The organism is Leifsonia sp. 2MCAF36 (assembly GCF_052115525.1).
GTDB lineage: Bacteria > Actinomycetota > Actinomycetes > Actinomycetales > Microbacteriaceae > Leifsonia.
Genome location: NZ_JBFRGV010000008.1, coordinates 57672 through 112874 on the forward strand (window position 1 = coordinate 57672; position 55203 = coordinate 112874).

General features: G+C 67.7%; 57 protein-coding genes and 3 tRNA genes (1 of these 60 cut by a window edge). 41 read left to right on the forward strand and 19 right to left on the reverse strand.

The annotated features are described in order from the left end of the window. The 4 genes from AB4079_RS13225 to AB4079_RS13240 all read left to right on the forward strand — a co-directional run. A protein-coding gene (locus AB4079_RS13225) for a DUF7927 domain-containing protein (RefSeq protein WP_441787769.1) crosses the window boundary here: on the forward strand, positions 1-535 show its final stretch. Its footprint begins 4493 nt before the window's first position; the window shows 535 of its 5028 coding nt (coding positions 4494-5028); its start codon lies beyond the left edge, outside the window; it ends in the stop codon at positions 533-535. Positions 536-675: 140 nt separating this feature from the next. Then, entirely contained in the window at positions 676-1200 is a 525-nt protein-coding gene (locus AB4079_RS13230) for a universal stress protein (protein WP_441787770.1), read from the forward strand. 53 nt (positions 1201-1253) lie between these two features. Further along, the gene (locus AB4079_RS13235) at positions 1254-1781 is read left to right on the forward strand and encodes a helix-turn-helix domain-containing protein (RefSeq protein WP_441787771.1); all 528 of its coding nucleotides are present in this window, start codon (positions 1254-1256) and stop codon (positions 1779-1781) included. Next, positions 1778-2329: a PIN domain-containing protein gene (locus AB4079_RS13240; protein WP_441787772.1), complete on the forward strand. Its 552-nt coding sequence runs from the start codon at positions 1778-1780 to the stop codon at positions 2327-2329. Before AB4079_RS13235 ends, AB4079_RS13240 begins: the two co-directional genes overlap by 4 nt. Here the strand turns inward: AB4079_RS13240 and AB4079_RS13245 are convergent. The 3 genes from AB4079_RS13245 to AB4079_RS13255 all read right to left on the reverse strand — a co-directional run bounded on the left by AB4079_RS13245 (position 2323) and on the right by AB4079_RS13255 (position 5590). Next, on the reverse strand, positions 2323-3648 hold the full coding sequence (locus AB4079_RS13245; protein WP_441787773.1) for an alpha/beta hydrolase-fold protein: 1326 nt from the start codon (positions 3646-3648) through the stop codon (positions 2323-2325). The genes AB4079_RS13240 and AB4079_RS13245 overlap by 7 nt on opposite strands. 178 nt (positions 3649-3826) lie before the next feature. Beyond that, entirely contained in the window at positions 3827-4675 is an 849-nt protein-coding gene (locus AB4079_RS13250; protein ID WP_441787774.1) for an MIP/aquaporin family protein, read from the reverse strand. Positions 4676-4756: 81 nt separating this feature from the next. Next, a complete protein-coding gene (locus tag AB4079_RS13255) occupies positions 4757-5590 on the reverse strand; it encodes a hypothetical protein (RefSeq protein ID WP_441787775.1) in 834 nt (277 codons plus the stop codon). 198 nt (positions 5591-5788) lie between these two features. Between AB4079_RS13255 and AB4079_RS13260 the strand changes: the two genes are divergently transcribed. From AB4079_RS13260 to AB4079_RS13330, 15 genes are all read left to right on the forward strand, one after another. Then, positions 5789-7486: an ABC transporter substrate-binding protein gene (locus AB4079_RS13260; protein WP_441787776.1), complete on the forward strand. Its 1698-nt coding sequence runs from the start codon at positions 5789-5791 to the stop codon at positions 7484-7486. Positions 7487-7488: 2 nt separating this feature from the next. Further along, the gene (locus tag AB4079_RS13265) at positions 7489-8463 is read left to right on the forward strand and encodes an ABC transporter permease (protein WP_441787777.1); all 975 of its coding nucleotides are present in this window, start codon (positions 7489-7491) and stop codon (positions 8461-8463) included. Continuing rightward, positions 8460-9458 carry an ABC transporter permease gene (locus AB4079_RS13270; RefSeq protein ID WP_441787778.1) on the forward strand — a complete coding sequence of 333 codons (999 nt, stop codon included), beginning with the start codon at positions 8460-8462 and terminating at the stop codon, positions 9456-9458. Before AB4079_RS13265 ends, AB4079_RS13270 begins: the two co-directional genes overlap by 4 nt. Positions 9459-9469: 11 nt before the next feature. Then, positions 9470-10336 carry an ABC transporter ATP-binding protein gene (locus AB4079_RS13275; protein WP_441787779.1) on the forward strand — a complete coding sequence of 289 codons (867 nt, stop codon included), beginning with the start codon at positions 9470-9472 and terminating at the stop codon, positions 10334-10336. Continuing rightward, positions 10333-11205, forward strand: coding sequence for an ATP-binding cassette domain-containing protein (locus AB4079_RS13280; RefSeq protein ID WP_441787780.1), 873 nt, complete (start codon positions 10333-10335; stop codon positions 11203-11205). Before AB4079_RS13275 ends, AB4079_RS13280 begins: the two co-directional genes overlap by 4 nt. Next, positions 11205-12503, forward strand: a complete 1299-nt coding sequence (locus AB4079_RS13285; RefSeq protein ID WP_441787943.1) for an alpha/beta fold hydrolase — start codon at positions 11205-11207, stop codon at positions 12501-12503. The genes AB4079_RS13280 and AB4079_RS13285 overlap by 1 nt, the downstream gene beginning before the upstream one ends. Then, the gene (locus AB4079_RS13290; RefSeq protein WP_441787781.1) at positions 12500-13954 is read left to right on the forward strand and encodes an aminopeptidase P family protein; all 1455 of its coding nucleotides are present in this window, start codon (positions 12500-12502) and stop codon (positions 13952-13954) included. Before AB4079_RS13285 ends, AB4079_RS13290 begins: the two co-directional genes overlap by 4 nt. After that, on the forward strand, positions 13951-16677 hold the full coding sequence (locus tag AB4079_RS13295) for a beta-L-arabinofuranosidase domain-containing protein (RefSeq protein ID WP_441787782.1): 2727 nt from the start codon (positions 13951-13953) through the stop codon (positions 16675-16677). Before AB4079_RS13290 ends, AB4079_RS13295 begins: the two co-directional genes overlap by 4 nt. 61 nt (positions 16678-16738) lie before the next feature. Then, entirely contained in the window at positions 16739-17647 is a 909-nt protein-coding gene (locus tag AB4079_RS13300) for a dihydrodipicolinate synthase family protein (RefSeq protein WP_441787783.1), read from the forward strand. A 14-nt stretch (positions 17648-17661) separates the two neighbouring features. Then, positions 17662-18663, forward strand: coding sequence for a proline racemase family protein (locus AB4079_RS13305; protein ID WP_441787784.1), 1002 nt, complete (start codon positions 17662-17664; stop codon positions 18661-18663). A 76-nt stretch (positions 18664-18739) separates the two neighbouring features. Then, complete coding sequence (locus AB4079_RS13310) at positions 18740-19441, forward strand: GntR family transcriptional regulator (protein WP_441787785.1); 702 nt, start codon at positions 18740-18742, stop codon at positions 19439-19441. Further along, positions 19438-20604, forward strand: coding sequence for an NAD(P)/FAD-dependent oxidoreductase (locus tag AB4079_RS13315; RefSeq protein ID WP_441787786.1), 1167 nt, complete (start codon positions 19438-19440; stop codon positions 20602-20604). Before AB4079_RS13310 ends, AB4079_RS13315 begins: the two co-directional genes overlap by 4 nt. Further along, complete coding sequence (locus tag AB4079_RS13320) at positions 20601-20930, forward strand: (2Fe-2S)-binding protein (protein ID WP_441787787.1); 330 nt, start codon at positions 20601-20603, stop codon at positions 20928-20930. Before AB4079_RS13315 ends, AB4079_RS13320 begins: the two co-directional genes overlap by 4 nt. Next, on the forward strand, positions 20923-22395 hold the full coding sequence (locus AB4079_RS13325) for an FAD-dependent oxidoreductase (protein WP_441787788.1): 1473 nt from the start codon (positions 20923-20925) through the stop codon (positions 22393-22395). The genes AB4079_RS13320 and AB4079_RS13325 overlap by 8 nt, the downstream gene beginning before the upstream one ends. Continuing rightward, entirely contained in the window at positions 22392-23870 is a 1479-nt protein-coding gene (locus tag AB4079_RS13330) for an aldehyde dehydrogenase (NADP(+)) (protein ID WP_441787789.1), read from the forward strand. The genes AB4079_RS13325 and AB4079_RS13330 overlap by 4 nt, the downstream gene beginning before the upstream one ends. 21 nt (positions 23871-23891) lie before the next feature. Here the strand turns inward: AB4079_RS13330 and AB4079_RS13335 are convergent, their stop codons facing one another. Then, a complete protein-coding gene (locus AB4079_RS13335) occupies positions 23892-25076 on the reverse strand; it encodes a molybdopterin molybdotransferase MoeA (RefSeq protein WP_441787790.1) in 1185 nt (394 codons plus the stop codon). 78 nt (positions 25077-25154) lie between these two features. Here AB4079_RS13335 and fdhD point away from each other — a divergent pair, with 78 nt between their 5' ends. Together fdhD and AB4079_RS13345 are read left to right on the forward strand one after the other, a co-directional pair. Beyond that, entirely contained in the window at positions 25155-26042 is an 888-nt protein-coding gene (fdhD, locus tag AB4079_RS13340) for a formate dehydrogenase accessory sulfurtransferase FdhD (protein ID WP_441787791.1), read from the forward strand. Beyond that, complete coding sequence (locus AB4079_RS13345) at positions 26042-28336, forward strand: FdhF/YdeP family oxidoreductase (RefSeq protein WP_441787792.1); 2295 nt, start codon at positions 26042-26044, stop codon at positions 28334-28336. The genes fdhD and AB4079_RS13345 overlap by 1 nt, the downstream gene beginning before the upstream one ends. Positions 28337-28624: 288 nt before the next feature. Here the strand turns inward: AB4079_RS13345 and AB4079_RS13350 are convergent, their stop codons facing one another. Together AB4079_RS13350 and AB4079_RS13355 are read right to left on the reverse strand one after the other, a co-directional pair. Continuing rightward, a complete protein-coding gene (locus tag AB4079_RS13350; RefSeq protein ID WP_441787793.1) occupies positions 28625-28897 on the reverse strand; it encodes a metal-sensitive transcriptional regulator in 273 nt (90 codons plus the stop codon). 150 nt (positions 28898-29047) lie between these two features. Further along, a complete protein-coding gene (locus tag AB4079_RS13355) occupies positions 29048-29230 on the reverse strand; it encodes a hypothetical protein (RefSeq protein WP_441787794.1) in 183 nt (60 codons plus the stop codon). A 114-nt stretch (positions 29231-29344) separates the two neighbouring features. Between AB4079_RS13355 and AB4079_RS13360 the strand changes: the two genes are divergently transcribed. The 6 genes from AB4079_RS13360 to AB4079_RS13385 all read left to right on the forward strand — a co-directional run bounded on the left by AB4079_RS13360 (position 29345) and on the right by AB4079_RS13385 (position 34878). Continuing rightward, positions 29345-31000 carry an FAD-dependent oxidoreductase gene (locus tag AB4079_RS13360; protein WP_441787795.1) on the forward strand — a complete coding sequence of 552 codons (1656 nt, stop codon included), beginning with the start codon at positions 29345-29347 and terminating at the stop codon, positions 30998-31000. Positions 31001-31453: 453 nt separating this feature from the next. Next, a complete protein-coding gene (locus AB4079_RS13365) occupies positions 31454-32458 on the forward strand; it encodes an FAD:protein FMN transferase (protein ID WP_441787796.1) in 1005 nt (334 codons plus the stop codon). Next, complete coding sequence (locus tag AB4079_RS13370; protein ID WP_441787797.1) at positions 32455-33030, forward strand: ferric reductase-like transmembrane domain-containing protein; 576 nt, start codon at positions 32455-32457, stop codon at positions 33028-33030. The genes AB4079_RS13365 and AB4079_RS13370 overlap by 4 nt, the downstream gene beginning before the upstream one ends. 2 nt (positions 33031-33032) lie before the next feature. After that, positions 33033-34271 carry an NADH-ubiquinone oxidoreductase-F iron-sulfur binding region domain-containing protein gene (locus AB4079_RS13375; RefSeq protein WP_441787798.1) on the forward strand — a complete coding sequence of 413 codons (1239 nt, stop codon included), beginning with the start codon at positions 33033-33035 and terminating at the stop codon, positions 34269-34271. Then, positions 34268-34522 carry a ferredoxin gene (locus AB4079_RS13380; RefSeq protein ID WP_441787799.1) on the forward strand — a complete coding sequence of 85 codons (255 nt, stop codon included), beginning with the start codon at positions 34268-34270 and terminating at the stop codon, positions 34520-34522. The genes AB4079_RS13375 and AB4079_RS13380 overlap by 4 nt, the downstream gene beginning before the upstream one ends. 92 nt (positions 34523-34614) lie before the next feature. Continuing rightward, complete coding sequence (locus tag AB4079_RS13385) at positions 34615-34878, forward strand: hypothetical protein (protein WP_441787800.1); 264 nt, start codon at positions 34615-34617, stop codon at positions 34876-34878. 27 nt (positions 34879-34905) lie between these two features. On the opposite strand, the gene AB4079_RS13390 is transcribed toward AB4079_RS13385, so the two are convergent. Next, positions 34906-35292, reverse strand: a complete 387-nt coding sequence (locus tag AB4079_RS13390) for a DUF805 domain-containing protein (RefSeq protein ID WP_441787801.1) — start codon at positions 35290-35292, stop codon at positions 34906-34908. Between the two features lie 128 nt (positions 35293-35420). On the opposite strand from AB4079_RS13390, the gene AB4079_RS13395 reads away from it, so the two are divergent. Beyond that, a complete protein-coding gene (locus tag AB4079_RS13395) occupies positions 35421-35621 on the forward strand; it encodes a hypothetical protein (protein WP_441787802.1) in 201 nt (66 codons plus the stop codon). Positions 35622-35683: 62 nt separating this feature from the next. On the opposite strand, the gene AB4079_RS13400 is transcribed toward AB4079_RS13395, so the two are convergent. Then, a complete protein-coding gene (locus AB4079_RS13400; RefSeq protein ID WP_441787803.1) occupies positions 35684-35995 on the reverse strand; it encodes a DUF5652 family protein in 312 nt (103 codons plus the stop codon). A 111-nt stretch (positions 35996-36106) separates the two neighbouring features. Here AB4079_RS13400 and AB4079_RS13405 point away from each other — a divergent pair, with 111 nt between their 5' ends. From AB4079_RS13405 to AB4079_RS13415, 3 genes are all read left to right on the forward strand, one after another. After that, the gene (locus AB4079_RS13405) at positions 36107-36601 is read left to right on the forward strand and encodes a pyridoxamine 5'-phosphate oxidase family protein (protein WP_441787804.1); all 495 of its coding nucleotides are present in this window, start codon (positions 36107-36109) and stop codon (positions 36599-36601) included. 98 nt (positions 36602-36699) lie between these two features. Further along, on the forward strand, positions 36700-37035 hold the full coding sequence (locus AB4079_RS13410; protein WP_441787805.1) for a universal stress protein: 336 nt from the start codon (positions 36700-36702) through the stop codon (positions 37033-37035). Positions 37036-37046: 11 nt separating this feature from the next. Continuing rightward, complete coding sequence (locus AB4079_RS13415; RefSeq protein WP_441787806.1) at positions 37047-37520, forward strand: universal stress protein; 474 nt, start codon at positions 37047-37049, stop codon at positions 37518-37520. A gap of 56 nt (positions 37521-37576) precedes the next feature. Here AB4079_RS13415 and AB4079_RS13420 read toward each other — a convergent pair whose 3' ends face one another. From AB4079_RS13420 to AB4079_RS13430, 3 genes are read right to left on the reverse strand one after another with little or no spacing between them, the layout of a single operon-like run. Further along, positions 37577-38221 carry a response regulator gene (locus tag AB4079_RS13420; RefSeq protein WP_441787807.1) on the reverse strand — a complete coding sequence of 215 codons (645 nt, stop codon included), beginning with the start codon at positions 38219-38221 and terminating at the stop codon, positions 37577-37579. After that, entirely contained in the window at positions 38218-39903 is a 1686-nt protein-coding gene (locus AB4079_RS13425; RefSeq protein ID WP_441787808.1) for a GAF domain-containing protein, read from the reverse strand. The genes AB4079_RS13420 and AB4079_RS13425 overlap by 4 nt, the downstream gene beginning before the upstream one ends. Positions 39904-39946: 43 nt before the next feature. After that, on the reverse strand, positions 39947-40861 hold the full coding sequence (locus AB4079_RS13430; protein ID WP_441787809.1) for a universal stress protein: 915 nt from the start codon (positions 40859-40861) through the stop codon (positions 39947-39949). A gap of 142 nt (positions 40862-41003) precedes the next feature. Here AB4079_RS13430 and AB4079_RS13435 point away from each other — a divergent pair, with 142 nt between their 5' ends. The 4 genes from AB4079_RS13435 (at position 41004) to AB4079_RS13450 (ending at position 42830) form a co-directional block, all read left to right on the forward strand. Then, positions 41004-41915 carry a universal stress protein gene (locus AB4079_RS13435; protein ID WP_441787810.1) on the forward strand — a complete coding sequence of 304 codons (912 nt, stop codon included), beginning with the start codon at positions 41004-41006 and terminating at the stop codon, positions 41913-41915. Next, positions 41902-42321, forward strand: coding sequence for a pyridoxamine 5'-phosphate oxidase family protein (locus AB4079_RS13440; protein ID WP_441787811.1), 420 nt, complete (start codon positions 41902-41904; stop codon positions 42319-42321). The genes AB4079_RS13435 and AB4079_RS13440 overlap by 14 nt, the downstream gene beginning before the upstream one ends. Positions 42322-42352: 31 nt before the next feature. After that, positions 42353-42562, forward strand: a complete 210-nt coding sequence (locus tag AB4079_RS13445; RefSeq protein WP_441787812.1) for a universal stress protein — start codon at positions 42353-42355, stop codon at positions 42560-42562. A gap of 133 nt (positions 42563-42695) precedes the next feature. Next, positions 42696-42830 carry a universal stress protein gene (locus AB4079_RS13450; RefSeq protein ID WP_441787813.1) on the forward strand — a complete coding sequence of 45 codons (135 nt, stop codon included), beginning with the start codon at positions 42696-42698 and terminating at the stop codon, positions 42828-42830. A 6-nt stretch (positions 42831-42836) separates the two neighbouring features. Here the strand turns inward: AB4079_RS13450 and AB4079_RS13455 are convergent, their stop codons facing one another. Next, entirely contained in the window at positions 42837-43391 is a 555-nt protein-coding gene (locus AB4079_RS13455) for a flavodoxin family protein (protein ID WP_441787814.1), read from the reverse strand. Positions 43392-43525: 134 nt separating this feature from the next. Here AB4079_RS13455 and AB4079_RS13460 point away from each other — a divergent pair, with 134 nt between their 5' ends. Then, complete coding sequence (locus tag AB4079_RS13460) at positions 43526-44458, forward strand: universal stress protein (protein ID WP_441787815.1); 933 nt, start codon at positions 43526-43528, stop codon at positions 44456-44458. 118 nt (positions 44459-44576) lie between these two features. Here the strand turns inward: AB4079_RS13460 and AB4079_RS13465 are convergent, their stop codons facing one another. Further along, the gene (locus AB4079_RS13465) at positions 44577-45002 is read right to left on the reverse strand and encodes a hypothetical protein (protein ID WP_441787816.1); all 426 of its coding nucleotides are present in this window, start codon (positions 45000-45002) and stop codon (positions 44577-44579) included. A 148-nt stretch (positions 45003-45150) separates the two neighbouring features. On the opposite strand from AB4079_RS13465, the gene AB4079_RS13470 reads away from it, so the two are divergent. Both AB4079_RS13470 and AB4079_RS13475 read left to right on the forward strand, forming a co-directional pair. Next, positions 45151-46221 carry a zinc-dependent alcohol dehydrogenase gene (locus AB4079_RS13470; RefSeq protein WP_441787817.1) on the forward strand — a complete coding sequence of 357 codons (1071 nt, stop codon included), beginning with the start codon at positions 45151-45153 and terminating at the stop codon, positions 46219-46221. Next, positions 46218-48080 (forward strand): heavy metal translocating P-type ATPase, encoded by a 1863-nt coding sequence (locus AB4079_RS13475; RefSeq protein ID WP_441787818.1) that lies wholly within the window; start codon positions 46218-46220, stop codon positions 48078-48080. The genes AB4079_RS13470 and AB4079_RS13475 overlap by 4 nt, the downstream gene beginning before the upstream one ends. A gap of 39 nt (positions 48081-48119) precedes the next feature. Here AB4079_RS13475 and AB4079_RS13480 read toward each other — a convergent pair whose 3' ends face one another. Then, on the reverse strand, positions 48120-49277 hold the full coding sequence (locus tag AB4079_RS13480; RefSeq protein ID WP_441787819.1) for a cation:proton antiporter: 1158 nt from the start codon (positions 49275-49277) through the stop codon (positions 48120-48122). 30 nt (positions 49278-49307) lie between these two features. Beyond that, the gene (locus tag AB4079_RS13485) at positions 49308-50162 is read right to left on the reverse strand and encodes a CPBP family intramembrane glutamic endopeptidase (RefSeq protein ID WP_441787820.1); all 855 of its coding nucleotides are present in this window, start codon (positions 50160-50162) and stop codon (positions 49308-49310) included. Between the two features lie 130 nt (positions 50163-50292). On the opposite strand from AB4079_RS13485, the gene AB4079_RS13490 reads away from it, so the two are divergent. From AB4079_RS13490 to AB4079_RS13500, 3 genes are read left to right on the forward strand one after another with little or no spacing between them, the layout of a single operon-like run. Further along, the gene (locus AB4079_RS13490) at positions 50293-50445 is read left to right on the forward strand and encodes a hypothetical protein (protein ID WP_441787821.1); all 153 of its coding nucleotides are present in this window, start codon (positions 50293-50295) and stop codon (positions 50443-50445) included. After that, positions 50442-51137, forward strand: coding sequence for a cytochrome b N-terminal domain-containing protein (locus AB4079_RS13495; RefSeq protein WP_441787822.1), 696 nt, complete (start codon positions 50442-50444; stop codon positions 51135-51137). Before AB4079_RS13490 ends, AB4079_RS13495 begins: the two co-directional genes overlap by 4 nt. Then, on the forward strand, positions 51134-52177 hold the full coding sequence (locus AB4079_RS13500; RefSeq protein ID WP_441787823.1) for a hypothetical protein: 1044 nt from the start codon (positions 51134-51136) through the stop codon (positions 52175-52177). Before AB4079_RS13495 ends, AB4079_RS13500 begins: the two co-directional genes overlap by 4 nt. A gap of 126 nt (positions 52178-52303) precedes the next feature. Here the strand turns inward: AB4079_RS13500 and AB4079_RS13505 are convergent, their stop codons facing one another. From AB4079_RS13505 to AB4079_RS13520, 4 genes are all read right to left on the reverse strand, one after another. Continuing rightward, positions 52304-54319 (reverse strand): acyltransferase family protein, encoded by a 2016-nt coding sequence (locus tag AB4079_RS13505; RefSeq protein WP_441787824.1) that lies wholly within the window; start codon positions 54317-54319, stop codon positions 52304-52306. Between the two features lie 232 nt (positions 54320-54551). Further along, positions 54552-54627, reverse strand: a tRNA-Phe gene (locus AB4079_RS13510). A gap of 63 nt (positions 54628-54690) precedes the next feature. Continuing rightward, positions 54691-54764 (reverse strand) — tRNA-Asp (locus AB4079_RS13515). Positions 54765-54825: 61 nt separating this feature from the next. Continuing rightward, positions 54826-54898, reverse strand: a tRNA-Glu gene (locus tag AB4079_RS13520). Positions 54899-55203 lie beyond the last annotated feature (305 nt).

The following is a 55203-nucleotide window of genomic DNA, read 5'->3' on the forward strand; positions in this document are numbered from 1 at the left end:
CACGGCCGGCAGCTGCCTGACCAATACGCCGGTGGCCTCCTACACGGTGAGCAAGACCGTCTCCACCACGAGCACGGTCAAGCCGGGCGCGAAGGTCAGCTACACCGTGACCGTCACCAACACCGGTGCGTTCGCCTACACCGCCGCGCAGCCGGCCTCATTCACCGACGAGATGAAGGATGTGCTGGATGACGCCACCTACAACGGCGACGCCACCCACGGGGCGAAGCTGGCTGGGACGATCCTGTCCTGGTCCGGTCCGCTCGGCGTCGGGGAGACGCTGAAAGTGACCTACTCGGTGACGGTGAACACCCCGGATGCCGGCAACCACCGCCTGGTCAACACGGTCGACCCGGCCGTGGACGGCGGCAGCTGCGACCCGGCCGGTAAGTGCGACACCACCACGCCGATCGACCCGGGCCCCGGCCTGGCCTCGACCGGTAGCGACCTCGTCGCCCCTGGCCTGATCGCCATCCTCCTGCTCGGTGCCGGAACCGCCTTCCTGGTGATCCGCCGACGCCGCTCAGCGGAGTAAGCGAGTAACGGGATGGGCCGGCGGGGAAACCCGCCGGCCCATCCCGTACCCGGATATCGCCGCCCTTACGACGGCGGGGGAGTTCGGGCAGACTATGACTCACTCCGTCTTCGCTGCGCCGAACGAGAGAGGAGCCGGTCTTGACCGATCACACGCCCTCACGTCCGGGCGGCTACGCCCGGGTGATCCTCGTCGGGGTCGAGGGCGGCCGCCCCGACGCCGTGCTTCTGAGCGCCGCCGAGCTGGCCCGCGACCTCGGATGCGAGCTGGTCTGCGCGCACGTCGACCTCGGCCGCTACACCGTCGAGGAGCGCCCGGACGGCTCCGTCCACTCCCTGCCCATCGACCCGGATCTTCCCGAACTCGACGAGGAGGGCTTCGACCCGGCGCTCGCCGCCGAGATCGAACGCGTACTGGGGCCGACCGGCGTGCGGTGGAGCGTCCGTTCCCTCGCCGGTGAGCCCGCGCGGGCGCTCGGTCACCTCGCGAACACGCTGAACGCGCGGATGATCATCGTCGGCACCCACGAGGCCGGCCTGCGCCGGGGGATGCGCGAATTCTTCCGCAGCTCCGTCGCCGTCCACCTCGCGCACCGCCAGCACCGGCCCGTGCTCGTCATCCCCCTCTCCCCGGTCACCGACGACAGCGCTCTCCCCTGGGAGTGAAGGCCCGAGCCCAGTGTTCGTTTTTTTCGATTCGACGAACTAGAGTGGACGATATGAGCGCCTCAACAGAAACGCCGCGCGGTGCACGCAAGGCACAGACGTACCTCCCCGAGGCTGACGCCCGCGCTGAGCTTCTCGACTTCGCCGAGTTGATGCACGAGCTTGAGGTCTATCTTCTACAGAACTCATCGAAGGCCGCGCTCGTCGACCCACAGGGTAAGGCTCGCCCGATACCGGATGAGATCTTCCGCATCCTTGACCAGGTGACCAATGCGCTCGCTGCCGGTGAGGGCATCACCATCGTTCCGCAGGGCATGAGCATGACGACTCAGCAAGCCGCGGACTTCCTCGGGATCAGTCGCCCGACGCTGGTTCGCCTGCTCGAGGCTGGCGAGATCGCCTTCGACAAGCCCGGCCGTCATCGTCGTGTGCAATTGGAGGACCTGGTCGCGTACCAGGCTAACTTCCGCGCCGAACGCCGCGCTGCGCTGCGCGAGCTGCAGCGTGCCAACCTCGGTGCGAAAGTACAGGTTGGCAACCCAGCCGAGGTCAAGCGTCTCGCGGAGCTCGACGCTGAGTGAGTTTTCCTGCCTTCTTCGACACGAACGTCCTCTACGGGGCGCTACTCAACGACTTCATCCTGGAGCTAGCTGACCGCAGTCTGTTCAGACCCCTGTGGTCGAAGGTCGTCCTGTTCGAGCTTGCAAAAAACCTTGTGAAGAACGGCGAGGACCCGACCCTCGTAGAGAAGCGCGTCGGCACGATGGAGCGCTACTTCGCTGACGCGATGGTGACCGGCTACGACGACCTCGTGCCGACGATGACGAACGACGAGAAGGATCGGCATGTCCTTGCGGCAGCAGTTCGCGGCGGCGCCGAGGTGTTGGTGACCTTCAACACGAAGCACTTCCCGTTGGGCTCCGTCGAGCCGTTCGACCTGGAAGTCGTGCACCCCGACGACTTTCTCCTGGATCAGCTCGACCTTTACCACGCGCCTACGCTTCGTGCTCTGGTCGAGCTCGTCGAGGGCTACAACTCCCCGGCGATGACTGTGGATCACTTCTTGCTCGCGCTGACACGTGCTGGTGTCCCGAGATTCGCGGACAGCGCCAGGGCGAAGCTCTACTGAGCCCCGAGGAGCACGCCCTGTTCAACTCGCGGACGCTCGAGCCCCAGGATCGGGTAGAGCAGCCGGACGCCGCCGTCGAGCCCGCCCATCAGGGCACCGCGGCCGTGCCCGCCGGACTCGAGGTCGACGAAGGCGGTGTCGATCCCCGCGCCCGTCGCAGCGGCCTTCGCCTTGAGTGCCACGTGGTGATAGCCGGGGTCATCGCGGCAGGCGGTGAAGATCGCCGTCGTCCCGGGATGCGCGAAGTGCCGCAGCTTGACGAGCGGCTTGCTGGCTTCGTAGGCGGCTGAGTCGCCGCCGAACGCGTCGTGGAGGGTCGCATCCGGATGCTCCGCTCCCGGGAACTCCTCGCCGGAGATGTCGAGGATGTGGCTGAACACGTCGGGGTGGTCGACCGTGAACGCCAGCGCGCACAGTCCACCGTTCGAGTAGCCGGCTGCGGTCCAGAACCGGTGGTCGTGGGTGACGGGCAGGTGCGCCGCCGCCCACGCGACGACATCGGCGGCGACGTAGGTCTCGGCGCGTCCGAGCCGTGGCGTGTCCATGCACAGCGTGTCGTTGTACGGGTTGCCGAGCTGATCCGGCACGACCACGACGGGGGCGAGGCCGTGGTGGGTGGCGGCGTAACGATCGAGCACTTCGGCGATCGGCTCGGGGTCCGGGTTGCCCGGTTGCCCCATCATCATCACGACCAGGGGTAGCGGTGGCGGATCCTTCACCCGGGCCGCAGGGGGAAGGTAGATGCCCGCGTCGCGCGCCCGGAAACCGCTGGTCGTGGAGGGAATCGTCGCGGTTCCGATCAGCCCCCGGCTGGGCATGTCCGCCGGTGGGGTCCAATGCTTCCAGAGCTGAGAGTCGTAGCCGCCGGAGGTCTGCGGGGGAGGCGCCAGCGTCAACGGTTTGGATGCTGCGATCGCCAGTACGCTGCCGACAGTGCGGTTCAGTCCGTAGTTCGCGTTGATGCCCACGGCGGCCGCCAGGAAGAAGACCGGCACGGCCCCAACCGCAACGACGGTGCGCCAGACGGGGCGCCGTCCGAGGCTGGCGAAGGCGATGGCAATGCCGACCAGTCCGGCCGCAACCCACGCGTAGTTTCCAAAGCCGAGTGACTCGCCGAAGAGGTTCAGCCAGCGCACGCACACCAGCCACGTGGCCACGGCCGCCGCCAGTCCAACCCCCGTTGCGATCCCGAGCCGAAGCAGCCATGGCCGCGTCGGCCGGCGCACCACCAGCACACCGATCGCCAGCGCAGCCATCGCGAACAGGATGACGGGCACGGGCCCATCGACGACATCGACGTCGAGCGCCGCCTGAAACACCCGGTCCCCCTTGCCGCCCCCGCGTTAGGTGTGCTCATGGTGGAGGACTCTGGAAATCGAACCAGACACGTCGCCCCGATAGGCGAGTCCCCCTCAAGCAGTTCGACTATACAAGGCGGCGCCGCCTCTCCAGCGCAGGCTCGGCTCGACGGCGTGGGAAACAGCAAGCCGTCGTAATTCACTCCTGTTCGGGACGCTGCGCTTCGACGAAGAGCGCACCCTGCGCGGCTCCCGATCCGGCCATGCCGCCGCCCTGGCCGCGTAGTACGAACGCCGCACCGACCGCGATCACCGCGCCTGCGATCGGACCGAGCACGTAGACCCAGTAGGAACGAAAATCACCGGCGAGGAGGTCGGGGCCGAATGTGCGAGCCGGGTTCATCGATGCTCCGGAGATCGGGCTGGCCCACAGCCCCGCGAGGGCGATGTAGGAGCCGACCCCGAACGCTCCAACGATGCCGACATTCTGTGCACCCGACGCCGTGCCCAGGATCACGCTGACCAGGCCGAACGTCAGCACCAGTTCCATGACGAACGCGATTGCGTCGGAGTAGCCGCTCGCCGGGTAATTCGAGCCATAGGACGGCGACACGTTGACGACGCCCTTGAGGAACAGCGCGGCAAGCGACGCGCCCAGTAGCTGGGCGATGACGTAGCCGGGCACCCGGATCCACGGGAAGTCACCACGGAGGGCGAACGCAATGCTGACCGCAGGGTTGAGGTGCGCGCCCGACACCTTGCCCATGAAGAGGATGACCGCGAGAACCATCAGAGCGGGCGCGACCACTGCGGCGGTCCGGCTGATAGTGTCCGGAAACGCGTGGCCGATCATGCCGCCACCGGCAGCGACGAGCACGAGGAAGAACGTTCCCAGGAACTCTGAGAAGAGTCGCCTCCACTCCTGCGACGGGTCGTGGAAGTCCGTGATCGACTGTTCGATGCTGACCGGCAGGTGCAGGATGCGACCGTGCACCAGGTCGAGCCACACCGCTTTCGCGGGCCTATCCGGATGCGGGTTGTCGCTCATGGGCGTCAACCTAGTGCGACGACCTCGTCGGCGATATACACCAGCGCAGCGCGCCGACTCGCTGGCACTGGTGGTGGATCGTCAGCGACGGGCCGGGTCGAGGTTGACGCCGACTCCGATCGTGAGCTCTGGGTCGGGAGAGTCCGTGAGAAGTTCGGGATTCAGCCAGACCAATTGGGCTTCGGTCAGGCCGAAGCGACGGGACACCATGTAGATCGTGTCGTACGGATTCGGAATGTAGTAGGCGAGCACGTCGCCATCGCGGATCACCCTCCCGTGGGCGTACGTCACCACGCCGTGGTCCACGGGCTTCAGTCCCGGGAATGCGGACGGGAGCGTCCAGGTGATCGCGGCCGCTGCGAACACACGCGCGTCCCCCGCGGGAGACTCCTCGATGGAGTGAAGGAACGTCGGGTCGCCGAAGGATGCCTGGTCGACCGACAGGGGAAGAACGAGCTCACCGTCCGGGTCGACGCTCTGCGCGCCCGAGGTCACGGGAAAGTAGGACGGGTCCTGGATGTTCTCCGGCAGCCCGTCGTGGCGCTTGCCGGTCATCATGAGGTCGATCCCGGTGAGGCTGGTGTCGGCGGCATCGTCGGGGCGGATGCGCACCTCGATGCCCCGGTCGGGACGGACCACGATGCGTACGGCGCCCGTCAGTGGATGCTCGGCGACGGGATTCCCGATCGGCTCATGATCGATGACGCGGAGCTCGCCCGTGCCGATCGTCTGGCCGGCGACAAGAAGGTTCGGGAGCTGCTGCGCGATCGGTTCGGTGTCCTGAGTCGCTGCCGTTGCCGCCGCCGGCGTCCGGGTCGGTGCCGGAGGAGCGAGCAGCGTGCATCCCGAGACCAGGCCGACGACCGCGACCACGAACACGGTCGCGGCGACGCGACCCACCCCCCACAGGACCATGGCTCGACCCTACCAAGCGGGGGAGGTCCGCCTCAGGTTTCCGCAATGTAACAGTCTTTCCGCTTCTATGACGTTCTGGTTTCCCGCGCAGCGATGCGGCTCCCGAACACGATAGAAAGAGTGCAGTTGTACATTGCACCATCATGTTGTTTGATAGTTGAGTCACTCGACGCAACGGAGCAAGAGGAAAGGGACGGCATGACCGCCAGGAGAAGATGGGCCGGCTTGATCGCCGCCGCCGTGACAGCAGGGCTGCTGCTGTCCGGCTGCGCTGGTGCAGAAAACGCCCCCAAGGGAGACAGCGCCGCAGGAGGAGAGCCCGTCAAGGGCGGCACCGTTCACATGCTCCAGAACGCCGACTTCTCGTACCTCGACCCGGCCCGCGGCTGGGACGGCGGAGTGAACGCGTTCTACCGGCTGCTCTACCGCGGCCTCACCATGCAGGCCGCCGGCGACGCGAAGGACCCGAACGCGATCGTCCCGGACCTCGCGGCGGCGCTCGGAAAGCCGTCCTCGGACGGCCTGACCTGGACATACAAGCTCAAGGACGGCCTCAAATTCGACAACGGCAAGCCGATCACTTCTGCCGAAGTCAAGTTCGGTATCTCCCGGGCCTGGGATCCACAGATCGGGATCGGATCGCCATACCTCAAGAACGTCATCGCCGCTCCGGCCGACTACCAGGGGCCGTATGTCTCCGGCGACCTCCCCACCATTGAGACCCCCGACGCCAAGACCGTCGTCTTCCACCTGAAGGCGCCATTCCCGGAGTTCGACAACGTGGTCGCGCAGGCGAATGCGGTGCCCTTCCCGGTCGGGACCGGCGGTGGTGACCAGTTCATCCACACCGTGATCGCATCCGGCCCGTACACGCTCGACAAGTACACGCCGGGCAGCACCATCCGACTGGTCCGCAACAAGAACTGGGACCCGAAGACGGATGACGTGCGCAAGGCGTACCCGGACGTGTGGCAGTTCGACATGGGGATTGACGCCGCGACCATCGAAGAGCGCCTGATCGCCGGTCAGGGCGGGGACGTGGACGCGATCGGGGGGAAGATCAGCGGTGCTGCCCTCCCGCGCATCCAGACCCCTGCGCTCAAAGACCGCACCATCAAAGCGCCCGCTTTCTGCACCACGTACATGTCGATGAACACGACCAAGGCGCCGTTCACCGACGTCCGCGTCCGTCAGGCCGTCAACTGGGCGCTCGACCGCACGACGGTTCAGAACGCGTCGGGCGGCAACCAGCTCGCGGACGCTGCGACGACGATCATCCCGCCCGCGGTCAACGGTCACAAGGATTACGACCTCTACCCCGCGAAGGACGGGAAGCCCGACACGGCGAAGGCCAAGCAGCTGCTCGCTGCAGCCGGCCTTCCGGACGGCTTCCAGTTCACGCTCGACATCCGATCGCAGCCCGCCATGCAGGCGCAGGCCGAAGCGGTGCAGGAGTCGCTGGCCAAGGTCGGTATCACGGTGAACCTCAACGTCATCGACACGTCCATCTACTACGAGACGATCGCGACGCCGTCGCAGCAGCACGACGCGGCCATCACCGGCTGGTGCCCGGACTGGGCCTCCAGCGCGAGCACGTTCATCCCGCCCCTGTTCGCCGGCGCGATGATCACGGACAAGGGCAACCAGAACCTCGCCCAGCTCAACGACCCGAAGGTCAACGCGCGGATCGCCGAGATCCAGGCGATGACCGACACCGACAAGGCCAACAAAGCCTGGGGTGAGCTCGATGAGCAGATCATGAAGCTCGCGCCGATCGCTCCGCTGGTGTTCGAGAACGGGATCTTCCTGCGCGGCAGCAACATCGCCGGCTACCACCCCAGCACCAATATGACGGACCTGACGATCATCGGGTTGAAGGACCCCTCGAAGGGCTGAGCATGACCGTCAACTCGACCATCCTCGAGGTCGAGGCCACGCCGGGAGGCGACCCAGCGCTCGCAAGCGCGCTGGAGTCGCCGCCCGGCTCGGGCCGCAGGCTTCTCCGGGGCTTCCTCTCCGACATCCCGGCGATGCTGTCCACCGCCTACATCGTCATCGTGATCCTGATGGCCGTGTTCGCTCCGCTGATCGTGCAGCTCAGTGGCTGGGGGCCGTATACGTTCGACCAGTCGGCGATCGACCCGAACATGGGCGCCATCCCGAAGGGGGAGTTCGGCGGCATCAGCGCCGAGCACTGGTTCGGGGTCGAGCCGGGCAGCGGCCGCGACATCTTCGCCCGCATCGTCTACGGGGCACGCGTGTCGATGACCGTCGCCCTCTCGGCCACGCTGCTGACCACGTTCCTCGGCGTGCTGTTCGGGCTGCTCGCCGGATACTTCGGCGGCTGGATCGACACCGTCATCTCGCGGGTCATGGAGTTCCTGATGGCCTTCCCGGCGCTCATCTTCATGATCGCGATCCTCTCCGCGCTGCCCTCGGACAACCGGGTGTTCCTGCTCGTCGTCGTCATCTCGCTGTTCGGCTGGCCCTATCTGGCGCGCATCGTGCGATCCCAGACGCTCTCGCTGAAGGAGCGCGAATTCGTGGAGTCCGCCAGGGCCTCGGGAGCGTCCGGCGGGCAGATCGTCTTCCGCGAGATCCTGCCGAACCTGACCTCGACGATCGTCGTCATGGCGACGCTGGCCGTCCCGGGCTACATCGGTACGGAGGCGGGCTTGTCGTTCCTCGGCGTGGGAGTCGTACCGCCCACACCGAGCTGGGGCCAGATGATCGCCTCCGCGGCGCAGTGGTACGCCGTCGACCCGATGTACTTCCTCATCCCCGGCGCGTTCCTCTTCCTGCTGGTCATCTCCTTCACCACCCTGGGTGACCGCATCCGCGCCATCGCAGAGAACACGGAGGTGCGCGCATGATCCGCTTCCTGACCTCGCGCATCGCGGGCATGCTGCTCGTGCTGCTCCTGGTGACGCTGTTCACGTACGTCATCTTCTTCGTGCTCTCACCCGACCCGGCCGTGCAGATCTGCGGCAAGAACTGCACCCCGGAGCGTATCGAGCAGATCCGGTCCAACCTCGGGCTCGACCAACCCTTCTGGACGCAGTTCTGGACGTATCTCTCCGGTCTGTTCAGGGGCCGCGACTACGAGGTGGCCGGCGCCGTCATCCACTGCCCGGCCCCGTGCCTGGGCTACTCGTTCCAGACCGGCCAGCTGGTCAGCGACATGATCGTGCAGCGCCTCCCGATCTCGGCGACGATCGCGATCGGCGCGGCGGTGCTGTGGCTGCTCGGCGGTCTCGTCGGCGGTGTGCTGAGCGCGGTCAAGCAGGGCGGACCGCTCGACCGCTTCTTCGCCGGCCTCACCCTGGGCGCGATGTCGATCCCCAACTACGTGCTGGCGCTGGTGCTCCAGTTCGTGCTGGTGGTCGCGCTCGGCTGGCTGCCCTTCCCGCAGGCGGTGCCGTTCACGGCCAACCCCGGGCAATGGTTCCTCAACTTCCTGATGCCGTGGATCGTGCTCGCTGTGGGCTACGCGGCCGTCTACACGCGGCTCACCAGGGCCAACGTGATCGACACCCTGCAGGAGGACTTCGTGCGCACGGCGCGGGCGAAGGGGCTCAACCCTGCTCTGGTCTGGCGGAGGCACGCGCTTCGCCCCGCGCTCACCCCGATCGTCACGATCTTCGGTATGGACATCGCCGGCCTGCTGGGGGGCGCCGTCATCACCGAGACCGTGTTCGGTCTGAACGGTGTCGGCAAGCTCACCGCCGACTCCATCTCGTCCAACGACCAGCCGGTCATCATGGCGGTGACCCTGCTGTCCGCGTTCTTCGTGATCGTCGGCAACCTCGTCGTCGACCTGCTGTACTCCGCGATCGACCCGCGGGTGCGGACGGCGGCCAGAGCATGAGCGGAGACAGCATGAGTACGAGCGCCACGGACGATCTGCTGCGCGTCGACCACCTGAGTGTCGAGTTCCGCACGGCGGCCGGAGTCGGCCGCGTCGTCGACTCGCTCAGCTTCAGCGTTCCGCGCGGCGGCGCCCTCGGCATCGTCGGCGAGTCGGGCTCCGGCAAGTCGATGACCAGCCTGGGAATCATGGGGCTGCTGCCCAAGGGCGGCACGGCCACCGGCTCCATCGTCTTCGACGGACAGGACCTCCTGACCATCGGCGAGCGCGCGATGAGGCGGGTGCGTGGCGACCGGATCGCGATGATCTTCCAGGACCCCCTGTCGTCGCTCAACCCCTACTACACGGTCGGGACGCAGATCGCCGAGGCCTATCGGTCGCACCGCTCCGGAGTCTCGGCCCGAGCCGCACGCAGGGTGGTGATCGAGGCGATGGAGCGAGTGCACATCCACGACGCGGGCCGCCGGGTCGATCACTACCCGCACCAGTTCTCCGGGGGGATGCGCCAGCGCATCATGATCGCGATGGCCCTGAGCATGGAGCCCGAGCTGATCATCGCCGACGAGCCGACCACCGCGCTCGACGTCACGGTGCAGGCTCAGATCCTCGACCTGCTCGCCGAGATCCGCCGTGACACCGGCGCCGGTCTCATCCTCATCACCCACGACCTCGCCGTGGTCGGCCAGGTCACCGACCGCATCGTGGTGATGCGCAGAGGGCGGATGGTCGAACAGGGCGCCGTGGCAGACGTCTTCAGCGATCCGCAGCACGAGTACACCCGGCGCCTGCTGGATGCCGTGCCACGGATCGACGACGAGATCGGCGAGTTGCGGACGACGGGGATGTCGTTCGCCGGCGTCGGGGAGGAGAACGCGTGAGCGACACCGCACCCTTGTGCCGGGCGACCGGACTGGTGAAGGAGTTCGGGGCCGGCGGGACGATGTTCTCACGCGGCACGCCCTTCCGGGCCGTCGACGACGTCTCCCTGGAGATGCACCGCGGCGAGACGCTGGCGCTCGTGGGCGAGTCCGGCTCGGGCAAGTCGACGACGGCTCGCCTGGTGGCACGCCTGATGGAGCCGACAGCCGGGACGGTCGAGTTCGAGGGCCGGGATGTGACCGCGCTCAGCGGACGGGCGCTCCACTCCTTCCGCAGCGATGTGCAGGTGATCTTCCAGGACCCGTACTCATCGTTGAACCCCCGTCACAGCGTCGAGACGCTGGTCACGGCGCCGCTCGTCTACCAGAAGCGCACGATTCCGGGCGGCGCCCGCGCGTTCACGCGTTCCCTGATGGAGCGGGTCGGCCTGGACCCGGCGCACTCCGACCGCTACCCGTCGCAGTTCTCGGGCGGTCAGGCGCAGCGCATCGGAATCGCACGGGCGCTCGCGGTCAAGCCGAAGCTGGTCATCTGCGACGAGGCGGTCTCGGCGCTCGACGTGTCCGTTCAGGCCCAGGTCATCAACCTGCTCCGGTCGCTGCAGACCGATGAGGGCTTCGGCTACCTCTTCATCGCCCACGATCTCGCGGTCGTCCGGCAGATCGCGACGCGCGTCGCGGTGATGAGCCAGGGCCGCATAGTGGAGACCGGGGACCGGGACCAGATCTTCTCGAACCCTCAGCACGACTACACCCGGACCCTGCTGGCGGCCGTGCCCCGCATCGATCCGGAGTGGGATGCGCGGCGCCGCGAAGCACAGCGCTCGCGCGAGGCTGTGGGCCGCGAGTCCGTGGGTGTCGACGCGTGATGACGACGGAGTACAACCTCCCGGGCATCCGGGTCAGCGAGGCGGATGTGAACGTCCCCCTCGACTGGGCGGACCCGGACGGCCGGACGATCACCGTGTTCGTGCGGGAGCTCGTCGACCCGGACCAGGCTGGCGACGACCTCCCGCTGCTCACGTACCTCCAGGGGGGTCCCGGGGGTGCGAATCCGCGCCCCCTCCGGCGCGACGGCTGGATCGACGAGGCGCTGCGCCACTACCGGGTCGTGCTCGTCGACCAGCGCGGGACGGGACGCAGCACACCGTTGGAGGCGGCGGACATCGCGCCGCTCGGGGCGCGGGCCGGCGCCGACCTGCTCGCCCTGTTCCGTGCGGACTCGATCGTGCGCGACCTGGAGCAGGTCCGCTCCATGCGCTACGGCGGCCGTCGGTGGGCGACGCTCGCTCAGAGCTACGGCGGCTTCCTCACCCTGACCTACCTCTCACTCGCTCCCGACGCACTCACGGCCTGCTACGTCTGCGGCGGCATCCCGGGAACTCCGCCGCGTGCGGCCGAGGTCTACGCCAGAACGTTCGACCGCGTCGCGACCAAGACCGCCGAACTGTACCGGCAGTACCCGGGCGACGCCGAGGCGATCGCGCGGATCGCCGACGTCCTCGCCTCGGGTGACACCTACCTCCCGGACGGCGACCTGCTGACCGTCCGCCGCTTCCAGTCGCTGGGCATCGACCTGGGGATGAAGCCGGGCCGCGAACGCCTGCACTGGCTCGCCGAGAAGGCTTTCGCGCGTCCCGGCCGGCTGTCGACGGGGTTCCTCCAGGATGCGATGACGTTGACGTCCAGCGCGGCGAATCCGCTGTTCTGGACGCTGCAGGAGTCGATCTACGGCGATCCCACCAGCGGCCCGGCAGCCTGGGCGGCTCAGCGTGAGCGCGAGCGCCGGCCCGAGTTCGAAGAGGACACGCGGCCGCTGGTTTTCACGGGCGAGATGGCCTTCCCGTGGATGTTCGACGAGGTGCGCCTGCTGCGCGGATTCCGGGATGCGGTGCATGTGCTGGCCGAGCGTACCGAGTGGAGCCCGCTCTACGACGCAGAGCGCCTCGCGGCGAACGAGGTCCCGCTCGCGGCGGCGGTCTACTTCGACGACATGTACGTCGACGCGCAGCTGCAGCTGGACTCGCTGTCCCGCATCGGCAACTCGCAGTACTGGGTCACCAACGAATTCGAGCACGACGGCATCGGATCCGGCCGGACGTTCACCGCGCTGCGGGAGTTGGTCCGCGATCGCGGTGGCGAACGACGAGAGGGAGAGAACGAATGACCGCACCGCACGACCACGCCACGGCCACGCGACCGCCGTACGCGGGCACGCGTTACCCGCGCCTGGCGCAGATCCCTGCGTTCACGGACTTCGTCTCGACGGGGTGGGAGGACGTCCCGGCGTACCCGGCCCTGCCGGAGGGCACTGCCGCGGCGGCGGCGGCGCATCGCAGCCGGCTGAGTGCGGCGTACCCGGGCCGGACCATCGTCGTCGCGGCGGGCATCGCGCCGATCCGGAACGACGACGCCGCGTACGGCTTCCGCGCCGACAGCAGCTTCGTCTGGCTGACCGGCTGTCAGGTGGAGGGTGCGGTCCTGGTGCTCTGGGCGGCTCCCGGCGGTCACGACGCCGTGCTGTACCTGCCGCGTCCGTTCCGGCCAGGCGACACGGGCTTCTTCGCGGATGCCGCCCACGGCGAGCTCTGGGTCGGCCCCTCCGCGGGCCTCCCCGAGTGGGCGGACGCCCTCGGCGTGGCGGTGGAACCTCTGGACGGTCTGGAGCAGCGCCACGGCGATCTGCGTGACGCGCACGCCGCGCGGTCGGCAGCGCACCTGGCGTCGGCGGTCGGCGCGGAGGTCTCGACGGAGCTGGAGCGCACCCTCTCCGCGCTGCGCATGGTCAAGGACGAGTGGGAGGTCGCACAACTCCGCAGCGCGATCGACGCCACGGTCGGCGGATTCGCCGCCGTCATGTCGGAGGTTCCGCGCGCGATCGGCGACGGGTTGGGCGAGCGCTGGCTGCAGGGCACCTTCGACCGGCACGCGCGCACCTTCGGAAACGGACCCGGTTACTCCACCATCGTCGGCTCCGGACCGCACGCGCCGATCCTGCACTGGGTTCGCTGCGACGGACCGGTGCTGCCGGATGCCGCGCTGCTGCTCGACATGGGAGTGGAGGCGCGCTCCCTGTACACCGCAGACGTGACGCGCACCGTCCCGGCGAGCGGCACCTTCAGCCCGGCCCAGCGTGACGTGCACGACCTGGTCGAGAAGGCGCACCGCGCGGGCCTCGACCGCATCCGCCCCGGGGTGCCCTATCTCGACTTCCACTTCGCGGCGATGGAGGTCGTCGCGCAGGGCCTGCACGACTGGGGGCTCCTCCCGGTATCGGTCGATGAGGCACTTTCTCCGGAGGGCCAGCAGCACCGCCGGTACCTCGCCTGCGGCATCGGCCACCACCTCGGCCTCGACGTCCACGACTGCAGCCAGGCGCAGTACGAGGACTACATGGGCGCTGACCTCGTACCGGGAGTGGTGATGACCGTCGAGCCCGGTCTGTACTTCCACGCGCACGATCTGACGGTGCCGCCGGAGCTGCGCGGCATCGGCGTGCGCCTGGAGGACGACGTGCTCGTGACGGACACCGGCTCGGAGGTGCTTTCGGGGGCCCTGCCGATCGACGCCGCTGGTGTCGAGGCCTGGGCGAGAACGCACCTGGGGTCCGGCTCGTGACGGCCCGCACCGCTGCGCGCGTACATCCGTTCGCGCTCGACGAGGTCCGCCTCGGCGACGGCAGCGTCTTCGCACGGGCGCGAGAGCAGATGCTCCACCTCGCCCGCGTCTACCCGGTCGACCGGCTGCTGGCGGTGTTCCGTGCGAACGCGGGCCTGGACACGCGCGGCGCTGCGGCGCCCGGCGCGTGGGAGGACTTCGGGCATCCCAACGAGGAGCCGTGGGGGGAGCGTGACTACCCCGGGCGCGAGGCCGCCCAGACAGCCAATCTGCTTCGCGGGCACTATGCCGGCCATTTCCTCTCGATGCTGGCGATGGCGGCGGCGGGCGAGAACGACCCGGCGCTGCGTGCGAAGGTCTCCGAGCTCGTCGCCGGACTGGCGGAGGTGCAACGGGCGCTCGCCGCGACCGGCCGCTACTCGCACCCCGGCTTCCTCGCCGCCTACGGCGAGTGGCAGTTCTCCCGGCTCGAGGACTTCGCGCCCTACGGCGAGATCTGGGCTCCCTATTACACCTGCCACAAGATCATGGCGGGTCTCCTCGACGCGTGGGAGCTGACCGGCGAACGGCAGGCGCTCGACGTGGCGACGGCAATGGGTCACTGGGTGTCGTCACGCCTCGGCCGGCTGGACGACGAGCGGCGGCAGCGGATGTGGTCGCTCTACATCGCCGGGGAGTTCGGGGGCATGAACGAGACGATGGCCCGGCTCAGCGTCGCGGCGGGGGAGCCGCTGTTCCTGGAGACGGCGCGGATGTTCGACCAGCGTGAGCTGCTCTCCGCCGGCGCTGAACGACGCGACATCCTGGATGGCATGCACGCGAACCAGCACCTGCCACAGCTCATCGGCTACGTGCAGGAGTACGAGCTCACGGGCGACCGCAGGTACCTCGACGCCGCGATCGGCATCTGGGATCAGGTCGTCCCCGGCCGGATGTACGCTCACGGCGGCACCGGCGAGAGTGAGCTGTGGGGGCCGGCCGACACTGTCGCCGGTGACATCGGCCACCGCAACGCCGAGACCTGCGCGACCTACAACCTGCTGAAGCTGGCACGCCTGCTGTTCCAGCACACGCTGGAGCCGCGCTACATGGAGTACTACGAACGGGGAGTGCTCAACCACATCCTCGGCTCACGGCGCGATATCGCGTCGGACACCAGCCCCGAGGTCACGTACATGTTCCCGGTCCACCCGGGCGCCCTGCCAGAGTTCGACAACACGGGCACCTGCTGTGGGGGGACCGGACTCGAGAACCACGTGAAGTACCAGGACACGGTCTTCTTCCGCGGCGACGGACCGGACGCGGACCTGTGGGTGAACCTCTACACCGACGCCGAGCTGGACTGGCGCGATCGCGGTCTGCGGGTGCGCCTGGAGAGCGGGCTGCCGTTCTCGGGTACGGTCCGCCTCGCCGTCGGGCGGACCGACGGCGGCACCGGCACGGTGAAGATGGCGCTGAATCTCCGCATCCCGGGCTGGGTCATCGGCTCGGCGACCGCATCCATTTCCGGGCGTCCGGTACCGCTGGATGCGGAATCGGGAGGCTACGCGACCGCCCGTCACGACTGGTGTCCCGGCGACGTTCTCACCCTGCAGCTGCCGCTCGGCCTGCGTGCCACCGGGACCATCGACGACCCGCGCCTCCAGTCGGTGAGCTTCGGGCCGAGCGTGCTGGTCGCGCGGTCGGAGAGCACGACGACCATCGAGGCCGCTGTGGCCCGACGGCGCATGCTCGACGGGACGATCCTCGCCGATACCCGCCGTGACGCTGACGGTATTGCCGCGGACCTCGAGTCGACGGGAGGCGTCGTGGTGGCCGGCCTGCGCTTCGAGCCGGTCTGGATCGGATCGGTCGAGCGTTATCACCTGTACGTCCGCGCGGCGGATGCCACCGTGGGCTTCGGGGGAGCGGACACAGGCGTTCCCGCTCGCCGGCGTGCGGACGGCAGCACAGTGCTCGACGACCTCTGGGCCGAGCCGGAACCCCGCACCCGGGCGGAATTCCTGACCCGCGCCCTCGCGTCGGTACGAGCGGCCCGCAGGGACGGCCTGCTGGGCGGCGCCGAGGCGTGCACGGTGCTTCGCGCGGCGCTCGGAGCGGACCTGACCCCGGACCGGCACGTGGCCTCCGGTACGGACGAGGAGAGGTGGGCCGCGGCCGACATCGCGGCCTGGATCGACGAACCCGACGACATTGCGGCTCCCCCGTCGGTCGAGATCGTCGTGAGCCCCGAGCCGTCCCCGTCCGGCTGGTACACCACCTCTCCGCAGGTCGAGGTGCGGGCCACTGCGTGGGATGACGACGCCGTCGCCGCCTTCGTGGAAGTCCGCATCGGCGACGGGGAATGGCGGCCGTACCGCGCGCCCGTCCCGGTCGAGTACGACGGGGAGGTGCGGGTATCCGCCCGCGCGACCACGGCCTCCGGACTGACCGGCTCGGCGTCGCGGACGCTGGAGATCGACACGGAGCCGCCGCTGACCGAGGCGAGGGTGAAGTCGCTCGGATCGGGCGTCGAGATCTCCTTCGCCGCGAGCGACGGGGTATCGGGGGTCGAGCGTATCCAGTGGCAGGGCGACGGCACCTTCTGGGCTACTTTCCAGGAGGCCTTTGTGCGCACGCTGACCGACCACGAGCAGGTCATCGAGTACGCAGCCACCGACCGGGCCGGAAACGAGGAACCGCGGCGCCGCCTGGTGCTCCCGCTCCGACCCGCCGAAAGGTAGACGAATGGCAGAAAGCCTTACTACAATTGCAATTGCACGATACGAAACAGCTGGAGAACCGATGACCGATCGCAAGCCGTGGCACGGCGTGAACCTCGCCACCACCCTCCCGTTCACCCCGGATTTCGCGGTCGATTACGACGCGTACGCCGAGCACGTTCGGTTCACGACATCCAACGGGGTGACGGGCATCATCCCCAACGGCTCCCTGGGCGAGTACCAGACCCTCACAGAGGACGAGCGCAAGCGCGTCTACCTCACAGCTGTCGAGGCCGCCCCCGAAGATGTCGCGGTGATCCCCGGCGTCGGCGGGTACGGAGCCCTCGAGTGCGTTCGCCTCGCCGAGCACGCGGCCGAGCAGGGAGCTCCCGCGGTCATGCTGCTCCCGCCGAACGCCTACCGCGCGAGCGACGACGAGGTCGTCGACCACTTCCGTCGCGTCGCCGCCGTCGGCCTGCCTGTCCTCGCCTACAACAACCCCATCGACACCAAGGTCGACCTGCGCCCAGAGCTGCTCGCTCGCCTCCACTCCGAGGGCCTGATCGTCTCGGTCAAAGAGTTCTCGGGCGACGTGCGGCACGCCTACGAGATCCGCGAGCTCGCCCCGGGGCTCGATATCTCGATCGGGTCCGACGACGTCGTCCTGGAGTTGGGCATCAACGGCGCGGTCGGCTGGGTGGCCGGCTACCCCAACGCGATCCCCGCCGCGACCGTCGAGCTCTATACCCTGTCGACGTCGGGTGACCCGGCCGACTGGGCGAAGGCCCGCGATATCTACCGCGACCTGCACCCACTACTGCGCTGGGACTCGAAAGTCTGGTTCGTCCAGGCCATCAAACTCTCCCAGGAGGTCGCCGGGGTCGCCCCCGGCGGCATCACGACCCGGCCGCCGCGCCTCCCGCTTCCCGAGGATGTGCGCTCGCGTATCATCGCCGACACCGAGGCCGTTCTGGCCAAGGGCTACCGCTGACCAGAAGGATCGACATGCGATCACAGCGCGTCTTCCACGCCGTCGACTCCCACACAGAGGGGATGCCGACGCGCGTCATCGTCGGCGGGGCCGGGACGTACCAGGGGTCGACCATGGAGGAGCGGCGGCAGTGGTTCATCGCGAACAACGACCACGTGCGCGAGCTGCTCGTCAACGAGCCGCGCGGTCACAGCGCGATGAGTGGTGCGATACTGCAGCCGCCCACCCGGCCGGATGCCGACTGGGGCGTGCTCTACATCGAGGTGTCCGGCTGCCTGCCCATGTGCGGACACGGCACGATCGGGGTCGCCACGGTGCTCGTCGAGACGGGCATGGTGCCGGTGGTCGAGCCGGTGACGACCATCCGCCTCGACACCCCGGCCGGCCTCGTCGTCGCCGACGTTGCCGTGAGCGACGGGCACGCCGACCGCGTGACGATCCGCAACGTGCCGTCGTTCGTCGTCGGTCTCGACCGCTCGGTCGACGTGCCCGGCTTCGGGAGCGTGTCCTACGATCTCGCATTCGGCGGCAACTTCTATGCGATCGTCTCGCTCGCCGAACTCGGGATGCCCTTCGATCGCGAGCGGAAGGACGACCTGCTTGCGGCCGGACTGGCTATCATGGCGGCCGTCGACGCGGCTGACGCACCCGTGCATCCACTCGACCCGACGATCCGCGGCTGCCACCACGTCTACCTGGAGGCTCCGGGATCGGATGCGCGCCACTCACGGCACGCGATGGCGATCTATCCGGGCTGGTTCGACCGGTCCCCGTGCGGCACCGGAACGAGCGCGCGGATGGCTCAGCTGCACGCCAGAGGTGAGCTGCCCCTCGACACCGATTTCATCAACGAGTCGTTCATCGGCACCTCGTTCGTCGGGCGGCTGGTCGAAGAGACGGAGGTGGCCGGCATCCCGGCCGTCGTCCCGACCGTGTCCGGGCGGGCCTGGGTGACCGGGACCGCGCAGTACATGCTCGACCCGTCCGATCCGTTCCCCCGGGGATTCCAGCTGTGACCGGGACGCCGCCAACTGGCAGGATCATGGACAGAACGCGACGCGACGTCCCGCCGGCGTTCGAGGAGGCGTTCTGATGACCGGTACCGAACTGCGCAGCGTTGTGCGCCTCCACAAGCAGCCGAGCATCCGCGACACGGTCAAGAGCGCTCTCCGCTCGGCCATTATCAGCGGCGAGATGCAGCCGGGCCGCGTGTACTCGGCACCGAGCCTCGGCGACGAATTCGGTGTCTCCGCCACGCCCATCCGTGAAGCGATGCTCGACCTGGTGCGGGAGGGGCTGGTGATCGCTCTGCCCAACCGCGGCTTCCAGGTGACGGAGGTCTCGGCGCGCGACCTCTACGAGGTCACCGAGCTGCGCCTCATGCTCGAGCCGCCGGCCATCGAGCGGGCGACGCCTTTCGTTCCGCCGGACGCATTCCCGGCCCTCCGGGCGCAGGCGGACGAGATCGTGGAGGGCGCCGAACGAGGGGACCTCATCCACTACCTCACTGCCGACAGCGACTTCCATCTGGCGCTGCTGCAGTACGCCGGAAACGTCCGTCTCACGGAGCTGGTCGCGTCCCTCCGTTCCCAGACCCGACTCTTCGGACTGGCCTCCCTCGCCGAGCAGGGCCTGCTCACGGCGTCGGCGCTCGAGCACAGCACCATGCTCGACGCCATCGAAGCGGGCGACGGCGCCCTGGCGCGCACCCTCGTCTACAGCCACATCGAGCACGTCCTCACGGACTGGTCGGGTGGCCCGGCCGCGCCGGCGGGTACGGACAGGCGCGCATGACCGCTGCGACCGCACGCGCCGACGTCGTGATCGTCGGGGCGGGGATCATCGGCGCCGCCGTTGCCTACTACGCGGTCTCGGCAGGGCTCTCGGTGCTGGTGGTCGAGCGCGGATCCATCGCCGCGGGGACGACCAGTCATTGCGAGGGCAACCTCCTCGTCTCCGATAAAGAGGTCGGGCCGGAGCTCGAACTCGCTCTGTACTCGCAGGGGCTCTGGCGAGGAGAACTCGCCGAGCATGCCGCCGACTGGGAGTTCGAGGCCAAGGGCGGTCTGGTCGTCTCGTCGTCCGCTCCGGGCAAGCAGGCGCTCGACGCGCTGGCGGCGCATCAGCGGAGCCTCGGCATCCAGGTCGACGACGTTCCCGACCGCGCCGCGCTCCTGGCGCTCGAGCCGCACCTGGCCTCCGGGCTGGTCGGTGGGGCCTTCTACCCGGAGGATGCGCAGGTGCAGCCGGTGCTCGCCGCCCACCACCTGCTCCGACTGGCTCGCGACCGGGGAGCGCGCCTTCGCACCCACACGACCGTCACCGGCATCCGTCTCTCCGGTGGCCGCGCGATCGGTATCGAGACGGCGAGCGGTCCGATCGACGCGGGGGCTGTCGTCGTCTGCGCCGGACCGTGGAGCGCCGAGGTGGCGGGGCTCGCCGGGCTCAGTCTCCCCGTCCTTCCACGTCGCGGGTTCGTGCTGGTGACGGAGCCCGTTCCGGTCACCGTGCACCACAAGGTCTACTCGGCGGAGTACGTCGAGAACGTCGCCAGTTCGGACGCCCGCCTGCAGGTGTCGGCCGTGGTCGAGGGCACGCCCAGCGGCACCATCCTGATGGGTGCGAGCAGGGAGCGGGTGGGCTTCGACAGCTCGTTCTCCCCGGAGGCTGTCGGCCGCGTCGCACGGGCAGGCCTCGCGCTCTTCCCGGTGCTCGCGGACGTGCAGATCCTCCGCACCTATTCCGGGTTCCGCCCCTACTGTCCCGACCACCTCCCGGTGATCGGCGAGGACGGCCGGCTGCCCGGGCTCTGGCACGCCGCCGGACACGAGGGCGCGGGCATCGGCCTTTCGGTCGGCACGGCCAAGCTCCTGGTGCAGTCGCTGCGCGGCGAGACGACCGACCTCCCTCTGGAGCCCTTCCTCCCGCACCGCTTCGAGGAGAGGGCCGCGGCATGACCGTCGACGACGTTTCGGCCGGGCGACCGACCTCCGGCTCGCTGCGGTTCGATGGGCGAGCCGTGCCTTTCGTGGACGGCCAGAGCGTCGGTGCGGCCCTCATGGCCGCCGGGATCTCGTCCTGGCGGACGACCCGGCGCGCCGCAGAGCCCCGTGGACTCTTCTGCGGCATCGGGGTCTGCTACGACTGCATCGTGACGGTCGATGGCCTGCGAGCCCGTCGCGCGTGCGTGACGCCGGCGCACGACGGTCAGGTGGTCTCGACCGAGGACGCCCTCGCGCCGACGCCGAACCGCCCGGACGGCGTACGGAGCGACGGTGTCTGAGCCGCGCGCCCTCGCCGTGATCGGCGCAGGCCCGGCCGGTCTGTCGGCCGCCATCGAGGCCGCCGATCGCGGGCTCCCGGTGGTGCTCATCGACTCCGGAGACCAGACCGGCGGCCAGTACTGGCGCCATCCGGACGAGCGCCACCTGGCGAACTTCTCCCGCCCGGAGTCGGCGGGACACCACCATTGGGGGCACTACGAGCACCTCCGTGCCCAGCTGCGCCGAGCGGTCTCCGAGGGACGTATCGAGTACCTTCCGGGAAGGCAGGTCTGGCGTGTCGACCGGGCGGCGGACGCCTTCCAGCTGCGCACCACTCCGGTCGTGGGGGTGGATGCTGTTCCGCCCATCCGGCGTGCGGTCCTGGCCTCCCGGATCGTCCTCGCCACCGGTGCCTACGACCGTCAACTCCCTGTTTCCGGGTGGACGCTCCCTGGGGTCATGGCGGCTGGGGGTGTCCAAGCGCTCCTGAAGGCGAACCAGGTGGCGGCCGGTCGTCGCGCCGTCGTCGCGGGAACGGGCCCTTTCCTCCTCTCCGTCGCCGCCGGCCTGGCCGAGGCGGGGGTGGAGGTCGTGGCGGTCTGCGACGCCAACGCCCTGACACGCTGGGCGAGGACACCACTTCGTGCACTGCAGGAGCCGGGCAAACTGATGGAGGGTCTGGGCTACGCCGCAACCTTCGCGCGTCACCGCATCCCCTTGCGCACGCGGACTGTCGTGACGGAGATCCGCGGCGATGGCCGGGTCGCCCAGGCCGTGACGTCCCGCGTCGACGGCTCGGGCCGCATCCGGCCGGGAACCGAGCGCATCCTCGACGTCGATCTGGTGGCGACCGGATGGGGCTTCACTCCCCAGCTCGAGCTGGCGGTGGGCCTCGGGCTGCAGACCCGGGTCGACGTCGACTCGTCGCTCGTCGCCGTGGCCGACCCCGATCAGCGCTCGTCCGTCGCCGGAGTCTATGTCGCCGGCGAGGTGACCGGAATCGGCGGGGCACTCCAATCATCCGCGGAAGGCCGTCTCGCCGCTCTCACCGCGGCGGCCGACGCCGGGTTGCCCGCAGACGCGCGCTCCCGATCCCGCCTCCGCAGGCGCATCGCCCGCGGCCGTCGCTTCGCCGTCGGGATGCACGCCGCGTCGCCGGTCCCGGCCCAGTGGAGCACATGGCTGACCCCGGAGACCGTCGTCTGCCGCTGCGAGGAAGTGAGCGCACAGGAGGTCCGCTCGACCGTCCGCTCGCTCGCCGCGGACGACGCGCGCGATGTCCGGGTGACGGCACGACCGGGGATGGGCATGTGCCAGGGCCGGGTGTGCGGGTTCGCCCTCTCGTGCCTGGTCTCGGCGGAGACGGGCCGGCCGAGCGAGGCGGCGGATCTGGCCTCGCTCGCCACGCGCTCCATCGGCACGCCGCTCCGCATCGCCGACCTGGCCGAACTCGCTGACATCCCCACCGGAAGGACACCACAATGACGACCACCGCCACCGCTCCCGAGACGACCTCGCCCGCCGAGGTCGACGCCGTCGTGGCGCGCGCCGCCGCAGCCTCCGCACCGTGGCGGGCGAGCACCGTGGCGGAGCGCGTGCGCGCCCTCGGCGCCGTCGCCGACCGCCTCGACGCGCACGTCGACGAGCTCGTCGCGCTGGCGGGCGCGGAGACGCACCTGGCGGAAGCGCGCCTGCGCGGCGAGTTGCGCCGGACCACGTTCCAGCTGCGGCTGTTCGGCGAGGTGCTCGAGGAGGGCAGCTGGCTGGACGCGCGCATCGACCACGCCGACGGCGACTGGCCGATGGGCGCCCCGCGCCCCGACTTGCGCCGTCAGCTGGAGCCGATCGGACCGGTGCTGGTCTTCGCGGCGAGCAACTTCCCGTTCGCGTTCTCGGTGGCCGGTGGCGACAGCGCGAGCGCCCTCGCGGCCGGAAACGCCGTCGTGGTGAAAGCGCACCCTGGGCACCCTGACCTCTCGGCCAGGACCGCCGCGCTCGTGCGGGAAGCGCTCTCTTCGGTCGGCGCGCCGGACGGCCTGTTCGACGCCGTGTACGGCACCGACGCGGGAGTGCAGGCTCTCCGTGCCCCGGAGATCCAGGCGGCCTCGTTCACAGGATCCATCGCAGGCGGCCGCGCATTGTTCGACATCGCCGCCTCACGCGAGCAGCCCATCCCGTTCTACGGGGAGCTGGGGAGTGTCAACCCGGCTTTCGTGACCCGGACCGCGGCTGATGAGCGCGCCGGCGAGATCGCGGAAGGCTTCCTCGCCTCGGTGATGGGCAGCGCCGGTCAGCTCTGCACCAAGCCGGGCGTGCTTCTGGTCCCTTCGGGCAGCAACCTGGAACGCCTCCTCGCTTCGGCCACGCTGCCCACCCCCACGCCCCTCCTGAATCCGGCCATCGCGGACGGCTTCCGTGCCTCGGTGGCCGCGAGGGCCGACCATTCCGGGGTCGACATCCTCGCCGGCTCGACCGCAGGCAGCCAGGACCCGCACCCGGTCCTGCTGACCACGACGGCCACCGCCCTGCGCGACGACCCGGAGGCACTCATCACGGAGATGTTCGGTCCGGCCGCGCTGATCGCGTCCTACCAGGACGAGGCCGAGCTGGTTTCCGTCGCCGCTCTGCTCGACGGACAGCTCACAGCGACCGTAATCGGCTCGGAGGGGGACGCCGTCGCCGGCGACCTGGTCGCCACTCTCGCGACCAAGGCCGGCCGGGTGCTCTGGAACCAGTGGCCCACGGGCGTATCGGTCACCTGGGCGCAGCAGCACGGCGGCCCGTACCCGGCCACGACCTCCGTCGGCACGACGTCGGTCGGCACGGCGGCGATCACCCGCTTCCTGCGACCGGTGACCTATCAGAACCTTCCGGACGCTCTGCTGCCCGACGCGCTCAAGGACGCGAACCCGCTCGGTGTGCCCCGCCGGGTCGACGGAAGGCTGGTGACGGTCTCCTGAACGGGGTCTCGATCTGACTCGTCATCCGGCGGCCCACGGGACGGCGAGCGCCTCCGCGGGACCACCGTCGACCAAACCTTCGGGAGGAACCACCAGAATGCCGGTCGCGCCGGCCAGCCCCCGCAGCATCGCCGCGCCGCGCCACGCCGAAACGACGGCCCGCCCATCCTCTTCCGAATAGGGCACCAGAACCGTCGATCCCGGGCGCCCCTCCATTGCCGCGGACGTCACGACCCGCGTCTCCGCCGGCGCACGGCTCGCCATCCCGGCGAGCAGCGGCTCCACGAGCGTGATCGCCGCCACCATCGCCGCGAGGGGGTTCCCGGGAAGGGCGACGACCAGGCGACCGTCCGGGAGTTCCGCGATGCGGGTCGGGCCGCCGGGGCGCATCGCCACGCCGTCGGCGACGAATCGAGCGCCGAGCGCGAGCAGTGCGTCCCGCACGTGGTCGGTCGATGATCCTCCCGTCCCGCCGGTCGTCACGACCACGTCGGCGCGGGCATCGCTGACGGCGGCGACCGTCTCGGCGAGGTGGTCGGGAACCCGGCGGGAGCCGACGACCCGGCCGCCGAGCATTCCGATCAGGGCGGGGAACTGCACGCCGAAGCTGTCCCGGACCCGCCCCGGACCGGGAACGCCGTGCGCGACGACCTCGTCGCCGGTGAACACCAGTGCGACCGACGGGACAGCGCTCACCATCAGCTCGTCGACGCCCGTCGCGGCAGCCAGAGCGACATGGGCGGGGTTCAGGATGCCACCCGCGGCGATCAGCAGCTCTCCCTGCTGGGCCTCGGTCGCGGGCCGGCGGATGTGGTGGCCGGGGCGGGGCTCGCCCGGGACCGTCGAGCGCAGTATCCCGTTCTCCTCGACCCCGCTCTCGCTGCGCAGCACCGACAATGCGACGTCGGGATCGTGAGCGTCGGGCACGAGCGCACCCGTGACGATGGGTCGCGCCTGACCACGGGACGGGGGTCGCGTGTCGCGGACGTCGCCGCTCACGAGCTCCCAGGGTCCGTCGCCGACCACCAGCCAGCCGTCCATCGCAGCGGACGCGAAATGAGGGAGGTCGATGGGCGTGACCAGGTCGGCGGCGAGCCGCCGACCGACGGCGTGGTCGAGCGGCACGCTCTCCGGTGCCAGCGCGGCATTGCGCCCCGCGGCGGTCGCGATCGCTCGCGCCTGAGCCCAGGTCGGACGGTCTGTCATCGTTTCATGTCCATCCGCGATGCGCTTCCACACATCGTTCGAGTATGGCATCGGAGCCGCGCATGATAAGCCTGGACCATGGGTCGAACGACATCGCGAAAGCAGATCACGCGCATCGTCGTCGGCGAATCACGCATCCGCCGGGAGGACGCGCTCGCCGTCGAGGAGCCGCTCGAGATCCGAGTCGGGGGTGCCCCGCTCTCGATCACGATGCGCACCCCGGGAAGCGACTTCGATCTGGCTGCCGGCTTTCTCGTCTCGGAGGGTGTGATCTCCCATGGAGACCAGCTCGGCGCCATCCGCTACTGCGCGGGCGGCCCCGTCGACGGGGAGAACACCTACAACGTCCTCGATGTCACCCTTGCGCCGGGCGTGCCACGGCCCGATGCGAGCCTCGATCGCAACTTCTACATGACCAGCTCCTGCGGCCTCTGCGGCAAGGCCAGCATCGACGCCGTCCGGACCCGCTCCGCGTACTCTGTCGCCGACGACGGCGTCCGGGTGACGGATGAGCTCCTCTCGACCTTTCCCGAGCGGCTGAGGGAGGGGCAGGCCACCTTCGACAAGACGGGCGGACTGCACGCCGCCGCGCTCTTCGACACGTCCACTGGCGAGCTCCTGGCACTCCGGGAGGACGTCGGCCGGCACAACGCGGTCGACAAGGTCGTCGGCTGGGCACTGAAGGAGGGCCGCCTGCCGCTGAGCGGCACCGTTCTGATGGTGTCGGGCCGGGCGTCGTTCGAACTCGTGCAGAAGGCGTCCATGGCCGGCATCCCCGTACTCGCAGCCGTCTCGGCGCCGTCATCCCTCGCCGTCGACCTCGCCAAGGAACTCGGGCTGACCGTGGTGGGTTTCCTGCGGGGGTCGTCCATGGTCGTCTACTCCGGGGCCGAACGCGTCGTCCCGGCGCAGGTGTCCCCGGAATCGCGGAAACAGGAATCGCAGAAACAGGAGTCACGGGTCTGATGCACGACACGGATGTGAACCCGGGCAACGAGTACCCGGACCTGGAGGTCGGCCACAACAAGGAATGGGCCGTCGGCGTGCCCGGAATCCTGCATTCGATGGGGCCGGCGATACGCGAGCTGGGTCCGGTGCGAACCGCGAAGCTGATGACCGCCATCAACCAGAAGGACGGCTTCGACTGCATGAGCTGCGCGTGGCCCGATCCGGGCGACCGCAACCTGCTCGAGTTCTGCGAGAACGGTGCCAAGGCGGTCACCTGGGAGGCGACTCCCGTCACCGTACCGACGAGTTTCTGGGCCGAGAATTCGCTGACGAGCCTGCTGGACAAGTCCGAGTATTGGCTCGGGATGCAGGGGCGGCTGGTGGAACCCGTATTCAAGCCGAGCGGCTCGGACCACTACGAACCGATCACCTGGGACCGCGCCTTCACGCTGATCGCCGACCGCCTCAACGCGCTCGACTCGCCCGACCGGGCCGCGTTCTACACCTCCGGACGCACCGCCAATGAGACCGCGTTCGCCTATCAGCTCTTCGTGCGTGCTTTCGGGACGAACAACCTCCCCGATTGCTCGAACATGTGCCACGAGTCGACCGGCACCGCGCTCAGCGAGACCATCGGCATCGGCAAGTCCACCATCGCCTACGACGACTTCGGCAAGGCCGAGCTCATCATCGTGATGGGGCAGAACCCCGGCACGAACCACCCTCGAATGCTCAGCGCTCTCGAGGAGGCGAAGCGGAACGGGGCCACGATCGTCGCCGTGAACCCGCTGCCGGAGGCCGGGCTGATCCGCTACAAGAACCCGCAGAAGCCGCGCGGCATCGTCGGCAAGGGTACCGAGATCGCCGATCACTTCCTCCAGATCCGCTCCGGCGGCGACATGGCGCTGCTGCAGGCCGTGTCCAAGCGGGTGCTGGAGGCGGAGGAGGCCGCGCCAGGAACCGTCCTCGATCACGCGTTCCTCGACGAGCACACGCTGGGCCTCGGCGCCTTCCGCGGACACATCGCGACCCTCGACGATGCCACGGTGCTGGAGGCCACCGGCCTCAGCCTCGCCGAGGTGGACCTCCTGGCCGACCTCTACGTGCACTCCGACCGCACCATCATCACCTGGGCGATGGGGCTCACACAGCAGAAGAACGCGGTCGCGACGCTGAAGGAGCTGATCACGCTCCTGCTGCTGCGCGGCAACATCGGCAAGCCCGGCGCGGGCGCCTCCCCGATCCGCGGCCACAGCAATGTGCAGGGCGACCGGACGATGGGGATCTGGGAGCGGATGTCCGACACGTTCCTCGACGCGGTGCAGCGCGAGTTCGGCTTCGATCCGCCCCGCACGCACGGCTTCGACGCTCTGCAGACCATCGCGGGCCTGCAGCGCCACGAGATCGATGTCTTCTTCGCCATGGGCGGCAACTTCGTCGGCGCCATCTCCGACACCGCAGCGGCGGAAGCCGCCATGCGCGGCGCCGGGCTGACCGTGCAGGTGTCGACCAAGCTCAACCGTTCGCACGTCGTGACCGGCGACGAAGCACTCATCCTGCCGACGCTCGGCCGCACCGAGGTAGACCTCCAGAAGGGCGGCCCGCAGTTCCTTTCGGTGGAGGACAGCGTCTGCGCCGTTCACGCCACCCACGGCAAGGTTCCGCCGGTCGCTCCCGGCCTGCTGTCAGAGGTGGCCATCGTGTGCCGGCTGGCACAGGCGACCCTCGACCCGGCGCTCGGGATCGACTGGGCAGGCTTCGAGGGGGAGTACGACGTCATCCGGGAGCACATCAGCCGTGTCGTTCCCGGCTTCGAGCGCTTCAACGAGGACGTCCGCCTGAAGGGCGGATTCGTCCTCCCCAACGGCCCGCGCGACGAGCGCCGCTTCGACACCGCGACGGGCAAGGCGATGATCACGGTCAACGAGCTCGAGCACCTCGAGCGTCCGGAGGGCCGGCTGATCCTGCAGACGTTGCGGTCGCACGACCAGTTCAACACGACGATCTACAGCCTCAACGACCGCTACCGCGGCATCAAGAAGGGCCGCGACGTGGTCTTCGTGAACCCGCTCGACATCGACGAGCTGGGTCTGCGCGACGGACAGCGGGTCGACATCCACAGCGAGTGGCGTGACGAACCGGACCGCGTCCTCGCCGACTATCGAGTGGTCGCATACCCGACTGCCCGCGGTTGCGCCGCCGCCTACTACCCGGAGGCGAACGTGCTCGTCCCGCTGCAGAGCGCGGCCACCGGCAGCAACACGCCCGTGTCCAAGGCGGTCATCGTGCGGTTGGTGCCCCGCGGGGAATAGGGATCAGCCCACCGCTGTCAACCGGTCGCCGCGCCGAGCTCCGTTCGGAGCGAGTCGAGGATCGCCTCGGTGGGTTCGGCAGGGGCGGAGTCCTGATCGGAGGCAGGTCGGTGCTCGTCGACAGCAGTTGGCCCAGCGTGATGAGAGTGGGTCGAGATCTTCCAGCGTTAGCGGTACTCGCTCTGGCGTTGTCGCTCGGTCGGGGCCGACATGGCCGCAGCGTGCCCTAGCATGCTGAACGCGTCGAAGGGTCGCCGCCGTTCCGGCGCGTTCATGGCCGCGCCCCGGTCATGCGAGCGTCATGAAGAGTTTCTGCAGCTCGTCGACGGTCATGGGGTCGGAGGTGTCGTCTGGGTCGGTGAGGCACTTCTGCATCGCGGTTGAGATGATCTGGAAGCCTGCCTTGTCCAGGGCGCTGGAGACAGCGGCGAGCTGGATCACGACGTCGCGGCATTTGCCGCCGTTTTCGACGGCGGCGATCACCGCGTTCAGTTGTCCTTGGGCGCGGCGGAGTCGGTTGAGCACGGGCTTGATGTCGGCCGGAGCGGTGTTCTGTGGCACGGTGGCCTTCTTTCTCGATGGTGCCGGGGTGGGGCAGGCCCGTGACGGTACCCGCCAGGGTATCTTGCCGCGCTCGTCAGCGACCCCTCGCGGCGTCGCGGAAGGCCATCAGGGTGGGGATGGGGGTGGTACTGGCGAAGGTGCTCGTGTTCAGCCCTTCCCGAACAGGCGCCCCAGGAATCCACCACGCGAGGCGGACGCCTTCTCGGAGTCGGTGTGGTCGCCGTTGCACCACTGATCGGCTGGAACACGGCGGCGCACATCGGCGACGTGCTGGCCGCAGCCGCTCCAGGTGGTCTTGCCGCAGACCTTGCAGTTGACGGGGTAGCACATGGGTCGTCCTCTCCGGGGGAGCCGGTGTCATATCGGGGATCGTGATGGATACCCTCCCCCGTATAGTACGATACCGGGGAGGGTATCTCGAATCGTCCTCAGGAGGAGCTCAGAATGAAAACGGTGATCGTCGGTGGCGTCGCCGGAGGCATGTCCGCTGCGACCCGGCTGCGCCGGCTGGACGAAGCAGCGGAGATCATCGTCTTCGAACGCGGTCCCTATGTGTCGTACGCGAACTGCGGCCTGCCCTACTACGTCGGCGGCGTGATCCGGGACCGCTCCTCCCTGCTGCTGCAGACGCCGCAGTCCCTGGCATCCCGCTTCCGGCTCGACGTGCGCACCAGCCACGAGGTGCGTGCGATCGACGCAGCAGCGCGGACGGTGACGGTACTCGACCTCGCCTCTGGCGACACCTTCGTCGAGGGTTACGACGAGTTGATCCTGGCCGTTGGCGCGACCGCGCGAGAGGCAGCCGCAGGCTCGGATATTCCCACCCACACACTCCGCACGGTGGAGGACGTCGACGCGATCGGCTCGCTTGTCGACGCCGCCGCCGACAACCCCTGCGCCCTGGTGGTCGGCGGCGGATTCATCGGCCTCGAAGCGGTCGACAACCTCGTACGCCGGGGAATCCACATCACACTCATACAGCGCGGCCCCCACATCCTGAGCCCGCTGGATCCCGAAATGGTGGTGCCGATCGAGGCGCACCTGCGCAGCCACGGCGTCGACGTGCGCACATCAGTCACCGTCGACACGGTGCAGGCGAGAACCGTGCTTCTCGACGATGGCATCACGCTGCGGCCCGATTTCATCGTCGACGCGTCAGGCGTCACTCCGAGCGTCGATCTGACCCGCTCGGCCGGGCTCACCCTCGGCACGACGGGCGGAATCGCGGTCGATGCCCGCAACCGCACTAGCGACGAGCACATCTACGCCGTCGGCGACGGTGTCGAGAAGGTGGACGCCCTTTCCGGCGGACGAGCACTGGTGACGATGGCTGGTCTCGCCAACAGGCATGGCCGCTCCGTCGCCGACGTAATCGCCGGCCGCGACGAGCGCAACACCCCAGCGCTCGGCACCGCGATCGTGAAGGTCTTCGACAGAGTCGCGGCGATAGTCGGCTGGAGCGAGCGCCAACTGGTATCCGCCGGACGTGCGCATCGTATGATCCACACCCACCCGTCCTCGCACGCCACCTACTATCCGGGCGCGCAGTCAATGTCCATGAAGTTGCTTGTGGACCCGGACACGGATGCGATCCTCGGCGCGCAGATCGTCGGCGGTGAAGGAGTTGACAAGCGGATCGACGTGATCGCCGTCGCGATGGCGGGAGGCATCAGTGCGTCCGGGCTGGCCCGTCTCGAGCTCGCATACGCGCCCCAGTTCGGTTCGGCGAAGGACCCGATCAACCAGCTCGGGTATGTGGCGGACAACCTCCGCACCGGGACTACACGTGCGATTCAATGGCACGAACTTGAGGCGGCTCTAGATGACGGCGCGACCCTCATCGACGTGCGGACAGCCGCCGAATACGCTGCCGGGTCGATCCCCGGCGCCATCAACATCCCGGTCGACGCGCTGCGCGACCGGGTCGGTGAGTTGCCCGACGGACCGCTCGTGGTGCACTGCCAGGTTGGCCAGCGCGGACACACCGCTGCTCGCATCCTGGCCCAGCACGGCCGCGATGTCGCCAACCTCGACGGGGGTTACCGCACCTGGGCCGCGGGCTGCGTCACCCAACGACCGGTTGCGCTCGCATACTCCTGATCCCAGAAGCCGTGCCGCCAACAATCGACTGCGACTAGAGCGAAAAGGATAGGGAATCCTCAGGTCGCGCCCATGCCACGTAAGAATGCGCCAAGAAACCGTTGGGAGGGTGGAGGTATCTACTAAACGGAGGTGAACGAGTGGCAACGTGGAGACGTGGCAAGCGGATCGTCGGATGGCTGACAGGGATTGTGGGGCTCGGGAGCCTCGCCGCGACGGCAGTCGCCTCAGGCGTACTGCTGGATCACACGAACGTGTCGTCTGCGACAGTCCGCGGAACCACTAGCACCAGCGCGCCGAGCACCTCGGCGCCGACGCCGAGTGCCCCCGCAGCTCAGACATCAACTCCAGCGGCTCCGGCGCCGGCGGTTCCTGCTCCCGCACCGGCGGCTCCGGCCCCCGCGCCGGCGGCTCCTGCTCCGCCTGTCCAGCAGAGCCAGGGAGGGTCGAGCAGTGGCCAGTCGTCCGGGTCCTGACGCCGCCTTCTCCCGCTCCGAGTGGATGGTGTGGGGAACCGTCGCCTCCATCGTGGTCGACTGCGAGGAGCGGCTCGCGGACGCCCGCTTGCTCGCTGAGTCTGTTCTCGGCGATATCACGGCGGCCTGCAGTCGTTTCGAACCTACGTCAGAGTTGAGCCGCATTTCCGCCGATCCTCGCGCGTCGGACGGTGTGGAGGTGTCCGCGCTGCTCGCCGACCTCATCGCGGCGGCGCTGAACGTGGCGCGGGAGACCGGCGGGAGCGTCGATCCGTCGCTCGGGGCAGACCTCGAGCAGTGGGGGTACGACCGCGACTTCGACCAGCTCCGCGCGGACGCCTCGCCATTGCCGTCGGAGGCCGCCGATGGGTCTTCCTTTGCTCTGACCGTCGCACAACGTCGTGACCCGGGCTGGCGGCGGATCCACCTGGACGGACGTCTACTTACCGTGCCCGCCGACGTCCGCATCGACCTTGGTGCGACGGCCAAGGCCTTCGCCGCCGACCTGATCGCACGCAGAGTCGCAGAAGAACTCACCACCGGCGTCCTCGTCTCCCTCGGTGGCGACATCGCCACCGCCGGGTCCAACAACGCACGCGGGTGGGAGATCCTGGTGCAGGACCTGGACACCGACCCCGCTCAGCAGGTCTTTCTCCCCTCCGGGAGCGCCATGGCGACCTCCAGCACACAGAAGCGACGCTGGATGCACGACGGCCGAACGCACCAGCACATCCTGGACCCGGCTTTCGGCACGCCCGTGATTCCGGAGTGGCGCTCAGTGACGGTCGCGGCAGCGACCTGTCTCCGCGCGAACGCGCTCAGCACCGCGTCGATCGTGCGAGGCCGGGGTGCTGTCGCGTGGCTCGCCGAGCAGGGCGCGGACGCGCGGCTCGTCGACCTGCGCGGACGTGTCGTCACGGTCGGTGCGTGGCCGGCTCCCGACGAAGCCGCGCCGGCACCAGAGAACGAGCGTGTGCGATGAATGAGCTGCTGTGGGCCTTCGGCCGTGCCAGCGGCGTCGTCTCGCTGATCCTCTTCACCGTGACAGTGCTGCTCGGAATCGTGACCCGATCGGGGCGACCGCTCCCCGGGATGCCGAGATTCTCGGTGTCCCTGGTCCACCGCAACGTCTCGCTGCTCGCCCTGGTCTTCCTCGTGCTGCACGTCGGGACACTTCTGTTCGACTCGTACGCCAAGCTCACGGTGACCGACATCGTCGTGCCCTTCGTCGGCTCCTTCAAGCCTTTCTGGCAGGGACTGGGAACCGTAGCCTTCGACCTGGTCGTGGCGATCGTGGTGACCGCGCTGCTGCGGCGGCGGATCGGTAACACCGTGTTCCGCTTCATACATTGGTTCACCTACGCGATGTGGCCGATCGCCGTGCTGCACGGGATCGGGAACGGGACGAATGGCACCAGCGGCTGGTTCCTTCTCCTCGCCGCCGCGTCGACGCTGCTGATCGTCGTCGCCATCGTCTGGCGGTCCTCCGCCCGCTTCCTCGAGAACTCGCACACGCGGCAGACCGCCGCCCGATTCAAGGACGGGACGCTATGACGATGACGGCTGATCCCGGCTTCCCGGCCGCTGCCGAGCGCCCTGCCGGCGCGAACCGCCTCCTCTCCGCGGGAACGGAGGCGACGCTCGAGGCACACCTGAGAGCGTTCGGTCCGCTGCCGGCGTGCGAGCCGCACGCGTCGTTGGCCCAGCTGGAGGCCTCCGGACTCACCGGGCGCGGGGGAGCCGGTTTCCCAGCGTGGCGCAAGCTAGCTGCCGTGGGTGTTGGAGCGCGCCGTAGTCGGGGGCGGGCGCCGATCCTGATCGCCAACGGCTCGGAAGGGGAGCCGCTGAGCTGGAAGGACGCCGTTCTGCTGCAGAACGCGCCGCATCTGGTGATCGACGGGATGCTCGCCGCCGGGCGGATGGTCGGCGCCCGCAACGTGCTGCTGTATGTCGGGTCCGCATCGCTGCCGAGCGTCGAGCGCGCGATCGCCGAACGCCCGGATGCGCGTGGCATCGAGGTGGTGGAAGCGGCCGACAGTTTCATCGCAGGTGAGGCCAGCGCAGTCGTGAATGCCATCGGGAATGACGATCCGCGTCCGACGGATCGCATCGTGCGTCTGACCGAGTCCGGTCTGCGCGGGCGACCGACTCTGGTGCAGAACGTCGAGACGCTCGCGCATCTCGCCCTGATCGCCCGGTTCGGCGGCGCGTGGTTCCGCTCTATCGGGACCCCTGAACAACCGGGGACGCGTCTGGTCACAGTGACGGGGGACGTTCCGCGAACGGGCGTGTTCGAGGTCCCCACGGACGCAACCCTGAGCGACGTTCTCGGCAGTGTCCGACTGGACGCTGACACCGCGTCCGCCGTGCTCGTCGGCGGCTACCACGGCGCGTGGGTTCCCGCAGCCGCCTTCGACACACCGTTGACGCCCGCAGGACTGGCGCCCTTCGGTGCGCAGCCGGGTGCCGGCATCGTCCACGTCCTCGGCGACCAGCGCTGCGGCCTACAGGCAACTGCCGAGATCGTCGGCTATCTCGCCGGTCAGACCGCAGGTCAGTGCGGGCCCTGCATGTTCGGCCTTCCGACCATGGCGGCACGCTTCGCGGCCCTGGCCGCGGGCAGCGACGCGAAGGCCAACGCCGCCGACCTCGTCAGGGTGTCGAACCTCGTCGTCGGTCGGGGAGCCTGCCATCACCCGGACGGAACTGTACGGCTCATCCGCAGTGCGCTGCATGTCTTTGCGAGGGATGTGCGGGCGCACGCCGACGGCCGATGCACGCGGCGGCCGCGATGAGTGCAGACACGCCACGGCACGTCCTGCACATCGACTGGACACGGTGCGACGGCCGCGGGCTCTGCGCGGAAATTCTCGAGCACGCGCTTGCCCGAGATGACTGGGGCTATCCCGTATCACTGCGCGGTGACCCGGCGCGCAGGTCGGATGTGCCCATCCACTCGCACGAAATCGAGGAGGCAGAGGAGGCCGTCCGCCTCTGCCCCGTCTTGGCGCTACGCCTCACGCACGGGCTGTCAGGAGATCGATAGCACTTCGGCAGGAGCCCTGCAGGCAAACCAAGAATTCCTCAAGAATCGGGGAGGATGCTGGGGCCATCGTCAGCGAACCGGAGGTGGTTCAGGTGGGCACTCGTGAACAGGGGAAACGGGTCGTCGGGCGGCTGACCGCTCTCGTGGGAGCCGGAAGCCTGGCGGTCACAGGGATCGCCTCTGTCGCGCTGCTGCTCGGGACCCACACGTCTGTGACGTCGGGCTCGTCGTCCGGCACCTCCGAGACGGGCGACTCGTCATCCGGAAGCGTGGCTCAGCAAGGTTCTGACGACGAAGGTTCCGGCATCCAGCAGAGCCAGGGTGGCCAGATCGGTGGGCGGTCGTCCGGGTCGTGACCGGTTCGGTTTCCGAACCGCGGCTATTCAGCTGGCGAGGCCAGCGCTCTGCGGGGGCAGTGCCTGACCGGCGTCCCGAGTCGATGTTCCGCGCTGGGCGAGGAACACGATGAGCACGATCAGTCCGGCGATCGGAAGCAGGAGCCAGAACAGGTTCGTCCAGGACCGTCCGCAGTCGCGGAGACGGCGGACTGTAACGGCGAGGTAGGGGAGCAGAACTGCCGCACCGAAACAGGCGGCCAGGCTACTGCCGATGTAGACGGTGCCCTGCGGTGTTACGAGGTTCAGCGCGTTCAGGGCTGCGCCGACGACGTACACGAACAGCGCGAACCACCAGAACTCTGCCCGGTCGGCCACGCCGCTGAACGTCGCGTACTTCTTGAAGTCGATGGCAATCGCTTGAAAGAACGACATGGTTTCTGCCCCTTTGGTTCTGTGATGGCAGCGTAGGGCGATGCACCTCTGATCGGTGGGGCGAAAGTCCCGCCGTGGCGTCCGGCGGTTCGGGAGACTCATACGAGGCGACCGCTGAGGAGGAAGACATGGCTGGAAACACAAGTGCTCGCGTCATCGACCGCGCCGGAGGGTGGGGGTTCGCGTACGTGTTGGCCTATGTCGGAGCGGCCATCTACTTCGTCTCGGTGTCGGACGGGTCGTTCTGGGGAGTCGTGCTGGGCCTGTTGCAAGCGATCGTCTGGCCGGTTTACGTGGTGTACCACGTGCTCGTCCTGCTGAAGGCGTGATCATCAGCGGTGGCGCGTCGGGAGTCGGTCAGCAGCGGGCTCGGGGACGCTGGCCGACGCGCTCACGTCTCTTGATGGTGGCCGAGCTGTTCGGGTTCGTGCGTTGCTGCGAGCAGGTCCTCTTCTGCGCGGTTCGCGATGCGATGTCGGCGGTCGACTCCGAACAGGTAGATGGCGTCCAGGGCACCAAGCGTGTTCGAGAGTAAGAGAGCGGCGAACCAGGGCTTACTGTCGTTCTTCGCGGCACGCCAGAGTGAGGCGGCTTTCCAAGCCAGGCTCCAGGTCACGGCGGCGACGATCATTGCCCGGCCGCCGGAGGAGACGTCGGGCATCCGGAAGGGCATGGCGGAGGTGGCCCTGTTGCGAGTTGTCATGCCATTAAGGACACCGCGTCCGCTGCCGGTTGCGAAGGGCCGAAGGTCCTAACCGTCCGCGGGCGCGTCGCGAGAGGCTTCAGCCAGTGACCGAGCGCGAGGAGCTTTCGAATGCCTGCTGAGATGACGCACGACGAGAGGGAGACCCTGTTGGCGAGCCAAAGGGTCGGCCGGTTGGGGTTGATCGACGGGCGGTTGCCCTACGTCGTCCCGATCTCGTACGCCTACCGTGACGGCGCTGTCTACTGCCACAGCGCGCAGGGGCAGAAGGTTCGTGCGCTGCGCTCGCAGTCCGAGGTCTGTTTCGAAGTGGACGAGTTGCTCAGCCTGGAGAAGTGGCGGAGCGTCATCGCTTACGGACGGTTCGAACAGCTGGTCGGTGCCGACGCGCAGGAGGGTGTGCGGATCCTTTTGGATCGGTTCCGTCCGCTGGTCTCAGTGACAGCCACTGACGTGCCGCCCGAGGCGGGACTAGGGGTATCGCGGGCCCTTGATGTCCCGCGGTTGCAGTCGGGGAAGGCCGAGATGGGCCACCCGACCGGCGCGGTCGTCGTCTTCCGGGTGAAGTTGCACACCGTGAGCGGTCGTTCCGAGGGGGACTGGTGAGCAACGGTCGCGTCATGGTGGGATTCGACGGGAGCCCATCGGCGTGGCGCGCCCTGGATTGGACGCGGAACGGGTCGCCCAACGCGGCGGAGTGTTGGATGTGGTCCTTGCTGGATGCCGGCACTGATGTGGACCCGTCCTTCGTGGCGCTGGAAGAACGGGTGATCCCGGACGCGATCGCGGATGTTCCGATCGCACGCGAGGCGGCGATCACGGCGACAGTGCCGCGTTCGAACCCGGCGACCGCCCTCATCGAACAGGCGCTGGGGGCAGCCGCGCTCGTGGTCGGGACCCGCGGTCGCGGCCGTCTGATGACATCCATGCTCGGCTCGGTCAGCCACGATGTGCTGCTCAATGTCCCGTGCCCGGTGCTGGTGACACCGAAGGAATGCTCGTTCGCGAGCGACGCCAGTAGGGGTGACGAGGCGTGGTGAGGGAGGGAACCATGACCGGATCTAGGGCGGCGCCGCCGATCGTGTGTGCGATCGATGGTTCGGTGGGGTCGCGGAGGGCGTTTCGGGAGGCGGTGAAGCTGGCGCGTGCCCTGGACACCCGACTGGTGGCCGTCATGGCATGGCAGCACTCGACGTCCAGGTATGACGCGTACTTCCCCGAGCCGGAAGGCTCCCCTCGAGTTGTCGCCTATGCGACCTTGGACGAGGTGATTCGCGGGGAGTTCGGCCAGGATTCCCCGGATTGGGTGGCAGTCCGGGTCGAGATGGGCCACCCGGGCAAGGTGCTGGTGGACGCGGCAGACGGAGCCGCGATGCTGGTCGTCGGCAGCCGCGGACACAGCGGGCTTGCCTCCCCGTTTCTGGGGTCCGTGAGTTTGTACTGTGCGACCCAGGCGCGGTGTCCGGTGCTGGTGGTTCCGCCGGTCCACCAGCACGGACCGCTGGAAGAGCCGAATACGCAATGAGGCGCGCACCCCGCGCGCTTGAGTTCGTGTGAGCGGACCGCTTCGGGGCCGGCCGCTCACGAGCGGTTACGGTGTTCCAGTTGGAGCACGGCGGCTTGTGTTCGTCGTTCGAGCCCCAGTTTGGCCAGTAGTGAGCTGACATAGTTCTTGACCGTCTTCTCGGCGAGCCCGAGCTTTTCGCCGATCTGCCGGTTGGTGAGTCCGTCGGCGATGAGGGCGAGCACTTGGCGTTCCCGCAGGCCCAGCGATGTGTATCGGGGGTCGTCGGCCGGTTCCCGCAGTTGCGCTGACATGCGGGAGGCGATTCGCGGGTCGATCAGCTTTTTTCCGTGCGCCGCTGCCCGGATGTCATCGAGCAGGGAGCTGCCGCGGATGTCCTTGATCACATAGCCGTCAGCGCCGGCGATCACGGCCGCACGCAGCGCATCGTCGTCGTCGTATGCGGTCAGCATGAGACACCGCACTTTCGGGGTCTCCTGTTTTATCGTTCGGCAGACGTCGATGCCGCTGCCGTCGGGGAGTCGCACGTCGAGCACGGCGACATCCGGGTCGACCGCACGGACCCGGGCGCGGGCTTGTGCCGCTGTCGCAGCTTCCCCGACCACGTCCATGTCGTCTTGGGCGTCGATCAGGGCGGCGATGCCGCGCCGCACTATTTCGTGGTCGTCCGCCAGGAAGACGCGGATCGGGTTGTTCGTCATTCTGGTGCTCCGGCCGGTACGGGAAGGCGTATCCAGAGCCGCGTGCCCCGCTCACTGGAGTCGATCTCCAGCACCCCATCGCGGAGGTGTGCCCTTTGCCTGATGTTTTCTAAGCCGCTGCGCCGGGTGGTATCGCCGATGCCGCAGCCATCATCGACGATGGAGACGGTGATGTCTTCACCGGATGCCACGACGGCTACCGAGGCCTTTCGCGCGTGCGCGTGACGGACCACGTTGGTCAGGCCCTCACGCACGAACGCGGTGATGTCGTCCGCTAGCGCCGGATCGGCGACAACGTCGATGGGGCCTGAGAATGCCAGAGTGGCCGGCTCGGACAGGGTGCCGCCGACGTCGTGGACGACATCGAGCAGCCGGTGTCGCAGGCTGGTCTCTTCTCGCGGGTGCGAGAGCGCGAAAATGATGGTGCGGATCTGCGAAATCGCGTCGTCCAACGATTTGACCGTGCCGTCGAGGCGGTCCGCGACTGCCCCAGCGCCGACGGCCGATTCGATGCTCTGCAATTCCATCCCAGCACCGAAGAGTTGCTGGATGACGTGGTCGTGCAGGTCGCGGGCGATTCGCGCCCGATCTTCGAGCAGTTGAAGCTGTTCCCTGTCGGCTCGTGCTCCGGCCAGTTCGACGGCGATGCCGGCCTGGTTGACGAACGCCACCGTTCGCTCGAGGTCGAAGGTGGTGAACGCGGTGCTGCCGTGCTCCCGGCGGGCCAGGAGCACGTTCGGATGCCGCGCTTGCCCGGCAAAGGGGATGATCAGTGCCGGGCCGCCTCCCCATCCCGGGAAAAGCGTGACCGGGCCGATATCCTCCGCGCGCGTGGGCTGGGAGCTTTCCACGGCTGAGCGGAGCTGATCGTTATCGAGGACTGCGTCCGGGCCCGGAGAAGCGTCGTCGCTGCGCGCGAGGACACGGGCCAGGCGTTGTTCCAGATCCGTCTGCACGATCGCGACGAAGTCGGCTTTGACCAGCTTGTGGACGTGGCGGGTGATCTCGCGGAATGCGTCGGCCGTGTCGGCGCCGAGTATCGTCGCGGTGATCTCGGCAGTGGATGCGCTCCACGCTTGACGCGCGGAGGTTTCGGCGAAGAGCCGCGCGTTGTCGATGGCGCTGCCGGCCGCAGCGGCGAGGGCGCGCACGAGCTGCTCGTCGTCCTGGCTGAATGCGCCAGAGGTCGGGTCGGTGAGGTAGAGGTTCCCGTAGACGGATTCCCTGACAACGATGGGGACGCCGAGGAAGGCAGTCATGGGCGGGTGTCCAGCGGGGAAGCCGACAGACCGGGGGTCTGCACCGATGGATTCCAGCCGGATCGGCCGTGGGTCATCGATGAGCGCCCCGAGGAGGCCATGACCTTCGGGCAGGTGGCCGATCCGAGCGACTTGTTCGCTGGGCATTCCGACGTGGATGAACTGTTCCAGTCCACCGCTTTCGGCGATGACCCCGAGAGCGCCGTAGTGCGCTCCCACCAGGTCAACGGCGGCTTCGACGATGGTTCGCAGCACCGTCGGAAGCTCCAGATGCGAGACCACGGCACCGTTGGCACGCACCAGCGCTCTCAGCCGGCCCTGGGTTTCCAAAACCTTCTGGGCTTGCTCGACCAGTTGGGCGATGGCACGATCTAGTTCCGCGCGAGGCGCATCCGGGAAAGTGATGGGCTCGTCGCCCTGCATCGCGCACCCCCTCGGGCGGCGCCGCGCGGCGTCCGCCGACTGCCTATGTTGGGAGTGTAGCGCTGCGGCTGAGCTGCCGGTCAGCCCCTGTTGCGGCGCGGGTGCCGGGTCCGACGATGACCGTGGGCGCGGCCAGATCGAGCACCAGTGCGTGCGAAACCGATCCGAGCCAGGCGCGTTTCCATCCGGTCAGTTGACGGCTGCCGACGACGAGCATGAAGGCATGCTGGGACTGCGCCCGAAGGACGGACGAGGGGTGGTCACGGGCGAGAACGGCGCGCACCTCGAGGTGTGGATGCTGCTCCCGCGCATGCCGCACGTGATCGTCGAGTAGTTCTTGATGCGCAGTCTGCTGCGAGTCGACGAACTCATCGTCCGGGACGATGAGGGGTTCCTGCACCAACGGCTCCTGCCAGCAGTGCACGACGATCAATGGCTGGTGCATCGCGTCGGCTTCCCCCGCCGCGTAGTCCATGGCCAGCCGACCGGTCGGCGAGCCGTCCACCCCGACGACGACGCCGCTGCGCGCCGCAGCGTCCTCGTGTGCTTCGTCGGGAACGATGGCCACCGGTCCGTCGGCGGAGGTCGCGAGGCGCGCGCCCAACGACCAGCCGTACCGCATCCTCGGTCCTGTGCGTTGCCGTGTCCCCACGACGACCAGGGTGCTCGGTCCCGTCTGTTCGGCGAGCAGATCGTACGGGTCACCGACAAGCAGCGCACTGCCGGCGACCGCCCCGGGGTGCACTCTCTCGATCGCGTGGACACGGTCTGTGAGCCGCTGCTCTTCTTCGAGGGTGACGCGCTTCATCGCACCGGGGTCTCCGGCGAAGAGCGCCCGGTCCAGGACATCGAAGATCTCGACTGTGGTGCCGCCGTTGCGGGAGCGTCGCAGTGCCCACGCTGCCGCTGCTTCGGAGGCCGGCGAGCCGTCCCAGCAGATGACCGTTCTGTTCGTCATGTCTACCTCACGATGCGATTGGTTCCGTCTGCATAGTCAAGCCGTAGCCGCGCGTGCGGCTGGGGCCGAAGGTCCCGCGGGACCTTTGGCCCCAGCGCAGCGAGCCGTGCCGGCGTTGACTTCGTTCGAGGGAGGTGTCCGCATGGGTTTCCAGGAGTACATCGTCGGTGTCGACAGTTCGGTACCGTCTCGCGCTGCTGTCCGGTGGGCGGTTGAACGGGCCCACGAGGACCAGGTCGGAGCGCGCCTGATCCATGTCGCCGATGACGAGTGGGGGGCCGTCGGGTCCCGCTTGATCGGCGAGGTCGATGGGGACGCGCAGCAGCGGCTCGAAGAGGACCTCACCTACGCTCGCTCACTGGGAAGAGATGTTGAGCTGCGTGGTGAGGTACGCCTAGGCAGTCCAATGGTCGAGTTGGCGGCGTTCAGCCAGCCGACCACGATGCTTGTGGTGGGCACGCACAAGACCGGTTTCCATTACGGCCGCGCATTCGGATCGCGCAGTCTGCAACTGGCCAACCTGGCGATCGGACCGGTTGCGATCATCCCGGAGGTAGCGTCCCGGATGCGCCGGGGCGTTGTGGTGGGGGTGGATGACACCCCGGCCGGCTATGCAGCGATCGATGTGGCGGCCGACGCAGCCTGTCAGCACGACTGCGAGCTCCTGGCTGTCCGGTCATCCAGCGTGCCAGAGCCCTTCGACCTGGAGCACGATGACCAGGCTGCTGATTGGCAACTTCGTCGAGACGATCAGGCGCGTGGACTCCTGGCGATGGCAGCGAACCGCGCGCGACTCCGGCAGCCGGGCATCGTCATCCGGAGCCGGGTGGTCCGCCGGCCGCCGGGGGCTGTGCTGAACGAACTCGGTCGGAGCGCGGAACTGCTCGTCATCGGCGACTCGCGGCGGGCACATGCGCAGCTCGGGAGCCTCGGCGCCGTCGCCTACGACGTGCTCCTCAACCTGTCCTCGCCGACGATCGTCGTCCACGCACCGGTCGGCGCCGCCCGGCGTGAACCGCTGCAAATGAAAGGAGAACACCATGCGATCGGATGAGCCGATTCGCGAACTCGACCGTGACGAATGCCGCGAACTTCTCACACACGACACGATCGGACGTCTGGCCACGGCCGCCGGCGGTGAGGCAGACATCTACCCGGTCAACTACTTCAGCGATGGGCGGTCCATCCTGATCCGGACGGCCCCGGGAACCAAACTGCTCGAGCTGACGGTGCATGACTCCGTCGCCTTCGAAATCGACGGCCACACCGACGAGGAAGCCTGGAGCGTGATCATCCACGGCCGGGCCCGGCAGCTGGAGAGCCAGACGGAGATCGACGAGGCCGATCGGGCCCCGCTGCAGCCGTGGATCCCCACCCTGAAGTACCGGTACGTCCATATCGACATCGACCAGCTCACGGGTCGGCGATTCTCCCGTTCGCCTGAGCCGGAGCGATGGTGACGATCCCTGCCCTGGAAGGAGCACCTGCATCATGACCGACACAGCCAACTCCACCGGCGAGGATCGCAGCCGTCCCGGCGCAAGAATCGTCGTCGGAGTCGACGGCTCCGCCTCGTCGCTCTCCGCCCTGCGGCGAGGCGCACGCATGGCCGAACGCCTCGCCTGCGACCTCGTCGGAGTCACTGTGTGGGAGTACCCGCAGTCCTGGCCGGGCTATGTGATCGAGGGGCTGGTCGCCTGAGCGCGACGCCCAGACGATCGCCGAAGAGGCGGCTCGTGAAGTGTTCGGCTCCGAGGCCCCGCCCTGGTACTCGTCCGCGATCCGGACCGGTTCTGCGGCCCGTCAACTGATCGCCGAATCGGAGGGTGCCGAGATGTTGATCGTTGGTAGCAGGGGATTGGGCGGGTTCACCGGGCTGCTACTCGGGTCGGTCTCCCGCTCCTGTGCAGAGCATGCCGACTGCCCGGTGCTGGTCCTGCACGGGACGGAAGCGGCTGACCGAGAGTAGGCAGGCTCACGTGTGGGCTGCCGGTGGAAGCTCTGCCGCGAGGGTCTGACCCCACGCACGCGCGCGATCCAGCTCGCCCGGTTGCAGCTGGCTTTGCTTGTCGACCAGGAAGCTGTCCTTGCCCGTCAGGCGGCGCGAGCCGAGCCGCTTGAGTCGCTTTTCAATGGCGGTGGCGGCTGATCCGCTGAACAGCTCGGTCATGTCGGCACGGGTGTCGAAGGCTGCGAATCGCGCAGGCAACCGCCCGCAGGTGTCCAGCCACTCGCGTACCCCGATTCCCTCCGCGTCGGGTTCCAGCTGCAGGTGCCGTTCGGGATCGTTGCCCCATTGGCCGGCCTCGGCGCGGGTGGATGGCCGACTCATTCCGTGGACGTGGGTGGGCGCTCCAACGAGCAGCAGGTCGACGCCGGGGAACGTCTCCGGAGCGTCTTTCACCGGGATGACGGTGACCGTGGCGCCGGTGCGGAGACCTTCCGCGATGGCTTCGGCGACACGACGGGTGCAACCGAACATGGACTCGAAGACGATGGTCGCCTGAGCGACGGGAACAGTGTCATTCATGCGCCCACTCTGCGTGGGCGTGGCTGCGAGCGTCAGGGCCGAAGGTCACATCGACACACGGGACCTTCGGCACTACGGACGCGGGCATCGGGCTGTGAGCCTCGATGTATCTCTTCACGTTTCAGGAGGACCGGATGGGTTACACGATCGTGGTTGGCGTCGAGGGCGATCCGGACCGTCGGGCCGCTCTGTTCTGGGCGGCCGATCGGGCGGCCCGTGACGGCGCGGAACTGGTTCTGGTCTACGTCATCGAGCAGGCATGGAGTGACGGCTTGGACGAGCCGGACCGTTTGCTGGTTCTGGAGGCGGAAGCGCTGCTGGCGGCCGAGCGTGAGATCGCGCAGCGACACGCTGAGGAGCGAGCGCGTGCGAGGCAGACACAGCCGTCTTCCGGCAGCGTGACGGCGGTGCACCCTCGACCGATCAAGGTCGCGACACGCTACGCGTACGGTCACCCGGGAACGGAGTTGGCAGCCGAATCGCAGGACGCGGACCTGCTGGTAGTCGGCACGCGTTCTGCTCTCGAGCAAGGCCATGACTTCACCGGTTCGCTCGCCATTCGCGTGGCCGCCACGGCACAGTGTCCGGTCGCGGTGATTCCGCACGGCTGGGCGGATGACGGTTCGGGCGTCGTGGTCGGAGTAGATGGGGAACTGCCGTCCGAGGAGGGGGTGGCGTTCGCCGTCGACGAGGCCGCCGCGTGGAATGAGCCGCTGACCGTGGTCTGCGCCGGATACACGGCCAACCCGCTTCTTGCCGGTCTGGTCCCGGAGAGCACTCTCGGGGACCGTCGGCAACGGATCGTCGGGGAGGCGGCCGCCGAGGCGCGGGAACTGCACCCGGAGGTAGAAGTGCGAAGCAGGGTCGTCGAGGCGCCGACCTCCCAGGGGCTCGTGGACGCAGCGGAGGGGTCCCGGTTGCTTGTCGTGGGAACACACAACCGCCATGGGGTGAAGCGGCTGATGCTCGGCTCGACCAGCCACGACGTTCTCCTGAACGTCCGGACACCGGTGGTTGTCGTCAGAAACTACCCGTCCGGAACGTCGTTCAGGGAGCGCACCACATGACCTCCATGACTGATTTCGGTTCGTGACCGGCGTTCCTGGATGCGCGTGCCGGAATCCTCCACCAGGTAGCGGGAACCGGTGACCGTGTCGGTGGCTCCAAGAAACCGCAGCGTCCCGGTCACGAGGCGGCCAACGCGCGCCGGCCCACCAGTCCCATGCTGAGCAGGAGCAGGCCGAGTTCGGCGAGTGCGGCTGCGAAGTAGATCGCTTGTAGGGGGCTGAACGGGATGACCATCATCTGCACGAAGATCCAGATCAGTAGACCGAATCCGGCGACGGCGACGGCGAACGATCCAGCCTGCGATCCGCGTCCGACGAGCACCGAGGCGAGAAGATGCGTTCCGCCCACGATCACCGCAAGCAGCAGCCCCGGCGCAACGTACGAACTGAAGGGGCCGTTTTCGAGGAAGGCGCGATCGGGCACGATACCCCCGCTGGTCGAGGCGGTGACCGCGCCGATAACGAGGGCGAGGCCTCCGGCCACCGCCGTCAGGCCGATCGTGGCCGTGAGGATGGTGAGGACGATACGAATCCAACGCTTCATGGCTACTCCAATGCTCACTCCGATGCTGTCGGGACCGCCGAGCTCACGGCAGGGTCGAAAGACCCCTGAGCGCCGTGCTCGGGACTTTCGGCCCAGACGAGGAGTGGTGCGGCGGTCAAGACTGGCGACATCCCCGAAAGGAACCGCCATGCGCGCAGCCGTCGTTCGCCAGTTTCGTCAGCCCCTCGCTGTTGAGGAGCGTCCTATCCCCACACCCGGGCCGGGCCAAGTGCTCGTTCGTCTGGAGGCGTGCGGGCTGTGTCACACCGATATCCATGCCATCAATGGGGACTGGCCGGTCAAGCCGGGCCTCCCGTTCGTCCCTGGGCACGAAGGGGTCGGGATCGTGGAGCGGCTCGGCGATGGCGTTCACACGCGAACCGTCGGCCAGCGCGTCGCGCTTCCCTGGCTGGGGCATGCGTGCGGCGAATGCCGCTACTGCATCGACGGACGCGAGAACCTCTGCGAGCAGCAGTACAACACCGGGTACGCGGTAGATGGCGGGTATGCCGAGTACGCCTTGGCGGACGCCCGGTTCGCGGCGCCGGTGCCCGACGGCGTGTCCGCGATGGATGCGGCACCACTGACCTGCGCCGGCGTGACGACGTACGCCGCCGTCAAAGCCGCGCACGTGCTGCCGGGAGAGCGGGTCGCTGTGTTCGGGATCGGCGGCCTCGGTCACCTCGCGGTGCAGTACGCCCGGTTGGTCGGCGCTCAGGTCGTAGCGGTCGACGTCACCGAAGAGAAGCTGGAGCTGGCCGTTGAGCTGGGAGCCGATCACGCGGTCAACGCGGCCGAAACCGACCCAGCGGTCGCCATCCAGCACCTGGGCGGAGCCGACGTGGCGATCGTGCTCGCGGTAGCACCGAGCGTGTTCGAGCAGGCATTCCGCTCCTTGAACCGCGGCGGGCGGATGATCCTGGTCTCCCTTCCCGCGGAGGGGACTCTCACCATCCCCGTGTTCGAGACCGTGCTCAAGGGCATCTCGATCATCGGGTCGATCGTGGGCACCCGCCAGGATCTCGCTGAGGTGTTCACCCTGCACGCGGCGGGACGGACTCGGGTGATCGCCGCGCCCCGGGACATCCGCGACGTCAACCAGTCGGTGGCAGAGGTGCTCGCCGGTGAAGTGCCCGCTCGGCTGGTGTTCGTATACGACTCGGCCCAGCCGGTCGAGCAGCCATCACGCGAGGTGAACGAATCCTCGACCTTCGGATGACCAACGGCCGACCTGCTGCCAGGATGCCGCGCGTGATGCGCCTGGTCACCCGCTACTGGGTGGTCTCCCTCACGGTTCTTGTGGGCGTGGCATGCGGCGTGCTGGTGGCTGTGAGGCTCGTCGAGGTCGCCACGTGGGCAGCGGGCGGGTACGCGCTCGTGGTTGCCGCCGGGTACACGGTTCGGATGATCCGTAGCCTCCTGGCCGGTCGAGTCGGTGTGGATGTGCTGGCGATCACGGCGATCGTCGCCACGGTCCTCGTCGGGGAGGTGGTCGCATCCCTGATCGTGGTCCTGATGCTCAGCGGTGGCGAAGCCCTGGAGGATTACGCCAACCGCCGGGCGCGGCGTGAGTTGGACGCCCTGCTGCGACGAGACCCCCGGTCGGCCCACCGCTACACCGCGGAAGCGGTGGAAGACGTGCCGATCGATCAGGTGCGGGTCGGGGACACTCTTGTGGTTCGTCCCGCCGAGGTGGTCCCCGTGGATGCTGTTCTCCTCGCCGACGAGGCATCGTTCGATCTCTCCTCCATCACGGGGGAGAGCATGCCTGTCCTCAAGGGTCCCGGCGAGACCGTTCTCAGCGGTTCGATCAACGGAGCCCACGCGGTGCACGTGCGTGCCGCCGCGGTGGCCGCAGACAGTCAGTATCAGCAGATCGTCGCGCTGGTGGCGGGAGCATCGCGCAGCAAGGCCACGGTGGTGCGGCTGGCCGATCGGTTCGCTGTGCCGTTCACCGTGTTCTCCCTTCTGCTCGCCGCACTGGCCTGGTTTGTGAGCGGAGATCCGGTCCGCTTCGCGGAGGTGCTTGTGCTGGCCACCCCGTGCCCGCTGCTCATCGCCGCCCCCGTCGCCTTCATCGGCGGGATGAGCCTCGCCGCACACCACGCCATCATCGTTCGCAGCGGGACCGTGTTCGAGGGACTCGCAGCCGCGCGCACCGTCGTCTTCGACAAGACGGGAACCCTCACGGAAGGACGGCCACAGCTCCTGGCGATTCGGTCGGCGGCCGGCTTCAACGCCGACCAGCTCCTCGCCATGACCGCCAGCGCGGAGCAGTACTCGTCGCACGTTCTCGCCGCATCGGTCGTTCAGGCGGCATCGGAACGGTCACTGCCGCTGCAGCAGGCGAGCGGCGCCGAAGAACACGCGACGGACGGTGTCCTCGCCCAGGTGGACGGCCGGGAAGTCGCCGTCGGCACGCTTCGATTCGTCGCCTCCCACGCCAATGACAGCAAAGAAGCAGCGATCGCACCCGGCGAGCTCGCCATCTATGTCGCGATCGACGGTGAGTACGCCGGGGTGCTGATCGAACGCGACGCCCCGCGTGCCAACGCCGGCGATACTCTGCGCCGGCTCGGCGAACTGGGCGTGCGCGACATCGCGATGCTGACCGGTGACGCCGAGCAGACGGCTGCTGGAATCGCCGCCGAGCTGGGCATCGAGAACGTGCAAGCGGAGTGTCTCCCGGCCGACAAGGTCGCGTTTGTCGCATCCTGCACTGAGCGCCCCGTAGTGATGGTCGGCGACGGCGTCAACGATGCGCCGGTGCTCGCCAGCGCCGATGTGGGCATTGCAATGGGCGCGAAGGGCGCCACCGCCGCCAGCGAGTCTGCGGATGTGGTGCTGCTCGCCGATGACATCGGTGGGGTCGTCGACGCGGTCCTCATCGGACGCCGTACGGTGCGTATCGCTCTGCAGAGCATCTGGCTGGGGATCGCCGCCTCGGTCGCCCTGATGCTGGTCGCAGCGTTCGGCTTCATTCCGGCCACCATCGGGGCTCTGCTGCAGGAGGTCGTCGATGTGGCGACGATTGTCGCTGCGTTGCGGGCCGCTCGACCGGCCCGCACGCGCACATAGTGGCGGCCATTACTGCTGTCGCTCTATACGTGCCACGCCTCACGATCGCTCAACTGACGACCGGTCTCTTGGACTGGGGCGTCGGGCCAGTATTCCGACAGCGACGGCGGATAGCGCGATGCTTACCAAAGCGCCGAACAGGATTGCAGCGTCCTCGCCGGGGGCAAGGGCCTTTGCTTGGATACCAAGCGTGACGGCCGCGACAGGGACGCCGAGCTGGCCCGTGGAGGTAAGTGCTTGAAGCAACGGCAAACCGACAGCGCGGGAAACGAGGTGAGCAACAGCCGCGGCGAGACCCAGCAGGGCGCCAAGAAGAACCATTGCGGGGTGCGCAGCCAAATCACGCAGATCCAGAGAGGCACCCAACCACACGAAGAAGAGCGGGCCGAAGAAACCCTCGGTCATACCGAAGAGTTGCCGGGCCAGTCTGTGCGGTTCACCAACGGCAGACAAGACCAGCCCGAGCGCGAATCCGGCGAACAAGATAGACAGCCCGGCAAGCTGCGCGACCGCAGCGAAAGCGAAAAGAACCACAAGGCTCAGCCTGAGCTCAAGCGCGAGCCGGTGCCGCTCCGAGTATTCATGGAACCGCCGGCGGACACCGAGCCGCTCAAGGCGCCGAAGCACCAGGCCCAAGGCGATGGAGCCCCCGGCAATCGCTAGAGCGGCGATCGCGGACCCCATCGCCTGGTTCGGTGCAAGCACGAAGGGCAGAGCAATGATGCACACGACATCGGCGACCGCGATTTGCGCCAAAAGGCGAGAGAACGACGCCCCAGCAAGCCCAGCAGATTGCAGCATCGGCAGAATCACAGCAGCCGATGAAGAGGCCAGAATCACCCCATAGAGGACTGCGTGATGCGTGCCGAACAACTGCGAAAGCCCCGACCCAAGCACCGCAGCCGCCACTCCGACCACGACGACGGCCGCCGCCCCGCGAGAAAGAACCGCCCTTATCTTTGGGTCACGCAAGGGAATGTGCGAGCCGACCACAACCATCGTCAGGCCGAACCCGATGCTCGCCAGCAGCCGGAAACCCGGAGCACCCGGATCGACCAAGCGAAACCCGGAGGCTCCGATAATCAGCCCGCCGGCCAATTCCCCGACCACAACGGGGATCCGCCATGCTCGCCGCGCGGCGAGCATGGGACCAAGCAGGCCGACCGCGACGACGAGAGCCAGGGATGCAACGCTCACCCGCTCACCCTAGCGAGCAGGACACCCGCGTCATCGTGTCGTGCTCGCAACAGGCCGGCGGGTGCGGACCGCGATGATCACGAGAACGATGATCCCCTGGACGATAACGATGGTGCTGACCGTCGCCGGAAAGGCCTGAGGCCCGAGATCGCTCGAGGTCAGTAGGTCGAACCCGCCATGCCAGAGGACGACGGGAATGATGCTCCAACGTCCGAGACGGGCCAGGAACCCTAGCCAGAAGGAGCCGGCGATCAGCGCAACAGCCCATCCGATTGCTGCCCATCCCATTTCCCGAAACCCAGGATTGAAAACGAACTGGGGCGCGTGCCAGGCCATCCACACGACAGCAACGATCAGTGCCGCCGCCACGAAGCCAAACCGATCGGTGAGAGTAGGCATCAACCATCCCCGCCACCCGGTTTCTTCTCCGATGCCGCTGCTGAGGACCCAGACCAGCAGGACCACGATGGCGGGCACGCCCGGAAGTTTCGTGGTCAAGCCAACGGCGGGTAGCCGATCGAGCGAACCGGTGGCCAACCGTTCTACGAGGAGTCCGGCGCCGAAGTACAGCACGAGGGAAGCGACTGCGACGCTGATTGCGCGGCCGATGCCCACGAACGAGAAGGTGCGCTTCGCCCATCCGCGGAGTCCGCCGGTTGGGCGAAGCACAAGCGTCGCGGCGATCGCTCCGAGCGCCGGGCCGGCCTCTCCCGCATAGAAGTACCACGGCAGCACAGCGGGGGGCGTGGAGAGGACGAGCGGCAGTGCAGCGAGCCAGGTGAAACCGAAGGTGACTGCGATGAATACAGCTAGTGACCGGCCAAACCGTGGGACTGAAGAATGAGCATCGGGTACCGTCCGGCGGCGCCCTTCGCCGCTTGTCACGGGGCATCCCACATCTTCATCCGAGACACTTCCATGGTTCCTCCATTCGGGTCTTCCTCTCACGGGACTTTCGACTCTCCGCTCCTGCCGGCGACTGACTCACGCTGGCCTTAGAGTCAAGGAGGCCTTCGTGAACATCCTCACGAGTGTGGAACCGGGAATCTATCTCGGGTGGGGCAGTTTCGTCATCCAGCTGGGAAACGCGATCGTCATCGCCGTCATGCTCCTGCTGTTCGTGTTGGCGCTGGTCCTCCCTTTCCCGAAGGCACGGCGACGGCCATGACCTCGCAGAAGACCGCGCCTGGAACTCGAGCCGATGCGGTGGATGAGGTATACACCTGGACGGGCCGGGCGCGACAGTGGTTGCTGAAGCGGCTGCCGCCGGACAAGCTGCTGCCGCAGGATCAACCCAGCTACGTCGCATCCTGGATCTACGTCTTCGGCATGGCCGCGCTTGCTGCACTCGCCGTCGTCATCGGGTCGGGACTGGTGCTCAGCCTGAACGGGCCCGCCTGGTATCACGTCTCCGCTCTTGGCCACTTCACCAACGGCGTCCATCTGTGGAGTGTCGAGCTGTTCTTCCTGTTCATGGTCGTGCACCTATGGGGCAAGTATTGGATGGCAGCCTGGCGGGGTGGTCGCGTTCTGACGTGGATCACCGGGGTGATTGCTTTCGCCGTCTCCATCGTCGCGGGGTTCACCGGGTACCTGTTGCAGTCGAATTTCGATTCCCAATGGATCGCGTTCGAAGGCAAGGACGCACTGAACGCGGTGGGCGTGGGCGCCTGGTTCAACGTCGCCGACTTCGGTCAGATGTTCACCTGGCACATTGCGCTCCTCCCGCTCGGGGTGGCGGCGATCGTCGCCCTGCACGTGCTGTTGGTGCGGATGCACGGAGTCGTGCCGCCCATCGACGCCACCGAGACGGATGACCAGGTCGTTAGAGCCGGGAACGAATCGGAGACACGACCATGAAGACCACGCCGAGCATGTCCTGGCGAGCGGGAGACGATCTGGCGAGCCGCCCGTGGCGCGGCCGGGTCCGCGACTACGACCTGTTCAAAGAGGTCACGGTCGGTTTCGTGGTCGTGTCTCTTCTCACTGTCGGTATCGTCGCGCTGCTCGGCTCGCCCGACGAGCGCAGCGTCACCTTCTCGTCGTGGGCGACGAGCCAGCCCCTCGACTTCGCCACCACCGCGACCGCAGAACTGGCGGGAACCAGCGACAGTGCGGGATACGGGCCGCCCTACAACAACACTCCGGACGCCACCCAGACGCTCGGCCCGCTCGACCTGCAGAGCATGTCCGGCGTACGCCTCCCGATCGACACGGCGAACGACTTCGTCATCGCACCGCTGAAGACGTTGCCCGTCGTGCCGCGCGCCGTCGCCACCTGGTCCGCCGCAAGCCCGACCGCGCAGTCGCGATGGACGGATGCCTACGCGAAAGCATTGGCGGCTGACAAAGGCTCCGCGCTGCCACCGGCTCGTGCGGCCTATGGTCCCGTCCCAGCGCTCATCACGTCGCTGACGGCCATGGCGCGCAGCGGCGGCCTTGATGGTGCTCTCGCCGGCCACGGCTTCTACAACCTGGACTTCACCCGGGCGATCCTCTTCCTGGGAGACGGAACCTACTTCCAGAATCTCGCCGCCGGTCAGCACCTGACCGGCGACCAGTGGGGAGTGATGAACGAGACGGGCAACTATCCCGGCCAGTCCTGGCTGTGGTTGTTCTCCTTCTTCTACCAGGTCGAGCCCTTCGCCTCCGCCCCCAACGCGGACCTCCTGGTCGTGCTCATCATGGGGGTGCTCACCCTGCTTCTGGCCCTCATCCCGTTCATCCCCGGGCTCCGCACCATCCCGCGGTGGATCCCACTTCACCGGCTGATCTGGCGCGACCATTACCGGTCGCAGACCCCGCCAGTCGACGCGCACACCTCTTCCGGTGCCGCACCGTCTCCGGAACACGTTGCGCCCACACGGGAACACGCGCCCGTTGAGGTCGGCCGACCATAAATGCCTGTCTTCTGTGGCTCGTTCGATAGAGGGAGTCGGTGGGATTGGGGGCACCGGAAGCGCAAGCGCCTCAGCAGGTGCTGCCCAATCAGGAACCGTTTGCCCGTGAACGAGCTGGGCGCTGTGTCAGTGAGTGGAAGCTAGCGAGCTTTTTACAGCTGCTTCGAGACGCGGCCGAAGGAGCAATCCGAATGTTTGAGTAATATGCGAGGTCGGAGAGTCCTGGTAAATAATTGTGTTTCCATCCACAGCTCTACAGGTTTTTTTCGAGCAGAACGCGTCCGTCAAGTCTAGATTTTTGATTCCAAGGGCCCGCGAAATTGGACCGACTCGGTCGGGGACCGAGTTGAGGGCGATTTGGCGTGGAGTGGAACACGACTTCGCGAGCTGAGGGTCCCCTTTGGACCTGTCAATGCACGCGTAGGCTTCGGGCGAGTTAAGTGGCACGTCCGCGATGGTCAACATCGGCACTTTCTTGGCTTGCAAGGCGGCAAGAAACGCTTCGACGCCGCTCCTTGGGGAAGTGGATCCGCGGTAGGCGCTGTAAAGGACCAAATTGTAATGGCCGTCGACCAAGCCATTGAAGCCGGCGGGCGAACCGCCGCAGTCTCCGCTCAGCCCCGCGTCGCATGACACACCCACGAAAGTAGTCAGACGCCATCCGTTTGATTTCGCGATTGCCATGAGCGGAGGAATGAAGTGCGCTGCGTGTGAATCGCCAGTGATCGCAATTGAAACCTTCGCGTCGGACGGGCCATAAGTGCACGAGTGCGACGCGCTGTGGTTGAGATCGAAGCAGTCAAACATGGCCCCTCGGTCGTATAAGCGATCGGATGGGGATGGAGTCAAGGGCATCTTGGGGTTTGTCGCAGCTCCAAGTACGGCCGGCGGTAGGGAGGCAGCGACCGCCGCGGCTTGTGCTGCCTGTTGATTGATGAACGTAAGTGACGCGGCACAAATGATGCATACCGCGACAGTGCCTGCTACCGCGGGATAGAAGCTTCTGCGGATTTTTAAGTGCCAGAAGGGACCGTAACGGAACGGGTCTTCAATCAATACTTTGCTCGCCGCAGCGAGCACGACTGCGCCGCCAGCGATCCCTATTTTTTCAAGGGTATTAAGGGAGTGACCTGACGCAAACGGGAACATCACTATCAGTGGCCAATGCCAAAGGTAGATTCCGTAGGATATTCCGCCGATATAAGCGATGGGCCTGAGGCGGCCGACATCAGACGGCACGAAGCCTTCGCGAACCTCTCCGGCCCAAATCCAAAGTGCTGCGCCGGCCACCGGCACCAGCGCTGCGACACCGGGGAACAACGTCGTGCTCGTGAAAAAGACGGAGGCGATACCGATCAAGAGCGCTCCCAACCAGCTGGCAGATATCTTCAGCGGTCGCGAGATTTTTTCCAGGGAAGCACCTGCGGGGGCGAACGCGAGTAGACCTCCGGCGGCGAATTCCCAAGCGCGAGCAGCCGTTGAAAAGAAAGCCAGAGCCGGTTGGCTCTGCGTGAGCCACAGCGAGTAGCAGAACGAGACGATGGCAACAGCCGCAACGAAAAGCAGCGCAACGCGCTTCACTTGACGAGCATCTACAGAATATTGTGTGCCGCGCCGCCGGCGTTGAATTCTATATGCGGCGCCTCCCGCCGCTATAAGCATCAACGGCCAAAAGATGTAGAACTGCTCTTCAACAGAAAGAGACCAGAAGTGCTGGGTCGCGACGGGCGCTTGGTCGCGCGCGAGATAGTTCACTGAATCAGCGGCCAATGCCCAATTCTGAACGTAAAGCGCCGCCGCGACAACGTTTCGCAGCGTGGCTCGCCAAAGCGCCTCGGGCAGCAAAGCGTACATCCCGATAATGGTCGCCAAGAACACAGTGGTCGCGAGCGGGAGAAGGCGCCGGGCTCTTCCTGCCCAGAATTTGCCTAGCTTGATCCCGCCGGGCGCAACAGCGCCTGCAACCAAATGAGATGTAATCAAGTACCCGGAGATTACAAAGAAAACATCGACCCCGACGAACCCGCCTGTCACCCTCCCTGGCCAAAGGTGATAGGTAACGACGAGCATGACGGCCAGGGCGCGCAGCGCCTGAATGTCATATCGAAGTTTGGGTTTGTGGCGCGCCGCACTGCCAGTCATACGGGATCCCCCTAGGCGACACCAGGTCGCACTTCCAAAAGTTTGACCTATTTCAAGCCAAGGAAATGATACTGGGCTATGGGCGATTCGGTTCCAAGCGCGTCTCGCGGTTCATTCCTCGCTTCTGGCCCTCATCCCGTTCATTCCCGGGCTCCGCACCATCAAACGCGATCCTGATGCTCGAACTGGCCAAAGGAAAACCCCCGGACTCCGCATCGGACCGGGGGTTCTTTGGTGGCTCCGACCGGCATCGATCCGGTGACCTTTCGATTTTCAGTCGAACGCTCTACCAACTGAGCTACAGAGCCTGGGGACGCTTGCACGTCCACCTAGACGGAAGCCCTTCCGAGTGGAAGGGCTTGTCGCCTGAGCGACCCTGACGGGACTTGAACCCGCGACCTCCGCCGTGACAGGGCGGCACGCTAACCAACTGCGCTACAGGGCCTTATTGTGGTGCTTTTTGATTTTCGTACTGCTCGTTAATACTAATGGACACCGTCGGAACGTGACCCCAACGGGATTCGAACCCGTGCTGCCGCCGTGAAAGGGCGGTGTCCTAGGCCGCTAAACGATGGGGCCGGATCGTCGTGGACCGCTTCCGCTGACCATGACCACCGACGGACAAGCATACGGAAGACCCGCGGAGATTGCGAATCGGGTTCGGATCCCGGGCGGGTCGACGTGGATGAGGACCTCTCGCTTCTCGCAACGCCACCGCCAAATCCCGCGGGCGGGTGATGCGGCCCCGTAGTCTGCGGCCCAGGCGGTCCCCCGACTGCCCGTGCGAGCGCACTCCCCCGACCACTGTTCAGGCCCCGTTTTCCGGGGGCTCGAACGCCATGTTGCTAAAGTGGCGCATGTTGAGCTGTGGGACAGGTGTGACC

What these genes read in the sequence shown, in the direction of transcription:
- AB4079_RS13315 (WP_441787786.1), top strand. Translation starts at nt 19,438, where the DNA reads ATGACCGCTGCGACCGCACGCGCCGACGTCGTGATCGTCGGGGCGGGG.
- AB4079_RS13430 (WP_441787809.1), bottom strand. Translation starts at nt 40,861, where the DNA reads ATGACGAACAGAACGGTCATCTGCTGGGACGGCTCGCCGGCCTCCGAA.
- AB4079_RS13460 (WP_441787815.1), top strand. Translation starts at nt 43,526, where the DNA reads ATGGGTTACACGATCGTGGTTGGCGTCGAGGGCGATCCGGACCGTCGG.
- AB4079_RS13380 (WP_441787799.1), top strand. Translation starts at nt 34,268, where the DNA reads ATGAGTGCAGACACGCCACGGCACGTCCTGCACATCGACTGGACACGG.
- AB4079_RS13370 (WP_441787797.1), top strand. Translation starts at nt 32,455, where the DNA reads ATGAATGAGCTGCTGTGGGCCTTCGGCCGTGCCAGCGGCGTCGTCTCG.
- AB4079_RS13250 (WP_441787774.1), bottom strand. Translation starts at nt 4,675, where the DNA reads ATGAGCGACAACCCGCATCCGGATAGGCCCGCGAAAGCGGTGTGGCTC.
- AB4079_RS13395 (WP_441787802.1), top strand. Translation starts at nt 35,421, where the DNA reads ATGGCTGGAAACACAAGTGCTCGCGTCATCGACCGCGCCGGAGGGTGG.
- AB4079_RS13260 (WP_441787776.1), top strand. Translation starts at nt 5,789, where the DNA reads ATGACCGCCAGGAGAAGATGGGCCGGCTTGATCGCCGCCGCCGTGACA.
- AB4079_RS13405 (WP_441787804.1), top strand. Translation starts at nt 36,107, where the DNA reads ATGCCTGCTGAGATGACGCACGACGAGAGGGAGACCCTGTTGGCGAGC.
- AB4079_RS13445 (WP_441787812.1), top strand. Translation starts at nt 42,353, where the DNA reads ATGACCGACACAGCCAACTCCACCGGCGAGGATCGCAGCCGTCCCGGC.
- AB4079_RS13495 (WP_441787822.1), top strand. Translation starts at nt 50,442, where the DNA reads ATGACCTCGCAGAAGACCGCGCCTGGAACTCGAGCCGATGCGGTGGAT.
- AB4079_RS13275 (WP_441787779.1), top strand. Translation starts at nt 9,470, where the DNA reads ATGAGTACGAGCGCCACGGACGATCTGCTGCGCGTCGACCACCTGAGT.
- AB4079_RS13320 (WP_441787787.1), top strand. Translation starts at nt 20,601, where the DNA reads ATGACCGTCGACGACGTTTCGGCCGGGCGACCGACCTCCGGCTCGCTG.
- AB4079_RS13305 (WP_441787784.1), top strand. Translation starts at nt 17,662, where the DNA reads ATGCGATCACAGCGCGTCTTCCACGCCGTCGACTCCCACACAGAGGGG.
- AB4079_RS13290 (WP_441787781.1), top strand. Translation starts at nt 12,500, where the DNA reads ATGACCGCACCGCACGACCACGCCACGGCCACGCGACCGCCGTACGCG.
- AB4079_RS13470 (WP_441787817.1), top strand. Translation starts at nt 45,151, where the DNA reads ATGCGCGCAGCCGTCGTTCGCCAGTTTCGTCAGCCCCTCGCTGTTGAG.
- AB4079_RS13375 (WP_441787798.1), top strand. Translation starts at nt 33,033, where the DNA reads ATGACGGCTGATCCCGGCTTCCCGGCCGCTGCCGAGCGCCCTGCCGGC.
- AB4079_RS13310 (WP_441787785.1), top strand. Translation starts at nt 18,740, where the DNA reads ATGACCGGTACCGAACTGCGCAGCGTTGTGCGCCTCCACAAGCAGCCG.
- AB4079_RS13235 (WP_441787771.1), top strand. Translation starts at nt 1,254, where the DNA reads ATGAGCGCCTCAACAGAAACGCCGCGCGGTGCACGCAAGGCACAGACG.
- AB4079_RS13270 (WP_441787778.1), top strand. Translation starts at nt 8,460, where the DNA reads ATGATCCGCTTCCTGACCTCGCGCATCGCGGGCATGCTGCTCGTGCTG.
- AB4079_RS13500 (WP_441787823.1), top strand. Translation starts at nt 51,134, where the DNA reads ATGAAGACCACGCCGAGCATGTCCTGGCGAGCGGGAGACGATCTGGCG.
- AB4079_RS13360 (WP_441787795.1), top strand. Translation starts at nt 29,345, where the DNA reads ATGAAAACGGTGATCGTCGGTGGCGTCGCCGGAGGCATGTCCGCTGCG.
- AB4079_RS13505 (WP_441787824.1), bottom strand. Translation starts at nt 54,319, where the DNA reads ATGACTGGCAGTGCGGCGCGCCACAAACCCAAACTTCGATATGACATT.
- AB4079_RS13465 (WP_441787816.1), bottom strand. Translation starts at nt 45,002, where the DNA reads ATGAAGCGTTGGATTCGTATCGTCCTCACCATCCTCACGGCCACGATC.
- AB4079_RS13410 (WP_441787805.1), top strand. Translation starts at nt 36,700, where the DNA reads ATGTGGTCCTTGCTGGATGCCGGCACTGATGTGGACCCGTCCTTCGTG.
- AB4079_RS13440 (WP_441787811.1), top strand. Translation starts at nt 41,902, where the DNA reads ATGCGATCGGATGAGCCGATTCGCGAACTCGACCGTGACGAATGCCGC.
- AB4079_RS13335 (WP_441787790.1), bottom strand. Translation starts at nt 25,076, where the DNA reads ATGACAGACCGTCCGACCTGGGCTCAGGCGCGAGCGATCGCGACCGCC.
- AB4079_RS13355 (WP_441787794.1), bottom strand. Translation starts at nt 29,230, where the DNA reads ATGTGCTACCCCGTCAACTGCAAGGTCTGCGGCAAGACCACCTGGAGC.
- AB4079_RS13420 (WP_441787807.1), bottom strand. Translation starts at nt 38,221, where the DNA reads ATGACGAACAACCCGATCCGCGTCTTCCTGGCGGACGACCACGAAATA.
- AB4079_RS13435 (WP_441787810.1), top strand. Translation starts at nt 41,004, where the DNA reads ATGGGTTTCCAGGAGTACATCGTCGGTGTCGACAGTTCGGTACCGTCT.
- AB4079_RS13425 (WP_441787808.1), bottom strand. Translation starts at nt 39,903, where the DNA reads ATGCAGGGCGACGAGCCCATCACTTTCCCGGATGCGCCTCGCGCGGAA.
- AB4079_RS13285 (WP_441787943.1), top strand. Translation starts at nt 11,205, where the DNA reads ATGACGACGGAGTACAACCTCCCGGGCATCCGGGTCAGCGAGGCGGAT.
- AB4079_RS13415 (WP_441787806.1), top strand. Translation starts at nt 37,047, where the DNA reads ATGACCGGATCTAGGGCGGCGCCGCCGATCGTGTGTGCGATCGATGGT.
- AB4079_RS13345 (WP_441787792.1), top strand. Translation starts at nt 26,042, where the DNA reads ATGCACGACACGGATGTGAACCCGGGCAACGAGTACCCGGACCTGGAG.
- AB4079_RS13400 (WP_441787803.1), bottom strand. Translation starts at nt 35,995, where the DNA reads ATGACAACTCGCAACAGGGCCACCTCCGCCATGCCCTTCCGGATGCCC.
- fdhD (WP_441787791.1), top strand. Translation starts at nt 25,155, where the DNA reads ATGGGTCGAACGACATCGCGAAAGCAGATCACGCGCATCGTCGTCGGC.
- AB4079_RS13450 (WP_441787813.1), top strand. Translation starts at nt 42,696, where the DNA reads ATGTTGATCGTTGGTAGCAGGGGATTGGGCGGGTTCACCGGGCTGCTA.
- AB4079_RS13475 (WP_441787818.1), top strand. Translation starts at nt 46,218, where the DNA reads ATGACCAACGGCCGACCTGCTGCCAGGATGCCGCGCGTGATGCGCCTG.
- AB4079_RS13265 (WP_441787777.1), top strand. Translation starts at nt 7,489, where the DNA reads ATGACCGTCAACTCGACCATCCTCGAGGTCGAGGCCACGCCGGGAGGC.
- AB4079_RS13255 (WP_441787775.1), bottom strand. Translation starts at nt 5,590, where the DNA reads ATGGTCCTGTGGGGGGTGGGTCGCGTCGCCGCGACCGTGTTCGTGGTC.
- AB4079_RS13455 (WP_441787814.1), bottom strand. Translation starts at nt 43,391, where the DNA reads ATGAATGACACTGTTCCCGTCGCTCAGGCGACCATCGTCTTCGAGTCC.
- AB4079_RS13330 (WP_441787789.1), top strand. Translation starts at nt 22,392, where the DNA reads ATGACGACCACCGCCACCGCTCCCGAGACGACCTCGCCCGCCGAGGTC.
- AB4079_RS13300 (WP_441787783.1), top strand. Translation starts at nt 16,739, where the DNA reads ATGACCGATCGCAAGCCGTGGCACGGCGTGAACCTCGCCACCACCCTC.
- AB4079_RS13390 (WP_441787801.1), bottom strand. Translation starts at nt 35,292, where the DNA reads ATGTCGTTCTTTCAAGCGATTGCCATCGACTTCAAGAAGTACGCGACG.